The sequence below is a fragment of the Paenibacillus sp. FSL K6-0108 genome (assembly GCF_045040695.1).
GTDB classification, from domain to species: domain Bacteria; phylum Bacillota; class Bacilli; order Paenibacillales; family Paenibacillaceae; genus Paenibacillus; species Paenibacillus pabuli_B.
This window is the reverse complement of record NZ_CP150288.1, coordinates 3,979,330-4,037,000: the sequence shown is the minus strand read 5'-3', so window position 1 is coordinate 4,037,000 and position 57,671 is coordinate 3,979,330. Positions and strand designations below refer to the sequence as shown.

General features: G+C 42.6%; 51 protein-coding genes and 3 pseudogenes (2 of these 54 only partly in view). 43 read left to right on the top strand and 11 right to left on the bottom strand.

All coding sequences use genetic code 11. The features are described 5' to 3' along the window. Positions 1–589, bottom strand: partial view of a tetratricopeptide repeat protein gene (locus tag MHB49_RS18200; protein WP_405152447.1) — the 5' end (the start) only. It extends 1,940 nt beyond the left edge of the window; only the first 589 of its 2,529 coding nucleotides appear in the window; it begins with the start codon at positions 587–589; the stop codon falls past the left edge of the window. Positions 590–719: 130 nt separating this feature from the next. On the opposite strand from MHB49_RS18200, the gene MHB49_RS18195 reads away from it, so the two are divergent. The 9 genes and pseudogenes from MHB49_RS18195 to MHB49_RS18155 all read left to right on the top strand — a co-directional run bounded on the left by MHB49_RS18195 (position 720) and on the right by MHB49_RS18155 (position 8,754). Next, a complete protein-coding gene (locus MHB49_RS18195) occupies positions 720–1,103 on the top strand; it encodes a tautomerase family protein (RefSeq protein WP_379380249.1) in 384 nt (127 codons plus the stop codon). A 46-nt stretch (positions 1,104–1,149) separates the two neighbouring features. Then, positions 1,150–1,785: an FMN-dependent NADH-azoreductase gene (locus MHB49_RS18190; RefSeq protein WP_405152446.1), complete on the top strand. Its 636-nt coding sequence runs from the start codon at positions 1,150–1,152 to the stop codon at positions 1,783–1,785. A 414-nt stretch (positions 1,786–2,199) separates the two neighbouring features. Beyond that, a complete protein-coding gene (locus MHB49_RS18185; RefSeq protein WP_405152445.1) occupies positions 2,200–2,883 on the top strand; it encodes a metal-dependent hydrolase in 684 nt (227 codons plus the stop codon). A gap of 207 nt (positions 2,884–3,090) precedes the next feature. Then, a pseudogene (locus tag MHB49_RS18180) lies at positions 3,091–3,183 on the top strand (ATP-binding cassette domain-containing protein); the annotation flags it as partial. 427 nt (positions 3,184–3,610) lie between these two features. Beyond that, positions 3,611–4,339, top strand: coding sequence for a FadR/GntR family transcriptional regulator (locus MHB49_RS18175; RefSeq protein WP_405152444.1), 729 nt, complete (start codon positions 3,611–3,613; stop codon positions 4,337–4,339). Between the two features lie 294 nt (positions 4,340–4,633). Then, complete coding sequence (locus MHB49_RS18170; RefSeq protein ID WP_405152443.1) at positions 4,634–5,980, top strand: MFS transporter; 1,347 nt, start codon at positions 4,634–4,636, stop codon at positions 5,978–5,980. 119 nt (positions 5,981–6,099) lie between these two features. Beyond that, on the top strand, positions 6,100–6,936 hold the full coding sequence (locus MHB49_RS18165) for a transketolase (RefSeq protein ID WP_405152442.1): 837 nt from the start codon (positions 6,100–6,102) through the stop codon (positions 6,934–6,936). Further along, positions 6,933–7,895 carry a transketolase family protein gene (locus MHB49_RS18160; RefSeq protein ID WP_405152441.1) on the top strand — a complete coding sequence of 321 codons (963 nt, stop codon included), beginning with the start codon at positions 6,933–6,935 and terminating at the stop codon, positions 7,893–7,895. Before MHB49_RS18165 ends, MHB49_RS18160 begins: the two co-directional genes overlap by 4 nt. 100 nt (positions 7,896–7,995) lie before the next feature. Next, the gene (locus tag MHB49_RS18155; protein ID WP_405152440.1) at positions 7,996–8,754 is read left to right on the top strand and encodes an SDR family NAD(P)-dependent oxidoreductase; all 759 of its coding nucleotides are present in this window, start codon (positions 7,996–7,998) and stop codon (positions 8,752–8,754) included. 264 nt (positions 8,755–9,018) lie between these two features. Here the strand turns inward: MHB49_RS18155 and MHB49_RS18150 are convergent, their stop codons facing one another. After that, positions 9,019–9,255, bottom strand: a complete 237-nt coding sequence (locus MHB49_RS18150) for a hypothetical protein (protein ID WP_405152439.1) — start codon at positions 9,253–9,255, stop codon at positions 9,019–9,021. Between MHB49_RS18150 and MHB49_RS18145 the strand changes: the two are divergent. After that, positions 9,240–9,365 (top strand): annotated as a pseudogene (locus tag MHB49_RS18145) (IS200/IS605 family transposase); the annotation flags it as partial. The gene MHB49_RS18150 and the pseudogene MHB49_RS18145 overlap by 16 nt on opposite strands. A gap of 318 nt (positions 9,366–9,683) precedes the next feature. Beyond that, positions 9,684–10,046, top strand: a complete 363-nt coding sequence (locus tag MHB49_RS18140) for a VOC family protein (protein ID WP_405152438.1) — start codon at positions 9,684–9,686, stop codon at positions 10,044–10,046. Between the two features lie 54 nt (positions 10,047–10,100). On the opposite strand, the gene MHB49_RS18135 is transcribed toward MHB49_RS18140, so the two are convergent. After that, positions 10,101–10,544, bottom strand: coding sequence for an Rrf2 family transcriptional regulator (locus MHB49_RS18135; protein ID WP_405157168.1), 444 nt, complete (start codon positions 10,542–10,544; stop codon positions 10,101–10,103). Between the two features lie 538 nt (positions 10,545–11,082). On the opposite strand from MHB49_RS18135, the gene MHB49_RS18130 reads away from it, so the two are divergent. The 4 genes from MHB49_RS18130 to MHB49_RS18115 all read left to right on the top strand — a co-directional run bounded on the left by MHB49_RS18130 (position 11,083) and on the right by MHB49_RS18115 (position 16,533). Then, positions 11,083–11,673 carry a MarR family winged helix-turn-helix transcriptional regulator gene (locus tag MHB49_RS18130; protein ID WP_405152437.1) on the top strand — a complete coding sequence of 197 codons (591 nt, stop codon included), beginning with the start codon at positions 11,083–11,085 and terminating at the stop codon, positions 11,671–11,673. Between the two features lie 245 nt (positions 11,674–11,918). Further along, positions 11,919–13,019, top strand: coding sequence for a zinc-binding dehydrogenase (locus tag MHB49_RS18125; RefSeq protein ID WP_405152436.1), 1,101 nt, complete (start codon positions 11,919–11,921; stop codon positions 13,017–13,019). Between the two features lie 139 nt (positions 13,020–13,158). Beyond that, positions 13,159–14,367: a nitrate/nitrite transporter gene (locus tag MHB49_RS18120; RefSeq protein ID WP_405152435.1), complete on the top strand. Its 1,209-nt coding sequence runs from the start codon at positions 13,159–13,161 to the stop codon at positions 14,365–14,367. A 168-nt stretch (positions 14,368–14,535) separates the two neighbouring features. Continuing rightward, on the top strand, positions 14,536–16,533 hold the full coding sequence (locus tag MHB49_RS18115; RefSeq protein ID WP_405152434.1) for a methyl-accepting chemotaxis protein: 1,998 nt from the start codon (positions 14,536–14,538) through the stop codon (positions 16,531–16,533). Positions 16,534–16,890: 357 nt separating this feature from the next. Here the strand turns inward: MHB49_RS18115 and MHB49_RS18110 are convergent, their stop codons facing one another. Then, positions 16,891–17,775 carry an AraC family transcriptional regulator N-terminal domain-containing protein gene (locus MHB49_RS18110; protein WP_405152433.1) on the bottom strand — a complete coding sequence of 295 codons (885 nt, stop codon included), beginning with the start codon at positions 17,773–17,775 and terminating at the stop codon, positions 16,891–16,893. 162 nt (positions 17,776–17,937) lie between these two features. On the opposite strand from MHB49_RS18110, the gene MHB49_RS18105 reads away from it, so the two are divergent. The 5 genes and pseudogenes from MHB49_RS18105 to MHB49_RS18085 all read left to right on the top strand — a co-directional run bounded on the left by MHB49_RS18105 (position 17,938) and on the right by MHB49_RS18085 (position 21,120). After that, a complete protein-coding gene (locus MHB49_RS18105) occupies positions 17,938–18,690 on the top strand; it encodes an SDR family oxidoreductase (protein WP_405157167.1) in 753 nt (250 codons plus the stop codon). 126 nt (positions 18,691–18,816) lie between these two features. Beyond that, positions 18,817–18,918 (top strand): annotated as a pseudogene (locus MHB49_RS18100) (SAM-dependent methyltransferase); the annotation flags it as partial. 476 nt (positions 18,919–19,394) lie between these two features. Then, complete coding sequence (locus MHB49_RS18095; protein ID WP_405152432.1) at positions 19,395–20,045, top strand: recombinase family protein; 651 nt, start codon at positions 19,395–19,397, stop codon at positions 20,043–20,045. 98 nt (positions 20,046–20,143) lie between these two features. Beyond that, positions 20,144–20,974, top strand: coding sequence for an alpha/beta fold hydrolase (locus tag MHB49_RS18090; RefSeq protein WP_405152431.1), 831 nt, complete (start codon positions 20,144–20,146; stop codon positions 20,972–20,974). Beyond that, positions 20,971–21,120, top strand: a complete 150-nt coding sequence (locus MHB49_RS18085) for a hypothetical protein (protein WP_405152430.1) — start codon at positions 20,971–20,973, stop codon at positions 21,118–21,120. Before MHB49_RS18090 ends, MHB49_RS18085 begins: the two co-directional genes overlap by 4 nt. A gap of 1,133 nt (positions 21,121–22,253) precedes the next feature. Here the strand turns inward: MHB49_RS18085 and MHB49_RS18080 are convergent. Next, positions 22,254–23,213, bottom strand: a complete 960-nt coding sequence (locus tag MHB49_RS18080) for a carotenoid biosynthesis protein (RefSeq protein ID WP_405152429.1) — start codon at positions 23,211–23,213, stop codon at positions 22,254–22,256. 155 nt (positions 23,214–23,368) lie between these two features. On the opposite strand from MHB49_RS18080, the gene MHB49_RS18075 reads away from it, so the two are divergent. The 3 genes from MHB49_RS18075 to MHB49_RS18065 all read left to right on the top strand — a co-directional run bounded on the left by MHB49_RS18075 (position 23,369) and on the right by MHB49_RS18065 (position 26,341). Beyond that, positions 23,369–23,938, top strand: a complete 570-nt coding sequence (locus tag MHB49_RS18075) for a TetR/AcrR family transcriptional regulator C-terminal domain-containing protein (RefSeq protein WP_405152428.1) — start codon at positions 23,369–23,371, stop codon at positions 23,936–23,938. A 553-nt stretch (positions 23,939–24,491) separates the two neighbouring features. After that, entirely contained in the window at positions 24,492–25,091 is a 600-nt protein-coding gene (locus MHB49_RS18070) for a DUF7010 family protein (protein WP_405152427.1), read from the top strand. Positions 25,092–25,372: 281 nt separating this feature from the next. Next, the gene (locus tag MHB49_RS18065) at positions 25,373–26,341 is read left to right on the top strand and encodes a hypothetical protein (protein WP_405152426.1); all 969 of its coding nucleotides are present in this window, start codon (positions 25,373–25,375) and stop codon (positions 26,339–26,341) included. A gap of 668 nt (positions 26,342–27,009) precedes the next feature. Here the strand turns inward: MHB49_RS18065 and MHB49_RS18060 are convergent. Continuing rightward, complete coding sequence (locus tag MHB49_RS18060; RefSeq protein ID WP_405152425.1) at positions 27,010–27,663, bottom strand: stalk domain-containing protein; 654 nt, start codon at positions 27,661–27,663, stop codon at positions 27,010–27,012. Positions 27,664–27,932: 269 nt separating this feature from the next. Then, positions 27,933–29,321: an MFS transporter gene (locus tag MHB49_RS18055; protein WP_405152424.1), complete on the bottom strand. Its 1,389-nt coding sequence runs from the start codon at positions 29,319–29,321 to the stop codon at positions 27,933–27,935. A 115-nt stretch (positions 29,322–29,436) separates the two neighbouring features. On the opposite strand from MHB49_RS18055, the gene MHB49_RS18050 reads away from it, so the two are divergent. Next, the gene (locus MHB49_RS18050) at positions 29,437–30,324 is read left to right on the top strand and encodes a LysR family transcriptional regulator (protein WP_405152423.1); all 888 of its coding nucleotides are present in this window, start codon (positions 29,437–29,439) and stop codon (positions 30,322–30,324) included. A 624-nt stretch (positions 30,325–30,948) separates the two neighbouring features. On the opposite strand, the gene MHB49_RS18045 is transcribed toward MHB49_RS18050, so the two are convergent. Then, complete coding sequence (locus tag MHB49_RS18045; RefSeq protein ID WP_405152422.1) at positions 30,949–31,311, bottom strand: winged helix-turn-helix transcriptional regulator; 363 nt, start codon at positions 31,309–31,311, stop codon at positions 30,949–30,951. 209 nt (positions 31,312–31,520) lie between these two features. Between MHB49_RS18045 and MHB49_RS18040 the strand changes: the two genes are divergently transcribed. Next, a complete protein-coding gene (locus MHB49_RS18040; RefSeq protein ID WP_405152421.1) occupies positions 31,521–32,180 on the top strand; it encodes a nitroreductase family protein in 660 nt (219 codons plus the stop codon). 107 nt (positions 32,181–32,287) lie between these two features. Here the strand turns inward: MHB49_RS18040 and MHB49_RS18035 are convergent, their stop codons facing one another. After that, positions 32,288–32,485 (bottom strand): hypothetical protein, encoded by a 198-nt coding sequence (locus tag MHB49_RS18035; protein WP_405152420.1) that lies wholly within the window; start codon positions 32,483–32,485, stop codon positions 32,288–32,290. Between the two features lie 273 nt (positions 32,486–32,758). Between MHB49_RS18035 and MHB49_RS18030 the strand changes: the two genes are divergently transcribed. Then, positions 32,759–33,361, top strand: coding sequence for a DUF7010 family protein (locus MHB49_RS18030; RefSeq protein ID WP_405152419.1), 603 nt, complete (start codon positions 32,759–32,761; stop codon positions 33,359–33,361). Between the two features lie 482 nt (positions 33,362–33,843). Here MHB49_RS18030 and MHB49_RS18025 read toward each other — a convergent pair whose 3' ends face one another. Continuing rightward, positions 33,844–35,013: an epoxide hydrolase family protein gene (locus tag MHB49_RS18025; protein ID WP_405152418.1), complete on the bottom strand. Its 1,170-nt coding sequence runs from the start codon at positions 35,011–35,013 to the stop codon at positions 33,844–33,846. Positions 35,014–35,131: 118 nt separating this feature from the next. On the opposite strand from MHB49_RS18025, the gene MHB49_RS18020 reads away from it, so the two are divergent. From MHB49_RS18020 to MHB49_RS18000, 5 genes are all read left to right on the top strand, one after another. Continuing rightward, entirely contained in the window at positions 35,132–35,983 is an 852-nt protein-coding gene (locus MHB49_RS18020; protein WP_405152417.1) for a helix-turn-helix domain-containing protein, read from the top strand. Positions 35,984–37,230: 1,247 nt separating this feature from the next. After that, positions 37,231–38,631: an amidohydrolase family protein gene (locus MHB49_RS18015; RefSeq protein ID WP_405152416.1), complete on the top strand. Its 1,401-nt coding sequence runs from the start codon at positions 37,231–37,233 to the stop codon at positions 38,629–38,631. Between the two features lie 107 nt (positions 38,632–38,738). Then, a complete protein-coding gene (locus MHB49_RS18010; RefSeq protein ID WP_405152415.1) occupies positions 38,739–39,014 on the top strand; it encodes an HAD hydrolase-like protein in 276 nt (91 codons plus the stop codon). A 175-nt stretch (positions 39,015–39,189) separates the two neighbouring features. Next, a complete protein-coding gene (locus tag MHB49_RS18005) occupies positions 39,190–39,936 on the top strand; it encodes an SDR family NAD(P)-dependent oxidoreductase (protein WP_058711000.1) in 747 nt (248 codons plus the stop codon). 160 nt (positions 39,937–40,096) lie between these two features. Further along, positions 40,097–40,444: a winged helix-turn-helix transcriptional regulator gene (locus MHB49_RS18000; RefSeq protein ID WP_405152414.1), complete on the top strand. Its 348-nt coding sequence runs from the start codon at positions 40,097–40,099 to the stop codon at positions 40,442–40,444. 155 nt (positions 40,445–40,599) lie between these two features. On the opposite strand, the gene MHB49_RS17995 is transcribed toward MHB49_RS18000, so the two are convergent. After that, complete coding sequence (locus MHB49_RS17995; RefSeq protein WP_405152413.1) at positions 40,600–40,899, bottom strand: AraC family transcriptional regulator N-terminal domain-containing protein; 300 nt, start codon at positions 40,897–40,899, stop codon at positions 40,600–40,602. Between the two features lie 219 nt (positions 40,900–41,118). Here MHB49_RS17995 and MHB49_RS17990 point away from each other — a divergent pair, with 219 nt between their 5' ends. From MHB49_RS17990 to MHB49_RS17935, 12 genes are all read left to right on the top strand, one after another. Beyond that, entirely contained in the window at positions 41,119–42,057 is a 939-nt protein-coding gene (locus tag MHB49_RS17990; protein WP_405152412.1) for a VanZ family protein, read from the top strand. Positions 42,058–42,729: 672 nt separating this feature from the next. Continuing rightward, positions 42,730–44,580, top strand: coding sequence for a sensor histidine kinase (locus MHB49_RS17985; RefSeq protein ID WP_405152411.1), 1,851 nt, complete (start codon positions 42,730–42,732; stop codon positions 44,578–44,580). After that, on the top strand, positions 44,558–46,141 hold the full coding sequence (locus MHB49_RS17980) for a helix-turn-helix domain-containing protein (protein WP_405152410.1): 1,584 nt from the start codon (positions 44,558–44,560) through the stop codon (positions 46,139–46,141). Before MHB49_RS17985 ends, MHB49_RS17980 begins: the two co-directional genes overlap by 23 nt. Before the next feature lie 150 nt (positions 46,142–46,291). Then, the gene (locus MHB49_RS17975; protein ID WP_405152409.1) at positions 46,292–47,197 is read left to right on the top strand and encodes an ABC transporter permease; all 906 of its coding nucleotides are present in this window, start codon (positions 46,292–46,294) and stop codon (positions 47,195–47,197) included. A gap of 2 nt (positions 47,198–47,199) precedes the next feature. After that, positions 47,200–48,069, top strand: a complete 870-nt coding sequence (locus tag MHB49_RS17970; protein ID WP_405152408.1) for a carbohydrate ABC transporter permease — start codon at positions 47,200–47,202, stop codon at positions 48,067–48,069. Between the two features lie 62 nt (positions 48,070–48,131). Then, the gene (locus MHB49_RS17965) at positions 48,132–49,703 is read left to right on the top strand and encodes an ABC transporter substrate-binding protein (RefSeq protein WP_405152407.1); all 1,572 of its coding nucleotides are present in this window, start codon (positions 48,132–48,134) and stop codon (positions 49,701–49,703) included. A 116-nt stretch (positions 49,704–49,819) separates the two neighbouring features. Then, positions 49,820–52,471, top strand: coding sequence for a glycosylhydrolase-like jelly roll fold domain-containing protein (locus MHB49_RS17960; protein WP_405152406.1), 2,652 nt, complete (start codon positions 49,820–49,822; stop codon positions 52,469–52,471). 645 nt (positions 52,472–53,116) lie between these two features. Further along, on the top strand, positions 53,117–53,287 hold the full coding sequence (locus MHB49_RS17955) for a hypothetical protein (RefSeq protein WP_405152405.1): 171 nt from the start codon (positions 53,117–53,119) through the stop codon (positions 53,285–53,287). 1,429 nt (positions 53,288–54,716) lie between these two features. Further along, complete coding sequence (locus MHB49_RS17950) at positions 54,717–55,847, top strand: ROK family protein (RefSeq protein ID WP_405152404.1); 1,131 nt, start codon at positions 54,717–54,719, stop codon at positions 55,845–55,847. A gap of 12 nt (positions 55,848–55,859) precedes the next feature. After that, positions 55,860–56,576, top strand: a complete 717-nt coding sequence (locus MHB49_RS17945; protein WP_405152403.1) for a 6-phosphogluconolactonase — start codon at positions 55,860–55,862, stop codon at positions 56,574–56,576. A gap of 19 nt (positions 56,577–56,595) precedes the next feature. Beyond that, positions 56,596–57,522 carry an ROK family protein gene (locus MHB49_RS17940; protein ID WP_405152402.1) on the top strand — a complete coding sequence of 309 codons (927 nt, stop codon included), beginning with the start codon at positions 56,596–56,598 and terminating at the stop codon, positions 57,520–57,522. Beyond that, positions 57,519–57,671, top strand: partial view of an alpha-galactosidase gene (locus tag MHB49_RS17935; protein ID WP_405152401.1) — the 5' end (the start) only. Its footprint extends 1,233 nt past the window's final position; only the first 153 of its 1,386 coding nucleotides appear in the window; its start codon is at positions 57,519–57,521; the stop codon falls past the right edge of the window. The genes MHB49_RS17940 and MHB49_RS17935 overlap by 4 nt, the downstream gene beginning before the upstream one ends.

Genomic DNA, 57,671 nt, shown 5'->3' with positions numbered 1-57,671 from the left:
CCCCTTGCGGATATTTGTCGGAAAGGGCTGAAGCCACCTCAACGGCTAGAGACGTTTTACCGATTCCTCCGGGCCCTACGATCGAAACCAGGGCGTGCACGCTTAACCGTTCCGTCAGTTCTACTCTGGATTGATTCCGCCCAACGAAGAGAGAAGGAAGTTTCGGTAATCGGTTTGCTACCCTAATTGAAGTCAATGGCTTATCATGGGTTGGTTCCGGTTCTATTTCTTTCATGGTAACCAACGTTTCGAACCAGGTAACGTCAAAGTCTGGAAACTCCCGATGGGTAGCTGAACGTGCTTCCGAAAAGCGTTTTACAGCAAGCCATAGTTCCTCCGCCTCCTGACGCGGTTCGCCTTCCAGAAAAAGTCTTTCTTCCCAAAATACCTGAATTATTCGCTTGAGATTACCTACGCTGGGAAGCCGATCTCCGTTTTCCCATTGCTGTACCGTTCGCGGATCAACGCCAACACGCTTGGCCAGATCCACTTGCCGCATCCTTTTGGATAAGCCGTTTCTAGCAGGTCTGGAACGAATTTTTTTGATCCATTCATGAGGCCAATCTTTCGAAAATTTCCCGTCTTCCATATGATCACCTGAATTTCATATTCTGAGCTACTGTGACACGAACAAACACGAACTTATATACATTCGTGTTCTGGATTCTAGCAGATAAAATAAAGCATATCAACAAAAACAAAACAAGGAGGTAACTCACATGCCATTAACACGCATCGTCACATTGAAAGGCCGCTCAAGTGAAGAGAAATCCCAAATCGGTGAAGTTGTTTTGCAAACGATCGTAGATAAACTGCACGTACCTGCAAACGATCGTTTTCTGATCATTGAAGAACTGGATCGCGAAAATTTCAGTTTTGATCCGAATTGCCTGGATATCGAAAGAAGTGACGGTTTCCTCATTGTTCAAATTACATTGAACGCCGGTCGTTCTGACGAAGTGAAGAAAGAGTTCTACGCGGCACTTGCCGAGCAGCTGAATCAGAAGAGTGGCATCCGAAAAGAAGATGTATTCATCAATCTGATTGAGGTTACCAAAGAAAACTGGTCATATGGCAACGGTCTTGCCCCATTCATCGCATGAATACACAACTTACAAAAATTCGTATAAACGAGAGGAAGATATAATCATGTCAACACTTCTATACATTACAGCTCACCCAGGTAACCCTGAAGCATCGTATAGCCTTTCCGTCGGAGAACAATTTGTACAAGCTTACCAAGAAAGCAACCCTGGAGACAAGGTTGTGCATGTAGATCTGTATGAACGTGACATTCCCCAGATTGATGCTGACGTATTTAGCGCTTGGGGAACACTGCAAACCGGTGGTGCGTTTGATCAATTGACAGCTGTGCAACAACAAAAGATTACTCAATTGAATAACTTGCTTAAAGAATTCGTAGCAGCAGATAAATATGTGTTCGTCACTCCAATGTGGAACTTCTCTTATCCTCCTGTAGTGAAAGCGTACATCGATTCCTTCTGTGTTAGAGCAAAAACGTTCAAATACACCGAAAATGGTCCTGTCGGATTGCTTGAAAATAAAAAAGCATTCCATATCCAGGCTACTGGCGGTGTTTACTCAGAAGGTCCTGTAGCAGATCGGGAGAACGCCAGTCGTCACTTGAAAACGGTCCTGAATTTCGTAGGTATTACAGACTTCGACAACCTGTTTGTGGAAGGAATCTCCACAGCAGGAGAACGTGCTCCACAGATCAAAGCAGATGCTATTGAAAAAGCCCGTAACGTAGCTCAAAACTTCTAATCCCCAATTAAATCCAGGTAGCATAAGCTGCACAATATTTGCCCATCAAAAGCTTGCTGGATTGCCAGCTTTTGATGGGCATGTTTATGAAATCTCGAATCTGTTGCACACCCGTTAAGCGGAACAATCTGGTCTTTTATTGCACTGAGATTTATTCAGGGACTTGCAGGAAGCTTCGGTTTCATTTCCAGATCGATGGCGAGGGATCTATTCTGAGGGTTTGAATTGCAGAATTACATTGGCAACCATCAGCGGCGTCATACTATTCGTAGTGTTATTGAGTGGTGGTGGACAATCTGCTATACCAATGGTGACCGTCATCGCATGTTATTCAATATCGCCGCAGTTGTCTGTTACATTACGTTAATCCGTAGAAACATGGCAAAATCGACAAATTAAGAGGAGGAACTATTAGTGAAAGTATCTTATCATGGACATTCTGTTGTGAAAATTGAGACAAACGGCAAGACCATTCTGATTGATCCGTTTATTACAGGCAACTCAAACACGGACCTGGATGCAGCTACTGTGCAAGCGGATGTAATCCTGTTAACCCACGGACATGGGGATCATGTGGGGGATACAGTTGACATTGCGAAGCGCAACGATGCACTGGTGATTGCATCTCCAGAACTTGCTGACATGTTAGGGTGGGAGCATGTTCGAACTCATCCGATGAGCATTGGCGGATCGTACACATTTGACTTTGGAAAAGTGAAAATAACTCAAGCCTTCCATAGTTCAAGTTATGTTAATCCGGAGACCAAAACGATTATATATACAGGTATGCCTACCGGAATTCTATTCACAGCTGAAGACAAAACTGTATACCATGCAGGGGATACAGGATTATTTTACGATATGAAAGTGATTGGAGAACGTAACGATATTGATCTGGCTTTTCTGCCAATTGGAGATAACCATACGATGGGACCTGAAGACGCTGCGCTTGCGACTGATTGGCTTCAAGCAAAACAAGCTATACCCATTCACTTCAATACGTTCCGGTTTATTAAGCAAGATCCACAGTCCTTTGTCTCACTTCTCCCGATCGGGGTAGGCAAAGTGCTTGAACCTGGCGAGGGAATAGAACTCTAAGTCTATGGTCTGTAACCCAATGAAGAACATATGAAAAGCCGCTTTCTAGTGGCTTTTTCGTGTGTCGTTTCAAATATATACATAGGATCGTGAATAATGATTCTGAAACCGCTAACAACGTTATATTCCCAGCTCTAATTAGGCATACTACGTGCTTAAAATCCATTTTGTGACATTGACAGAAAGATGCCAAAGGCATTGCCAGTTTCCGGAGGAATGAGGCAACGTGTCATGATTGCGATGGCGTTGTCATCGAGACCAGAACTGTTGCTGGCTGGTGAACCAACAACAGCACTGGACGTAACAGTGCAAGCACAGATTTTGCGACTGATTCAGAAGTTAAAAAAACTTGTCTGCGATGAGCCAACCTACGGTTGGTTGCAAAATGATCGCATCCAACATTTTTATCGGAGCGATGAAGGTTGATCTGGATGAATATCTGTTCGAAGTGGAGTTTGACAAAAACATACTGCCAGACAAGTCTTAAGTTCAAGGTTTCAAGTAGCTTTGGAGCCACCCAAACATAATCGCTTCATCGCGATCATGTTTTTTTTGAATTTGCTGACCTGCCGTGCAATCCGAAGTGCCATCACATCATCACAATTGAATTGCGTGTCAAAACGTTGTATTTGTGCTTAATCTGATCACATTTGTCTAATAATCATGTTGTCTAACAAGATTCTAATTTATATAATGTTTATTGATATCGTTTTAGTGACCAGGAGTCATGAATTCAGCAGAGGAAGTGATTTCAATACAATTTAATCGTGTATCAAGTAATAAATTGTACATTCAGATCTACGACCAGATTCTCTCGGAAATACAATCAGGTACGTTCCAGATTGGGGACAAGCTGCCCACAGAACGGGAGTTGTGCGCGCAATTTGGCGTGAGTCGTGCTCCGATCAGACAAGCACTGAGTGCATTGGAGATGAAAGGGTACATCTACTCCAGACAGGGTGAGGGTGTCTACGTCAAAAGCACCATGCCTCAGGAAGAAGCCCTTACAGATGAGTCTTTTCTCAACTCTGTATCCCCGGAGGATATTGTTGAAGCGAGAATGAACATCGAACCGCTAATTGCCTGTATGGCAGCTCAACGGGCTACGGCCGACGAGATTCAGCTGCTTCGGGAAACCATCAATCAGATGGAAGCAGAGACAGCCGATGGACATTATGTTCCCGAGACCGATGAGCGGTTACACATGGAGATTGCCAGAGCTTCACACAATGATCTGTTTATTCAGTTCATGACCGTAATTACCCAAGCGATGAAGCAACAGGAGATGTGGAGATTTATCCGGGATCGTACGGTTACCCGTCCGGATTACCGGGATACGAACTTCAGCGAACATAAGGAAATTATTGACGCGATTGAGCAGAAGCAGGAAGATAAGGCTGCGAGGCTGATGACACAACACATGCAGAATCTATTTAACCGCTATTGGAAAGATTAACGATAATCCCTATGCATTTCTTCAGCATAGGGATTATTTGCCAATTTGGAAATACAAGATTCAAAAGAATAAGTTGTTGACAATTAAAAAACAAGTTGTTATATTCAGAACAGTTAAACTTAGGATACAAGTTTACAAGATTACAAATAAGCAGGAGGTGCATACGTTTACAGGTACTTGGAAACGCTCTATTTAGAAAATGATGCCCGAATAAGACGGCATTAATTTTTAAAATGGAATTGTAAGCGTTTAATATGGTGATGGCTTTGCATCATTTATTGGGAGGATTTTCATATGGATCTACATCAACTCGAGAAGTCCACTGTTCGTAAAGTAACTATGCGATTGATTCCCTTCTTGTTCTTATGCTTTGCAATTTCAATTCTGGATCGGGTGAATATAGGCTTTGCCGCTTTAAGAATGAATGAGGATCTCGGATTTTCCGAGGCTGTGTACGGCTTTGGAGCAGGGATTTTCTTTTTAGGCTATTTTTTGCTTGAGGTACCCGGCAGTGCAATGATGACCAAGATTGGTGCCAGACGGTGGATCAGTCGGATCATGGTTTCATGGGGTATCATTGCAATTGTGATGGCGTTCATTCAAACTCCGATCCAATTTTATATTGTTCGATTTTTACTCGGTGTAGCCGAAGCCAGTTTTTATCCATGTATGGTACATTATTTGAGCGGTTTCTATCAATCCAAGCATCACGCGAAAGCCATTGCAGGATTCATGATTGCCATTCCGGCAGCAAATGCGATTGGATCCCCATTATCAACATTCCTGCTACAGATTGATTGGTTGGGACTCGCCGGTTGGCAGTGGTTGTTTATTTTGGAAGCGATACCAGCAATTATTCTCGGTGTTGTATGTTTCTTCTATTTGACGGATCGTATTGAAGATGCAACATGGTTGACAGGTGCAGAGAAGACCTGGTTACTGGATGTTACACGTAAAGAGGCGCTGGAAAAGCAGAAAGTCAAAAAGCCCACGTTTCTCGAAGTATTGCGTGACAAGGACGTTCTTATTCTAGCTCTGGGTTACTTCTTCTGGATGTTTGGATATTACGGCATCAACATGTTTTTGCCGACGATTTCGAGAGGATTGACCGAGTCAACGGGATGGTCCCTACAGAGTATAGGATGGTTGCTAGGATTGATGTATCTCTGTGCGATGGTTGTCATGTATCTGGTCGGTAAAAGTTCAGACAGACAGAATGAGCGCAAATTCCACGTTGCTGGATGCTTGATCGTTAGTGCAACTGCGATGATTGCCAGTGTGTACGTTGCAGAAACTAGTCTGATCGGTGCGTTTGTACTCCTGACGATTAGTCTGTGTGGAGCATTTGGAGCCTACTCACCTTTCTGGGCAATACCACCATCCTTCCTAACTGGTGCAGCTGCAGGTGGCGCAATTGCACTAATCAACAGTATCGGTAATCTGGGTGGATTCTTTGGACCCTATTTTGTTGGGTTCATCAACGATTTGACCGGCAGTCACAATCTCGGACTGACGGTGTTGGGAATAAGCATGATTATAAGCGCTACTATTATCGTGTTCCTTGTGAAGCAATCAGGTAAAAGTCACAAAGTGAATCTAGGACGTCCCTTAGATCCAGCAAATTCAAGCAAGTTGGGCTGATCATAACAATTAAACGGGTATACAGCATCATTTAACTGCTCGTTTTTTACCTAAACTTAGGATACAAGTGAACAACATGATAACTTAACAGGTCAAAATTTTAAAACGAGGTGAGCAAAATGACGAAACTCAGCGTCGAAGAGCTTAAACAGAAAGCAATAAAACTTAGACAATCCGCCCTAACGATGATCTATGAAGCGCAGTCAGGGCATCCTGGTGGCTCGCTATCCGCAGCAGATGTTGTAACCGCTCTATATTTTAACGAAATGAACATTGATCCTGCCAACCCTAAATGGGAAGACCGTGACCGGTTTGTTTTATCCAAAGGACATGTATGTCCAATTCAATATGCCGCTTTGCTTCATCGTGGCTACGTTCCTTTCGAGACGATTCACACGCTTCGACAATACGGCTCTCCATTCCAGGGACATCCAGACATGAAAAAGTGCCCGGGCATCGACATCTCGACAGGTTCTCTGGGTCAAGGACTATCTTGCGCAGTAGGTATGGCAATAGCAGGCAAAAGGGATGAAAAATCATACCGCGTATTCGCCATGCTGGGGGATGGGGAGTGTCAGGAAGGCCAAATATGGGAAGCTGCTCAGACGGCCAATAAATATCAGTTGGATAACTTGGTTGTGTTCGTGGATGACAACAACTTGCAGATTGACGGAACTTGCGACGAAATTATGCCTAATCTGGATCTGGAAGTGAAATTCAAAGCTTTTGGATTCGATACCCGAAGAATTGACGGCCATGACATGCAGCAGATTGTAGATACACTGGATGAGATTCGAGGTCTGGAGCATGGCAAGCCCATCTGTATCGTATGTAATACGGTCAAAGGCAGAGGTGTTTCATTTATGGAGGATGTATGTGGCTGGCATGGTGCTGCTCCGAAGGAAGCAGAGTATCTGCAGGCTTTGGAAGAAATTGCGGGAGGTCTACAACAATGAGCACACAAAAAACGAACGTAACCGAGAAAAGAATAGCGACGCGTGACGGTTTTGGACATGAGATTGTGGAACTTGGCAAGAAGAACAAGAACATATATGTGGTGGATATTGATATCGGCAAGTCATGCAAAACTACCGAGTTTGCCAATCAGTTCCCGAATCAACATATTAATGTTGGTATTGCGGAGCAAAACGCGGCTGGCCTTGCAGCTGGTTTGGCAACGACAGGTAAAATTCCGTTTATCAGCACATATGCAGTATTCGGATCACTGCGCATGGCAGAACAGATTCGACAGGAAGTCTGCTATCCGTTCCTAAACGTCAAAATTGCATGTTCACATGGTGGATTGACTCCAGCCAACGACGGAGGAAGTCATCAGGCCATCGAAGATATGGGTGTACTCCGCTCCATTCCAAACATGACGGTTATTATGGGTGCAGATTACGCATCCACTCGCAAACTTGTTGCAAAAGCGGCAGAATATTATGGACCTGTATATCTTCGTTTTACACGTGATACGATTCCGGTCATCTATGATGAAGACGAAGAATTTGAGATTGGAAAGGCCAAGACACTGAAGGAAGGCAAGGATATTGCCATCATTGCCAACGGTGATACCGTTCATCTGGCCTTGAAAGCTTCTGAATTATTAGAGAATGAAGGCGTTTCCGTCACTTTACTCGATATGCATACAATTAAACCACTGGATCGTCAGGCTGTCGTTGACTGTTTGAGTACCGGACGCATCATCACAGTAGAAGATCATAACATCCTGAATGGCCTGGGAAGTGCAGTTAGTGAGGTGGTTGCTGAGGAAGGTGGCGCCATTGTTCGCAGAATCGGGGTACAGGACCAATTCGGCGAATCCGCACCATACGAAAAGCTGCTTGAATTGAATGGTATTACGGTAGAGAACATCGTTCAGACTGCGCAAACCATGTTAAAGGACATCCGTTAAGACATTCATTACACCAGCGATGCAGCCAAGGTTATGAACATACTACTATTTCTACAATTAATTATTCTACAATTATAAAAATCATAAGGAGTGTCTATACATGTTTGAACTAACTAATAGAGTAGCGATCGTCACAGGAAGCGGGTCCAAACGCGGAATCGGGCGTACGATTGCAATGACTTTAGCCAAACAAGGTGCCAAACTGGTTATCGCCGATATTAATCAGGAGGGAATTCAGGAGACCGTTGATGCCATTCGTGCCGAAGGTGGAGAAGCGATCGGGGTAAAGTTGAACGTAACTAGCCAAGAATCGAATCGTGAAATGGTTACAAACGTACTGAATGAATATGGAAGAATTGATATTCTGGTGAATAATGCGGGGATATCCCAAAAGGCTACTGTTGAGGAAATGACACTTGAGGACGTTACTCGTGTCTTCAACGTAAATATGTTCGGATTGTTCTTGTGCTCGCAGGCTGTGCTGGAGACGATGAAAAAGCAAAACTATGGACGAATTATTAGTCTTTCTTCCGTATCTGCCAAACGGGGAGGCGGTGTCTTTGGTGGAGCCCACTATTCTGCTTCCAAGGCTGCTGTGCTTGGTTTCTCGAAAAACCTTGCCCGCGAGGTAGCGGCAAATGGAATTACCGTAAACTGTATTGCGCCTGGACTTGTGAATACAGATATTTGGAAATCCCTTGATGATGAAACAGCGAGTGGTGTAATCGCAAGTATCCCGATGGGACGCCCGGGTGAAACGGAAGAGATTGCTTCAGCTATCGCATTCCTTGCATCAAGCGAGGCATCTTATATTACCGGAGAGGAAATCGATATTAACGGTGGCTCTCACATGGATTAAGGCAATATTTGTCCGGCTTGAAGGTTCATCTAAAGAAATATTATTAAAACTTATTATTGAACTTGCTAAGATAAATGACCCTTCTGTTATATTGGCGGAAGGGTCATTCGCTTATTGTTAAAAACTTTAATTCTGAAGAGAGAGCAGGACTTATACGTTCAGAGACGGCCGCAAAATCGCGAAATGGAAGCCGCGGGACATATCCTTGATGCATTACATTCTTCATTCAATTATTTGTTGAAAGTGACCTTTTCCGAACCGCCTTCAAAAATGATAGAACCAATATCCGGATGACTGAATTGAACTTGTTAGAGGATCATTTTCTTCTGCAGATTCATACGCAGCAATGTAGAGAAGTATGGTGTAGATCCGAATCGTGTTGCCGTATGGGGAGATTCGTAAACCGGGTAAGTGAATATGCTGCTCAATCTTCCATATGGCATCGTGAAATGGAGATTGCACCGCTACATCGCCAAGTGTTTTAAGGTCTAAATGAAGCAACGGTAAGAAAGTATATTCGTGAGCAAGAAGCACATGATCAGGCGGTAGATAAGCTGAGTTTAAAAGAATACAAAGATCCTTTCAGCAGTAATGGAAGCAAAAAGAAGTAAAACCAGTTTAACTGGTAAGTGAAGTGAAAAATAACACTGAGCCTGAACAGCCCTGCTGTCAGTCTAGTGTCTTTAGGCGCAGGGGGTTATACCCCAAGAGCAAACCACTCGTTGGACGGGTGGTCCTGATTTTATCGGTACAAATTCTTGTCCCGAGCAAAAGACAAGAATTTGTACCGATTGTATATGTTTTATTCCAGTGTACGTTCAATTACCTCAGTGACACTGAAAGCTTGACAAGGTTAGAAGATTTATATATAACTTAATTAGTTATAACCATTATGGTTATATTTAAAAAAATGAAAACTGGAGGTTAACATGAAAATCATAAATCATTTTATACCTGTTTTTACCGAGCAACTGGAATTAACTGTTGCATATTATGAATCTCTTGCTAACCGATCTAGGGATCGCACGTGGAATATTCCCGAGGCTGGCTTATCTTTAGCCACAGTATATCCTTACGTCATTGTATCTGGAAGTCCAGAGGCCTTGGAGCCTGCTAGATCACTTCGTGCAGTGGTGTATGTTGATTCCATGAACGAATTGAAGGTAGAATTAAAAAAACAAAATACCCTTATCGTAAGAGATCAGCATGGTCCTATTGGTCCAAGCGTTTTTGTTCAACATCCTGATGGTAGTTTTATTGAATATGTTGAGCCTGCACAAGCTTCTGTTTGACTTGGCGCAAAATGAAAAAATGTAAAATAAAGCTACTCCATTAGAGGAGTAGCTTTATTTTACATTTGCCTTTATCCGGAGTTGCTCTACAATCTGAGCTAGGGTAACAGAAGCTAGTTCATGCTCCATAGCCTTTTGTGCATTAGAGAGTTGGGGTAATAGAATGGATTCAATGTTCATTCCTACAGAACAATTGGGGTCCGTATCCTTGTGAATTTTGAAAAGCTGTTTTCCATCCACAGATTCGACGGCTTGGAAGATATTCAATAGGGTTAATCTTTCAGGAGAGATCAGAAGAGAGGCCCCTGCAACTCCTGGTTTTGTTTCAATATAACCTGCTTTTTTGAGCTGGGCCATAATCCTTCTAATTACTACAGGGTTACTATTGATGCTACGGGCAATTCGATCGCCTGTACTATATAGGGGGTCCAGCGAGATCATGGAAAGAATATGGACTGCCATTGAAAAGCGACTACTTATTTGTTTCAATCTACTCACCTTCTTTGCTAAATAGTATAGTTTCATTTAAAGAACAGGTCAATCGACGGCTTCATCAGCAGGTAAACAGGTGGGTCAAAGATCACCTCCAATTAGAATCTATCCATGACGCAGTTGGCTATAGCCGCTTTATGTGTTACAAAAAAGAAGACACAGGATTTGTAAAAATGCAAAATCCCAATATTGATTATGGAGGCGGATTAGAAAGAGTTGCAACAGCCCCTTAATGGTGACAAGGATATTTATAATACGGCTTTCTTCCTTAATCCCAAGAAAAAATTGATGGAGTTAAGTGGCAAACAATATACCGACGATTTAAAGTCGTTTAGAATCATATTTGCGTGTGAGAACGGCTACTTTTCTAATTAATGATGGTGCGGAGCCAGCTAATAGTGATGCAGGGTAATTAACAAGAAGGTTATTAAGAAGGGCGATTCGTGCAGGTAAAAAAAAGGTATATGTCTAGGGACAAGAACATAGTCCTATTGCCGATTAGAAGAAGAGCTTAGTGGAATTACGGTTCGGAGTTCCCTATTCAATGAATGGGAATCCTCAACAAGCGTGGGCTTTTAAATGCTCTTCTCAAGAAGAGAATTTATGTAAAACTCAGCAGAGTGCAAATATAAACGGCGTGTTATATAATATTATAACGATCAGAAATCCAAACGAGGTGCTGAATGTAGTGAATAAAAAAGAGCGAAGAGAAGAGCTGCTTATTGAAAACGCACTCATGTCTTCCATGTTTAATAAAATCTGGTTGACTGACTGGAATTCAAAGAATCATCTGAATCTTTCTATGACGGAGGTAAGCATACTGGAGATGTTATCTTCAGAGGGGCAAAAGCGTGCAAAAGAATTATCTGAACCGCTACATATTACTTCTGGAGGAATAACGGGTATATGTAACAGATTGATTAAAAAAGGCTTTATTGTAAGGGCCCGCGATGAGTCGTTTGATCGCCGCTCTGTTGTCCTTGAAATTACGGATACAGGCAGAAAAGCTGTTCAAGAAGCTTTTGATATGAGATTGGAGGTAATATCTACTCATTTTAGCTCGCTGACAGATGAGGAAATTAAAGAATGGAACCGGATATACAAAAAATTACTTAAACAAGTTATCTCCAAGTAGCAAATTCATATGTTAAAAGGGCGAAGCAGGAACACTGTTTCGCCTTTTTTTTATGCCTGCAGTCCTGCTTAGCAATTCAAAATGTGAAAAATATCACTTTATGTATAATATCAAGTGACAAAATTATGAATTGTAAAAATTAAAGTTTAGGAGTATTATTTATCTTGCGAGTAAGATAATTATTAAAAAGATTCTTTTTGATAATTTAAAATGAACAAAATATAAACAAAGGATGTGCAGACAGAATGAAAGCAGTCACGTACAAGCAAGGTCAGTTTGTGGTCAAGGAATTACCGGAACTCCATCCGAACAAAGACCAATTATTAGTAGAACCCCTCGCCATAGGTATATGTGGAAGTGATCTTTCAGCCGTTGAACACACGGAGGATTTTCTTGAGAGTGTAACCAAAGCAGGGAGTGTGGGACAAGCATTTGATCCTACAAAAGACCTTGTTCTGGGTCATGAGTTTACGGCCAAAGTGATTGAGGTTGGTGAAAATGTGACGGAGTATGCTCCTGGCGATCTGCTCATTATTCTTCCATGGGTCATTGGCGATAATGGCGTGCCCTACACCGTTGGATATTCCAATGACTATCCCGGCGGGTTATCCGAACGTGTACTGGTCGGAAATGGTGGACATTACAAAATACCTGATGGGGTAAACCCATATCATGCTGCCGTAACCGAGCCGCTTGCAACCGGTTACAACAGTGTGCTTCGAGCTGAGATCGATGCTACAGGTGGAGCAATCGTTACAGGGGCTGGTACAGTGGGTTTAGGAGCCGTTATTGCTTTAGCTACGCGAGGAATTCATCCGATTGTGGTGTCAGATCCCTCCGAGACCCGGCGTAATATTGCTCTGAAGTATGGTGCTCATGCAGTAGTCAATCCAATGGAACAAAATCCGGTGGATGTATACAACGAATTGGCTGATGCATCACAAAGACTATATGTATTCGAGGCCTCCGGAGTTAGAAATCTGATCAATAGCATGATCGATTCTGTGCCACATTACACAAAATTTCTAATTGTTGGTGCATCGATGGCGGACAACACGATTAAACCAACTTCTCTTATTAATAAAAATATTACATTGGATTTTATTACAGGCCCAGGCTATGGAGAAACCTCATATACGGCTCTAGGTGAGACATTTAAAGACATGAAAGACGGGAAGTTTGATCCTTCACAGATTGTAACGTCATACACAGGATTTGAGGGTGTTAGTAAGGCTTTTGCTGCACTTCGTCCAGGTGGAGACAAGAAAATTGATCAAGTAAAAATCTTAATTCTGCCTCACCTTCAAGGGGACAAATTCTATACATCAGAAGAACTGAAATTCTAAATTTATATTTTTTCTTGATTAACGATTGATACTACAGTCAAAGAGGTGAACACAGTGTTGTCAGATTCTAAGAGTCAGACAGCATGAAATTATGGAAAGTCAGCCTAGATACTCTAAATACCGTTGGGTTATACTCCTGTTGTCTGCCTTAACATCTTTGGTACCTACGATTATCTTTGTAGGTCCAACGGTTTTTATTCCAATGATGATGGAAGACTTGAATATTACAACAGCGGAAGCTGGAATTATCGTTACGATTGTTTTGTTGGGAGCGGGACTAACTGGAACCTTAGGTGGACCGCTCATGAGCAAATTCGGAATTAAACATACCCGAACCATCGCCCTTGTATTTTATACGATTGGAGGACTGGTACCGCTCTTTACGTCTAGCTTCACCGTACTCTTGCTTAGTCGTATATTGATCGGTGTCGGGATGGGAATTGCCGCCGGAACATCTGTAGGCGTAACCATGGACTGGTACCCTCCCAAAGAACGACCTCTGATTAATTCACTGAATTCTATTCTTTCTTTAGCCGGATCTTTCTTGGCTCTTGTGCTAGCAATACCTGTCTATAATCTAGTGGGTGGAAGCTGGAAGATGACGTTAGAGTTGTTCGGCATTGCCATGCTGATCACGACAATTCTGTGGATCGTTTTTGCCAAAAACAATGTACAGGCAGTTTCAGCCGACACAGTGGGCAGCGATGCCGATCCTTCAATTACCCGCCCGGTGGCTAAAGAGAGTGTACTGAGGCAGGTAATGAGAAGAAAAGAAGTCATTTTGCTCATCGTTGCTTATTTATCATTTATGTTGGCGAGTCAAAGCCTTCAAACCTTTCTGCCAACCTATTATCAAACGGATCTACAGATGTCTGCAGCCAAATCAGGTACGATTACCAGTCTCATCTCTCTAGCTTCAGTTGTGGCAGGTGTCCTTGTGGGTATACTTATGGCTGCTTCAGGTAGACGGAAAATCTTTATGTGGCCACTATTAGTTTTGCTTCTTATAGGTTGCGTTGGTTCCGTCACATTACCAGATGGCTGGATGCTCTACGGTTCCGTCATTTTAATTGGTCTTGCCTTAAATGGCTGGCTTCCTGCTATGTTTACGAGTGTAATGGAACTCGAAGGCATGACCCCAGAGAAAGCAGGTGCGGCACAAGGTGTTATTTTGAGCGTAGGTATGTTTGGTGGAGCTGTTTCGACGCTTGTCATCGGAATCATTGCTGAGCACACGGGACTTCGTAACGCGTTGCTGTATTTCAGTTTTCTCGCAATATTTGCTATTGTAGCAACCTTAATTTTCCCGGAGACAGGGCCAAAAGCTAAACGAAATAGAACCATTTAATAAGCTTAAAAATGAATGAACTGACAGTTTCCCCTTGATAGAAAAAGAGGTGCTGTCAGTTTTTTGCTGTTTAAGTATAAATTTCGCTAAGTATCTTACCGATAATATACTTATAAATAATATTTTTTTTAATATTACAATTGGAACTATTACAAAAGGAGATTGACTATGATTAGAGCATTAAAGAAGGTTTATGAGAAAGTAAAGATTAAAAAATTAGGAACAAAGTTAATTGTCATTGTGTCTTTACTTATCGTGATTCCGCTCAGCCTACTTGGCAAGATGTCTTATGAGGAAGCTAAGATGCAGATTGCAATTAAGCTTGGAGAAACAGCGAACGGTACCGTAGAAACATTAAGCACCAGCTTATCCAGTTCTTTTTATGCTCAGCAATTAAATGTTCGGCAATTATCTCTGCTAGTCAGTGATCTGAATGAAAATGCTGGGTCTACTGAAATTAACAAGATGATAAATGATTTTCTCCGCCTACATCCCGAATTAAAATCCGTTTTAATCGTTGATGAGGAAGGTATACCTATGGAAGCCGCAGGAGCTAGCCTGAATCAAGAGAACATGAGTGAAACCCAATGGTTTGAAGAAGCGACATCCCAACCGGATCAAGTTATTATTTCTTCTCCTGAACCAGCGGGGGAGCAACAGAATTTAATTTTACATATGTCAAAATCGCTCGAGAACAAGAAGGGAGTAATTACCCTTATATCCTCCGTAAATCAGCTCGAATCGCTGTTCAGTTCCACTCAATTGGGACAAAGCGGGTTTATTTACGTGCTTGATCAGAACGGAACGGTGATGTATCACCCTTATGTCCCTCAAGGGACGTTACTTCAGGATGATGACAGCAATGCGATTTTGAAAGGAGACAAGGGTGAACTGACGATTGTCAACAGTGATACTGGTGAGATGGGCCAAGGGTACTATTACACGAATGAAATAACAGGATGGAAAGTTGTGGCGGTTATTCCATTTCAAGAGTTTGCAGACGCAGCTGCTCCAATTATGAAGAAGACCGTATGGATTCTATCCATTAGTGTACTGACAGCATTGATTTTACTTGTTATGTTTACTCGCAGTATTACCAAACCCATTAGTCAACTTGTTAAGCTATCTCAAAGGATCAGTGAAGGCTATTTGAATGAGCGTGTTCAGATCAAACAAGATGATGAGATCGGTCGATTAGGCGATAATTATAATCACATGGTGAATTCGCTGCATGATATCATTCGTAATGTCTCCAGCTCCTCCGTAATTTTAGCAGCATCAAGCAATAAGTTGAGTAGAAGTTCGGATGAGACTACGGCAACGGTAGAACATGTGGCTGGCTTACTTGAAACCTCAGCTGAAGGCGCACGAGCACAGTCACGATTAACGCAGGAAACCGCGAATACGATGGAAGAGATGGCTATCGGTATTAGCAAAATTGCGGAGTCCTCTACCAATATCGCTGAACTCTCCAGTGGTACTGAACAAGAGGTCAAAAACGGAAGTAGAATAGTTGAAACCGTAGGAAGACAAATGGATCTAATTCGAGCGTCGGTTGAAGAATCGGCAACGTATATTGAAGAACTAAAGCACCTGAACTTCAAAATAACAGATATGAGTAAAGCCATTTCAGATGTATCGGAGAAAACGAATCTCTTAGCTTTGAACGCATCGATTGAGGCTGCACGAGCAGGGGAACAAGGCAAAGGTTTTGCAGTTGTTGCTCAGGAAGTAAAAGCATTGGCTGAACAATCGAGAGCATCCTCCGCACAAATACAGGAAACCATCACATTTGTCAATCGACTCGTGGATAGTGTACATGAAGCGATGACAGAACGAGTCATGGTTGAAACGGTTCGCGGAGTAGAATTATCAGCTGAGGCACTACGTGCATTACAAACAATTGAAGTATCCACTCAACATGTTGTTCAGCAGATGTATGATGTTTCAGCCGTAACGGAGGAATTGTCAGCCAGTACGGAAGAGGTCGCGGCCTCTGTTACCGATATATCCAATGTTTCTTCAAATTCATCTGCAGCTTTTGAAGAAATTAGCGGTGCAGGACAGGAGCAATTGGCATCGATGGAGGAAATTACAGCTTCCGCTCAGAATGTCGCTAAGATTGCTACAGACTTAGAGGAGAAAGTGAAAAAGTTCATACTGTGAAAAACGAATAATTTTTAGTGACATAAAGTTTCCTACCAAGCTGGAATTTGACACAAAGTTCCCTACCACCCTGGAGAGAAGAATTTATAAGGTTAAATCTTTTTTATTGTGTTTTTCAATCGTATACGAAAACAAAAGTTACAAATAACTCTCTCCAGCCTTGGAATTCAACGTAAGGGAATAAAAGTATGCGGAAATCCCTAAACAATGTGCTTAATCAATTATTTTTCTGAAAAAATCTCGTAGCTATGCTATTCGTATCTCGTTGAAGTTACAATTAACTAGGAGGGGAGGTAAGTTGAGCGTTTCCAAATCGATGATACGAGCCGATGGAACCGTGCATAACAAAGCCCGCGTCTACAATGAATAATCGCGTAAATCATGAATATCTCTTATCGGGGGACGTCCAAATAAGCGGGCGTATTCTCGATTAAATTGTGAAGGACTTTCATACCCAATACGGAATCCTGCGTTAGCTGCATCCAGGTTTTCTGTAAGCAGCAGTCGTCGTGCAGTTTGCAAGCGAATCATCTTTTGATATTGAATCGGACTCATAGCTGTTACTTTCTTAAAATGTCTATGAAAGGTCCGCGGACTCATTTTGACCGTCTTAGCCAACTCTTCAATGATTAAAGGCTCGGAATAATTATGGTTGATCCATTGTATCGCTTCTGAGATGCAAAGTGCATAGCTACCGTTCACGGCAAATTGCTTCAACAGTTCTCCCTTCTCACCTTGAAGGACCCTGTAAAATATTTCTTTTATTATCAAGGGAGCCAGAACCTCAATATCACCGGGGGTCTCCAGTAGTTCTACAAGTCGTAAAACCGCTTTGAATAAGTCCGAGGTAGACCAATTTAATAGGATCCCTCGTTCAGTAGTGAACTTCTTCGAAGGACTGGATGTTTTCATTACATTAAGAAGAATATCTGGATGGAAGGTCAGTTGTAAACTTAGGTACGGATGGCTTGGTGATGCTTGGGTAATTTGTCCGATTACAGGCAGATGAACCGAAGAGACCAAATAATTCCCTGGAACAACATCATATCTTTCCTCTGCTAATTCAACCGTTTTTGAACCTTGGGCAACGATGTAAAGGGAAGGATGGCTGTTGCTGTACACTGGCGCTGACTGCTGAGATTGACGTCTGAAATAAAGCTCAGGAATTGCCATGCTGTGTACGCCATCCATCGGTGTATGACGATCAATGTACCGGACTAACTCAGAAATGAGCTCTTTCAAGTTTATGCACCAACCTCTTTTATTCAAATCAGTTAGACCCGTTATACTTATCTGGCGGGATTAGGCAAGGAAAGGGCATGAATTATCTATCGGTTGAACCCCCACTTTTCTTAAAATGAAATGTGTAAGAAAAACATATTATAGTAGAAAGAAGTGGTGAGTTTGGCCGGAATAAAAGATAAAGTAATTGTAATTACAGGCGCAAGTGGTGGGATCGGTGAAGCAACTGCAATGCTGCTTGCCGAGAGAGGAGCCCGAGTCGTACTTGGTGCGCGGCGATTGGATCAGCTTGAAGCTATAGTTAACCGTATTGAGAAGTCTGGAGGTAAGGCAGCTTGTCTGGTTACTGACGTGAAGCGGTCCGAAGACATTTCAAACCTTGTCCAATTGGCACGTGAGAAATTTGGTAAGCTTGATGCTCTTATCAACAATGCGGGTTTTATGCCAATGTCTCCTTTTGACGATCTGCGGGTCGAGGAATGGGAAGACATGATCGACATCAACATTAAAGGAGTTCTATATGGGATAGCAGCGGCACTACCCACCTTTCGGAATCAGGGCTCAGGACATTTTATTAACATTGCTTCTACGGCAGCGTATCGCATTCTGCCTAATATGTCGGTTTATGCAGGCACAAAGCTTGCCGTTCGTGCAATTTCTGAGGGCCTACGTCAAGAGGCCGGCGATAAGCTTCGCGTAACGATCGTCTCACCGGGATTCACAAGCACACCTGGATCCACACATTCGGATGCCCTGGAAGCCATAAAGGACCCGGAGATGAAGGCCAAACTCGAAGCTTATCAGAACATCGCGTTATCCCCCTACTCTATCGCTAAAGCTATTGCGTTCGCAATTGAACAACCAGATGATGTGGACGTCAGTGAAATAGTGGTCCGCCCCACAGCGCAAGGATAGCATCTAAAATAACAGGAGTCCACAAGTTATCTTGTGAAGTGAAATTGTGACCAGTTCACGCTTGCACGGAAGTAAACCGACAACTGCCTCCGCCTCCGTTTCGGCCAGTAACAGCACAGTTGTTCAAAAGTGTTCAGCGAAGAAGGCAGGAGAAGGGCTAGACGGATTATGAACTGGCTGGAGGACCAGGGCGTTGAATTTTCGGGATCTTCTGTTCTGGGTGTAGGCGAATACTGGGTTGAGGAAATGTGGGTCAGTGAATATTCCTTTGCTATACACTGGTTTATTGCAGTAAATTGTTTTGATAAAGACAGTCTTCGAATTCTCACCTTCCCTTGCTCAAGTGATGGAAGCAGTTCAACTATCTCGCCAGGACTGCCGTTCTCCGTGTAAAGCGACTGTCTTCAAGGACTTCGAAAAAGTGAAACTTGAACGATAACTATTGGATTTTAAAATGATTATCTGTAAACTAACGGGATTCGATAGTCCAATAATACAAAGAAGCAGCTGATTAATATGATCGGCTGCTTTTGTTTGTTGTAGTGATGTAAACAGAACAGTTGGTATGGTAATATTATCGAGCTAAAAATATATAATTCTGTTTGCAATCTCTTTAATATATTTTTTTGCATATAGAGTCTTTTATTTTGTTCCAAAACATCATAGAATGAGTTTAGGCACATTCCAAAAATAGAAGAGGTCTTTTGGAACAAAAAAGTAAGCAGGGGTGTCATAAATTGATAATAGGCTACGGAAGAGTTTCTGCGAAGGACAAAAATCCTGAACTGCAACTGGTTAAATTCCGAGAACTAGGAATAGAGGATCGTTATATTTTTATTGATAAGCAAAGTGGTAAGGATTATGATCGTTCTCGTTATCAAGACATGCGGCAGATCATCCGAGATGGGGACTTAGTGTATCTAGATGCACTTGACCTGCTTGGTCGGGATTATGAAGAAATCATTCAAGAATGGAAATATATTACCCATGAAGTTGGCGCAGATATTGTTTGCCTGGATTATGAAACGTTGTTTGATAGCCGGAATTTTAAGGTCATGGATTGCGGGAAAGCCATTGAGGACCAATTTTTACGCCTTCTTACCTATGTGGGCAAGCAGGAGCGGAAGAAAAACGGGCATCGGCAAGCTGAAGGTATTGATAACGCTCGTGCAGAAGGCGTAACGTTTGGTAGACCTCGAAAGGAAATTGACGATCGTTTTCTAAAGGTATATCAGAATTGGAAAGCTGGTTTCATTACGGCTACGGATGCAATGCGGCAAATCGATATGAAAAGAACAACTTTTTATCGACGGGTGAAGGAGATTGAGCAGAAAAAATTTTTACAGAAGAGTTAATTTAATTAGCAGACGAGTAACCCCATTTTTTATAGATGCTTTAGATTGTTTAATAATAATTCTTCTCTTTGCAGACTCTTATGAAGGAGGGGTATACTTTGGCCCAGTGTGATATTATTGTTCGTAATAACATAAAAATTAAGGGGAAAGGAAATCAGCCCATCATCTTTGCGCATGGGTTTGGTTGTGACCAGAACATGTGGCGTTTTGTTTCTCCTGCATTTGAGGAAAAATTCAAAGTCATATTGTTTGATTTCACTGGTTCGGGCAATTCGGATATTCTTTCATACGATCCTCAAAGATATGGTAGTCTGGACGGTTACGCACAAGATGTTATAGATATCTGCGAAGCACTTGACTTAGAAAGTGCTATTTTTGTCGGTCATTCCGTTGGGGCTACTATTGGAATCCTCGCGGCTACACGCAAGCCAAAGTTTTTTAAAAATTTGATACTAATTGGTGCGTCTCCTTGTTATATAAACGATTTTCCTGATTATATTGGAGGTTTAGAGAAGGAAGATATTACCGAGCTCCTTGAGTTAATGGACCAGAATTTTGCGAAATGGTCTAATGTTTTTGCGCCTGTCATTATGGGGAACAACGATCGTCCTCATCTAACTAAAGAGCTGGAGATTAGTTTCTGTGCTATGAATGCTGATGTTGCACGAATTTATGCAAAAGCAACCTTTTTATCAGATTATCGGTGGTTGTTACCCGAAGTCTCAGTCCCCTCACTTATCTTACAGTGTGCTGAAGATTATATTGCACCTCTCGAAGTAGGGGCTTATTTGTATAAGAATATACCTGGAAGTGAATTGAAACTTATGGATGCAACCGGTCATTGTCCACATGTAAGTCATCCTGAAGAAACGATATTCCTCATTTCAGAGTACTTGGAACACCACGCGCAGGAGGTAGCTTTGTCATGAGCAGTTTAAATGGACAGCAGATCAATGCCACCTGCGGATCTGTTTACATAAATCTGAACCAGGAAATTATCAGTGTGAATGACGGTTTTAGTAGCATACTAGGTTACAATATACAAGGGCTTCAGGGTACCAAACTTGAATCGTGACTCACACGTTCTAGCCGTACCCTGTTCCAGTTATATTTCTTACCCCTTATTAAACTGAACCAAAAGATTGATGAAATGCATCTAACTTTTATATCTGAACATGGTCAGGTTATTCCTTTAGACGTCTGTATAGAAGCCAGTGAAAGTGATGGCCAAACGTTGTATAAATTCACCTTACATCCTTAAAGATAACGTGGATATGAGGAGGTTAGAGATCTACAATTGAAATTTGTAGATCTCTTTTCTATCTCCATAAAGCGAATGTTTGATACTTGAACAAGATGTGATATCAAACAATGTCGAATCTATTTAAGTAAATAATCGGAGGAGACGAGAAGTATCTGGAGAACCTCATGTAGAAGATACAACAAAATTAGGAAAGTTCAGTATTAAAAAAGAACAATCTTCTGCTGGAGTTAGAAGGACTTAAGGTGTAATTAAAATATTTCCAGAACGCTTAACAATAGCTGATGTTTTGGATTGCCATTTGTAACAACGTTATGAGTTGCCGGAAATCCAGGAAGATTGATAAATCCGGCAATCGAAGAGGCGTTGACATAGCTTTGCATTTCCGTTGGTTATACCGGAGCGCAGTGTTCAGAGAAAAAGGGATTTATAACAATAAATTAGAAGCAGTGAGGAAGATGCCTGTCGAGGGACAAGAACTTATAACGATTACCAGAATGGAAGCGAACATAGTTCGAGTTCTGATTAGATGAGTATCTAAATATAAGCGATGTAATTAAAATCTCAATAAATCATCATTATGCAAGAAAGTTTTCATATTTCGATTAGATAAAGATCTGAGTAAAAGTGGTTGTGTCTCTTTTGAGTGCACGCTGAATGCTGTTTTATGGTCAAAGAGATCGCTTTCATGTATAGAAGTAATTCAATTGAAATTGTGATCTCATATGCATTAAATAAAACAAACTCGTCAAAGCACTTTAGCAAAGAAATGAAGAGGATGGTGGATGTTTCTTTTTGGCTTAAGGGATGAAAAGATATGCCGAGGTCGTATTTAATACTTATCCTCTCTTTTTACTTATAAGAATAAGTAAGGAGCTGTGCTATAACACAACTCCAGTGTACATTAACTGTATAAAGAGTAGTCGGCCGCTAGGTGGGGTTTATGGTTATTTCGTGATTGGACTTGCTTTTTTACCCATAATATAAATTCCAATCCAGCCTAGCAATAATAAGATCTGAGCCAGAACGACCAGCCACAATACTTCCGTGTAACCTCCTAATATGCAAAATATAGTATTAACTAGGGGGAACCCCAGGAAAGTAAACATGATAGGAAAATCTTTTTTGGGAGTGATTGAATAATTAACCTTCCGGTCCCAGAACTTTATAAAAGCTAATGCTAAAATTCCGATTGTAATTACAGAAAGTGTAATCAACATCACCCATTGCATATTAGAGGTTCTTTCGAAGAACGGTCCCATATAATTAAAGAAGTTAGATAAAGGTGAGAACATACAGGCTAAGGACAGAATTGCCGCCAGAAACGGATAGGTATAACCAATTGATTTACTGTAGCCTTTCTTTTTATGCCACCATTCACCAATTAGAATAAAGATGGTCCAATATCCTGCTATATAAATCCATCCTGTAAAATTCATCACAGGTTCCCCATAGATTTGAGGTTCACCAGCTAGCGGATAATAAGTCCATCTTGCCATGAGTCCATCTGTAGTCTGAAATATCTGTTTAACAGCCACTGGGTCCAATGAAAAGTCAAAAACCATAGCGCTCAATCCCGTAATAAATGGTTTAGTCCAGGACGGTATATTTACAGACTTTAGAACACGCAAAGTTGAATAAATGATCAGAAACTCAATAATAGGGACAGTAATCGGTATATTAAATAACATTAAAATACTCCGCCCATAGGCGTAAAAACCTTCCCCAAGCGATGAAGCAGTAATTTCAAAAACGGCTGCGTAAAAAAACACAAAACCTATAAACTGCAGTAGAACCGTTTTGGGATGTGTTTCCTTATCAAGGATATAGAAAACCATTAGAACAGCAGCAATTAAGACTATAATATCTTGAATAATCCATACAGGCACTACAGTTATATCACCCATATTTTACCTCCATTTAAGTTTAAAAATAGAATTGAACGTTCAAATAAATTATAATTTCACTGTGTTACTTAAACAACAGACTGTTCGATTGAGATATGTTAGTTATCATACAAACCACATTAGATTTGTTCATTATTTTAAATTGGGAGGATATTATGGCAGACAAAAAAACAGATCACAGAGTGAGATATACAAAAATGGTTATAAAAGAAAGCCTGTTGAAGCTTTTGACAGAACGGACTATCAATAAAGTTACAGTGACCGACATTTGTAGAGAAGCAGGGATTAATCGCAACACCTTTTATACACACTATGCTAATCAGTTTGAGCTTCTTTCCACGATTGAAAATGATCTTTACGAAGACATTAAGCAAGTTGCGATGAGTTCTTCAAACCCTCAAAAGCTATCTTATGAATTATGTAAGTATATAAAAGCGAATAAAACGATATGTGAGGTTCTGTTCTCAGAGCATGGCGATAGAGAATTATTAGAACGAATCCTTTATATCAGTCACGATTTAACTATTGAGCGATGGAAGCAGGAATTAAAATATTTTGATCCACAATTATTTGAGTCCTGGTATACGTTCACCGCTCATGGCAGTATAGCTATTATTAAAAAGTGGGTGAGTAGTGGTCTGAAGGAAAGCCCCAATAAAATTGCAGCTTTTATTGATAAAGCTACGGAATCCGTATCTAAAACTTTTTATTCTGAAGAATTGTAGGAGTTCCCTCTTCCCAAAAAGCCTGCTCAGCTTGAAAATGCATCCTGAACTACAGTGAAAGGTAGATGCCCTGATTAATCTTGATCAGCCCGGTAACATACTTTGAAAGTAGAACTTTTTTTGCACTCATCTGTCAGTAAGATGAATGGGGAAGAAAGAAAACGGTGGACAAGAACTTGGTCACATTACCAGGAATTTCAGCTATGGCTGAGTGGATTGGCAGTTGCGAGTGATAGTGAGCAGATGATCAATATTCCAAGATCAGTGCCTGTGCCTGGTACAGAATATACCATACAGGGAGATTCCTCATTGAATGTATTTCGTCTATCCGCCACAACATTCCGGCTTTTTGTGAAGATGGTGAGAGCTGTTATGAAACAGAATTTGAAATTTCTATTGTCCAATCAGAAGTATCAAATACGTTAGCCATGCTTAGAACCATAGATTAATCTTCACCAAGTGTGGAGATGCAATTAAACATTGCATTTTCTGAAAGGGGATTTATGGTACATTAAAAGTGGTTAAAATTTGAATTGTAGGAGACATGGTTAGGATGGGATATTTAGTAAAACTGCCGAAAGCTGCTGTCTTTGGAGCTGCAAATGGCGTAATCTTCATGACTTTTTTTGGAGCGCTTTGGTCTGCAATTGGTATTATTGGTTCAAATAAACTGGGAGCTCCTTGGCTGCTTGTTCTTTCAGGTATTGTGACATTAACGTTGCTAATCGGAGCTATTTCGCTATTTGGGAAAGCACGTAACGTGAACCATGTCACTACACCGAAAGCGAGGGAAATGAGGAATAAAGTTAATCGTAAATTTGGTATGATCTGTGGTTTAGAAGGTTTGGCAATCTTGATTGCAAGTGTGCTTTGTAACTTATTTGATCGCTTTGAAGTCTTTTTCCCGATCATGGCTATCATTGTGGGAGTCCATTTTTTTCCTTTAGCGCGATTGTTTCGAGAGAATTTTTATTATGGTACAGGTATAATGCTCAGTATTCTAGGCATCATTTCTTTGTTTATACCACTGAATACCACTTTGGGCGATGTATCTCTGATTGCGAGGTCTACTTTTATCGGTTTCGGTTCTGCTTTGACGCTGTGGGTGACAGGTTTAAGGATTTGGATAACCATGCTCAAGCAATTGAAATAGGAAAAGGATATCCTCTGCTGGATCAGTTCACTTCATGAAGTCCACGACACTCTTTCAGGGTAAAGAAGTCGTATTAAGGCCAGTATTCAATTAAAGGGAAACGATAGCTCAATAAGATAAAGCAGCTGATCATCGTGATCGGCTGCTTTCATTAAACTAACGGACAGGTTAGTTAAAAACATCTCGAGATTCTATTTTGATCTGAAGTGAATATTTATTGTTATTTATTTCATCCTTTAATATGATTGAATTAAATTAAACAAAGAAAGGTCTAAAGGAATATGTATGATTTTATCGCAAGTAGAAAAAATATTAATGACACTGAAAGTTCGAAGATACTTACCCCAGAGATTGGAGATAGGGAAGAACTCGCTCAATTTAGAGGAGCTCTGTTGACGCTGTTTGGAGGACCCGATTATAAAACATCCGATGCGGAGAATGCCTTTCAATACACCATCACAGCAACAGACAATGTTCAAAGTTCTTATGAATTTACAGTTTATCAGGGACCTAGTGGACTTGCGATAGCAGGCAATGAAAATGAAGCGTCAGTTCTTAATGCAGCTCAATTTTTTGTTGAATATGTAAAGAAAGCAAGACCTGCTGACTTCGATGAGAAATTAGTCTATGAAGACACCGGATACATATTAGAATATGGTTGTAAGAATGGTGTTTGCTATTATAAAGAGTCACCTCAAACTACAACTACTTTAAAAAGAAATAATATTAGGCTCGCTGATTTAACACCAGGCCAATTGAATGAAATAAATGAAATTGATTTCACAAAGATAAAAGACCCCGATGACTCATGGTTCTGGAAAGAGGATTTATTAAATTTCTCAACAATAGACTTTCCGTTGATTCGTGACTTAATGCGTAAGGACCTAAGTTTGGTTTTAGGAAAACCGATAGGTCTTGATGAAGTGATGCAGATGGGGAACGATGAAGGTTTTGATCCACAATTCAGTTCAGAAACTCCTGAGATGGCATTAAACGCGTTAGCAGAAATCTGGGCATGGAAAACAACTGCGGGTAAAGCGTCACAAAAGAGACGCCTTGATTGTTCTTCATTTGCTTGGACAATTTCACGAGCAGTTTATGGATTTTATGGTGGGAATTTAAATAGAAATCACGCTTTAGCTAATGCATTGTATGAGGAGTATGAAGATAGAATCACATCTCAGAAAGATACACTTCGATTCTTCTATGCGTTACTCGAACTCTTCAAATTTAAACGACTAAATGTATAATATGTCATTAAACTAACGGGCAGTTTAATTGAAAAGGGTAATACTAATTATATTTGATATAACAATTTTAGAATGTTAATCTTTTTAAAGACAACATAAGTAATATCCTTATAATCAGAGGAGGATATAAAATGAACAAGGAAATACGTAAATTTCTGAGCGATATAGAGAAACCCTTTATCCAGTTTGTATACCAAACATCACACATATCCAAACTGTAGTCATATATCATCAAGTTTAATTGCAACATATTTAAGTTCACACACTAATCACGAATTGGTTACTCAAAAAAATAAAATCTAAGTTAACTGAAAAAGAGGATCCTGTTACTGGATTAATGACGCTAAAATGTTTGTTGTCGGGGGATAAGAATATGGTCCCATTTGAAGTCGCTATTTTAGTGGCTTTTTTATTTTATCGGTACAAGTTCTTGTCCCAAGTCAAGGACAAGAACTTAAACCGATTACCGTATTTGACAAAAACAAGTTCCCATTCCCGATTAGACGTTTTTCTAATCGTTATTTGGCCGTTAATTCATTAAGCTAACGGGCAAAATAGTTCACTGCCGACGAGAAGCGTGTGGTCCCTAAATTGTAAGTTATTATACATATAAATAAAAAAAGGAGCCTGTTTAAGGACTCCAGAAGTCTTGTAAAGCGTTGGTTCTATTAAGAATAAACCCAATCAGGAATTTCCGTTTTGGTGTAATTGTATGAAACGACTTTCCAACCAGAGCTATACCTGCTCACGTTAACTTTGTATGAGTATGTGTAAATGTATCTTCCGTACTTGTCTTTCTGTCCAGTGCTAACGGTAACTAATGCTTTATCAGTTCCAGAGTAAGCGATTGAAAGACCGTAGTATAAGTTGTCTTTACCTTGCTTGAAATATTCCTCAGTATCTGAGTGTTTGCTAAATAAAGGTTCCACCAATTTGAAAGCTTGGTCATTATCCAGTGTTCCGAGATCGACTGTGATGTGTTCTGAACTAGCAACCAAATCGGTTGGATGCCAGAAGATATGGTCTTGCTCAAAGAAAGTTTCGTTGAACTCTCGGAACTGGACGTAAACTCGATTGTCAAACATTTTAACAAATTCCCCCAGCTTTACTTCCAACACTTTTCCATCTTTATTAACAATTGCAGTTTGAGTTTTCTGATTCCAAGTTGTTACTGCTCCGATCTGATCACCCGCGGCTCTCAAAGGCATAAATACTCGACCATCAACCAATTTCCCATTGAGATGAACTGCCTCATCTGCATGAGCAGCTAATGGGATAAGTAGTAAAGCAGTTGATAGGAATCCAATAATTTTCTTCCTCATGTTGATTCTTCCTTTCGAAAATTGGTATCTATGATACTTACGCTATCTTAAAATGCGATAATTATTATAGAGTATTATGGTGAAGACAACAAAGACTTCTTTTCACCGCTCTGCGAGTTTACTGAATTCGGTGGTGTTCAATTTAACCAAATGTAAAGATTAAACTAACGGGAAACGTTAGCTCAACAAGAAATTACGGCAGCCGATTTTCACGATCAGCTGCCGCTTTCTGTTGAGGTAACGAAGGATAATTTTAATCTGTCAGATAACTAGGACTCATGCAACTGCCCTGTCTCCTTGCGCCGCCAATTTATGAATACCAATGACAATGCTATTAACGTGAGGATCATCCCCAGTATTCGAAATCCTTCGAAGCTGAAGTTATCTCCCATTACAATGCTAATCAGCAAAGAAGAGAGGATGGTTCCCAGGTATCTTGATGTATTGAATATTCCAGATGCTACACCTATAATTTCTTTTGGTGAACTTCTGAATAAGGCTGCTTGCATAGCAACACTGTTCAACCCGTTGCTAATACCGAATGCAGCTAAAGCCAGACACACACTGATAACCGGTGAAGTCTGATCCAGTGTCACGATCCACACGGACCCAAATGTCATCAGCATTCCGGACATAAGCAATGCTGGTCGAGGTCCTGATTTATCGATCCAGCGTCCTGCTATTGGAGAAGCAATGAGCGAACACAAGCCTAAGCTTAGCATGAGCATCCCTGTATGAAACTCGCTGACATGTCGTACGATTTGCAAGTAGGACGGAAGCCCAAAAAAGAGAGAGTAAAAAAGCAGGTTAACGATCATGAATTCGACATTGATCCAAGTCATTGCAGGATATTTAGCGAATGTGCGTAAAGGAATAAAGGGTGCCTTTGCTTTTAACTCATGTCGCACGAAAGCTCCCAGTCCAACGAAGCCAATCAGTCCGACAATAACGTTATTAAATGAAATTTGGCCAGATGATTTTGCGGACAATAATCCAACGAGCAGAGCAACCAGACCCACGGTGAATAGCAGAACTCCTGAGGCATCAATCAATTCAAACCATTTGCGAAAGGACATGTTGCGAGCAACGGATGTCGTAGACGGATCATCCTTAGGAATATGCTTCCAAGCTAATAAAAAGCTTGTTACCACGAAAGGAATATTAACCAAAAAGATAGCTGGCCAGCCCCACCAGTGAATGATAACCCCGCCAATAAAGGGGCCAATCGCTGCCGCTCCGGATAGGAATATGGACAACATTGACAGTGCAGTTGCTTGTTTCTCCGTAATATGAATTCGCACAATGGCCATTCCAACCGCAACCATCATGCTTGTTCCGATGGATTGCACAATGCGGAACACGACGAGCCATCCAAAGTTTGGGGATAGTGGAGCTAATAATGATGCAACGAAGGATACAACAAGTCCGCTAAGAAATATCCTCCTCCTACCGAATAAATCGCTGGCTTTTCCCATGATCGGTTGAGAGATAGCACTAGCAATGTAGAACGAAAAAATAATCCAGGATACCACTGTAAAGTCGAGATGGAACACATTTTGAAGCCTTGGAATAGCAACTGAAATCATTGAAGAATTCAAAGGGTTCAATAGAATCCCTAGTCCAACGGAAATCATCAACCACCTACTATGAATACTCATTTCAATCCCCCACTCTGTATATTAGTGTCATCATCGTACTTGAAATCATTTATTTATTCCAATGCATTTCATGTTATGATTTCATTGACTTAAAGGAATGAGTGGAGGATGTAAAATGGAACTTCTTCAACTGAAATATTTTCTCGAGGTAGCTCGTTTGGAACATATGACCGAAGCAGCACGAAGTTTGCATGTCACTCAATCATCACTAAGCAAAACGATTGGGCGCTTGGAAGAGGATTTGGGAGTCCCGTTATTCGATCGAGTAGGGAGGAAACTGCGATTGAATGAGTTTGGAAGCAGATTCTTTTTCCGTGCAGAAAGGGCGTTGTTTGAATTAGAACAGGGGAAGCAGGAGATTAGCGATTTATCCAGCGCAGAACATGGCACACTCGAATTGGCGGTGACCACCGCAAGCACATTGCCTCAGATCCTTCGAGAGTTTCGGAACAAGCGACCCGATATCCTATTTCATGTGCAAATGCTCACCACGCAGGAAATGGTTACGCTTCTTCATAGAGGAGAGGTTGATTTTTGCTTGTCCTCACCTGCTATACGAGGGGAAGACATTGAAACTCAAATCATGTTCATCGACCCGATTCTTGTAGCTGTTCCCAAAGAGCATCGGCTTGCTGACCGAAACAGCATATCTTTGACTGAGCTAAGGGATGAATCTTTTGTTGGGGTAAAAAGAGGCTACGGTACTCGCGATTTGGTGGATTCTATTTGCAAATCGGCTGGATTTATACCTACATATGTGTATGAAGGAGATGAACCTGCAAGGCTAAGTTCTCTAGTAGAAGCGGGGATTGGCATAGCCTTTATACCAAGTACAGCAAGGTATTCTGGGGAACATATCAAATATCTCAAAGTAGAGAATCATGAGTTGGTACGGGAGATCGCTTTGTTATGGCACAGGAGTCGGTACATATCGCAGGCTGCTCTCGAATTCCGTGAGGTAGTTGTGGAATACTTCGGGACGATATCCAAACAGAATTCTTAAAGCGGCAGTATCATCTATAACAAGGCTTCTTATATTATCTTGTGTCAGCTGATAAAAGTTCCGTTGAAGAAATTTTGGATGAAGCAATAGAACACGATCGGCTGATGAGATCTTTTCAACTGGGAATAGCACCGATTTCGTCTTTCGGAAGTTTAGCTTTTGTAAGAACTCAAGAAATAACAGTTGAGGAAAAGTTCTTCGAATTAATCCGTCTTATAAGTTCAAAAGAAGATGGACTAGCTGTAGCCCTTGTGCGGTGCTTGTGTTAGTCACCATCATTATATGGTTTGGCACCCGTCGCATCGGTCCTGGACTGACACCACAGAACATCGCTTCAGTCAAGACGGACATAATAAAATTAGACGATTAATGAAGCCAATTGAATAAGTCCGTTAACAAAGAGGGTACTGCACTCCAGATTTCCTGGGAACAGTACCTTCTTTGCGGCCTGTATATTATTGAATCCCATTCGATTGTAGCCTGTCTCGCGAAAACGTAAAGTAGTAATAACGATTGTGCTAAACAGTGAGCATTAGTGGAATGAAACGGTGACAGTCTAGGACTTTATTTTCTGATCACTAGCTGTTGCCGTTTCATTTTTAAGAGCCAGTCTAAACTATTACTTTACCCAAGCGGGGTTTCGCCATCATCAACGCCTTCCGATGTTCCTCCCCAGATTTCACCCCATATGCGCATCTCCCGAAGTACAGGTATGTATGCCCTTCCTTTATCTGTTAGCGAATACTCAACTGTAACAGGTGAGGTAGGGAACACCTGACGGTTGATGACTTCATGCTGCTCAAAATGACGCAGGACATCCGTTAAAGACTTGATGCTGATGTTGTCTAAATGTCTTCGCATCTGATTAAATCGCTGAGGGCCCAGACTAAGTAAGGTGAGTACCAAGATAGCCCATTTTCCGCGAACAACCTCCAACGCCTCGCGAATGGAGATGAGACATTGTTCGTCCTCTTTGCTTATATCCACAAAATCATTCCTTACTATAGTATAGTTAGTCTAGTTTATAGAGCTATATAAAAATAATGTGTCTACTTTAAAGTATATACTAAATAATTTATAGTAACAATAAAGCTTATTTAACTGCAATGGTTGAATTTGTTTTGAAGGTCTACTACTAATTATTTAGAACATCTTGTGCCAACTTGGGGCAAGGTAATTATGAGGAGGAGAGAAGCATGTCCGTTGAACAATCGTCACAGAAGGTGGAGGCGCAGTTTTTTGATGTTATTCAAGATCGGAGATCTGTAAGGTACTATGATTCCGAAGTAAAGATCTCACGGGACGAAATGAAGGATATATTGCAGCTAGCTACACTGGCTCCTTCTGGCGCCAATCTCCAGCCGTGGAGGTTTCTCGTCATCGACTCGCAGGAGCTAAAACAAAAACTGCTTCCGATCGCAAACAACCAGCAGCAAGTGATTGAGGCTTCAGCTGTCATTGCGATACTCGGAGATTTGGAAGGCTATAAATTGGCCGAGAAAGTTTACGGGATGGCGGTCGATGCGGGGTACATGCCTGAAGAGACAGCTAAATCATTCGTGGAGCGATACCAAAGACTGTTCGCGAGTATGCCTCCAGAAAATGTACTCCGAAAAGTATTTATTGATAGTGGACTGGTATCCATGCAGCTAATGCTTGTCGCCCGTGCAAAAGGCTATGATACGGTCCCGATGGGCGGCTTTGACCAAGTAAAATTTGTAGAAGAGTTTGATATTCCGGCGAGATACGCTCCTGTTATGCTTATCGCCATCGGTAAGGCGGTGAAGCCCGGACACCGGACGGTAAGATTACCGATAGAAGATGTCGCTTTCTTTAATGAATTGCCTAAGGATTGATATTAATCATTCATGTAATATAAAAGAAGCTAAAGGATATGAAATGCACCTCCAATTGTTAACCACTACTAACAATTGGAGGTGCATTTTTGAGTTTTTTGCGGAGATCAAGAAACTTCGTAATGAGGTGGCACCTGATCCTTATTGATCATTAATGAGGATGTCCCTGGACGTTTGCGCTGTGGGGCGGACACTATTTCACTTACATCCACGCCATTTGGTTGCTCAATTGCGAACGCAATAGCTTTAGCGATAGAGGAGGGGGATAACCCAATGTTCTGATAAGCTTCGAGTTTGGCTTTCATTGGAAATCAGTAGTTTTCCAGATTGAGGATTAGATGGATATTTGGGGTTTGCAAAGACATAAAAATAGAGCATGCAACTGTAAAGGAGTTGTACGCTTAGTATTTGCATCCTAAACGTACAGGATAGTTCCAATTTAATACGTTAGCCATGCATAGAACCATAGATTAATCTTCACCAAGTGTGGAGATGCAATTTAACATTGCATTTTCTGAAAGAGAATTTATGGTACATTAAAAGTGGTTAAAATTTGAATTATAGGAGACATGGCTAGGATGGGATATTTAGTAAAACTGCCGAAAGCTGCTGTCTTTGGAGCTGCAAATGGCGTAATGTTCATGACTTTTTTTGGAGCGCTTTGGTCTGCAATTGGTATTATTGGTTCAAATAAACTGGGATCTCCTTGGCTGCTTGTTCTTTCAGGTATTGTGACATTAACGTTGCTAATCGGAGCTATTTCGCTATTTGGGAAAGCACGTAACGTGAACCATGTCACTACACCGAAAGAGAGGGAAATGAGGAATAAAGTTAACCGGAAATTTGGTATGATCTGTGGTTTAGAAGGTCTGGCAATCTTGATTGCAAGTGTGCTTTGTAACTTATTTGATCGCTTTGAAGTCTTTTTCCCGATCATGGCTATCATTGTCGGAGTCCATTTTTTTCCTTTAGCGCGATTGTTTCGAGAGAATTTTTATTATGGTACAGGTATAGTGCTCAGTATCCTAGGCATCATTTCTTTGTTTATACCACTGAATACCACTTTGGGCGATGTATCTCTGATTGCGAGGTCTACTTTTATCGGTTTCGGTTCTGCTTTGACGCTGTGGGTGACAGGTTTAAGGATCTGGATAACCATGCTCAAGCAATTGAAGAAATAGGAAAGGATATGCTCTGCTGAATCAGTTCACTTCATGGAGTCCACGAGACTCTTTTAGGGTAAAGAAGTCGTATTAAGGCCAGTATTCAATTAACGGGATGATTGAGTTAAATTAAACAAAGAAAGGTCTAATGTAATATGTATGATTTTATCGCAAGTAAAAAAATATTGAAAACTCTGAAAGTTTGAAGATACTTACCCCAGAGATTGGAGATAGGGAAGAACTCGCTCAATGATGTACCTCGAATTAAGGACAGATCGTCAAATGAAAAGGTGTTGCCACGGTAAACAATGAACTGGTTTGTGAAACTGAATTAATGTTTGCATTTAGTTCGATTTACGTTTTAAGCTCACGGGCAAGATGAATTATAAATCGAGTCAAAAAAGGGCCATTCGCGAAGGATGGCCCTAAACTTGCCGTTACAGACGGCGCAGAGATGCGTATCATTACCTTACTTCGGTATCTAACAATGATACATTTTGTCACGGACGAATCTTCTTGTTCCTTAGAGGCCGGAAAAAGGCGCGGATATCCTCGGCCAACGCCTCGGGTTCTTCCAAGGCGGTAAAATGGCCTCCGCGGGGCATCGGAGTCCAGCGGGTAATATTCAGGCTGCGGGAAGCCCAAGCCTTGGGAGGCAGCAGAATATCTGCCGGGAACAAAGCCAGACCCGTCGGGACTTCTATACTGGCCAGCGGCGGCAATGTATTTGCATTTTCATAATACATCCGGGCTGATGAACCTGCCGTGTTGGTAACCCAATAAATCATAATATGGGTAATCAGTTCATCCAAACTATACGTGCTCAGGAGGTCGCCGCTGCAATCGCTCCAGGCCCGGAATTTCTCCATTAGCCAGGCAGCTAAGCCTGCCGGAGAATCGGAAAGGCCGTAAGCGAGCGTCTGCGGACGTGTCGTCTGCAGCGACATATAACCGCCTTCTTTGGCTATCCATTCTGCGGCGTTTTTCCTGTATTGGCGTTCTTCTTCGGAAAGTTTGTCCGGCTCCGGCGCAACCATAAGATCCCGGATGATGCCGATATCCGTCAGGTGTATGCCAACTAACTGTCCGGGGTGGCTGGAAGCCAGATAGCGGGTTACGCCGGAGCCGATATCGCCGCCGGCGGCACCAAACCGGTCATAACCTAATTCCTCCGTCATGAGTTTAGCCCACATTTCGGCGACGCGAAAATTGTTTACGCCGGCATGCCCGGGACGGCCGGAGAAACCGAAGCCGGGTAACGAAGGGACGATGACATCAAAAGCATCCGCCGGGTCTCCTCCATAGCTGGCCGGATCGGTCAGCAGTGGGATGATTTTTTGATAACGCAGATAGCTGTCCGGCCACCCGTGGGTGAGAATTAAAGGCAAAGGTGCGAGACCTTTCCCGCGTTCATGAACGAAATGTACATCGATTCCGTCGATTTGACAGCGGTACTGGGACAGCCGGTTCAGGACCGATTCCTGGGCGCGCCAGTCATAATGGTCCTTCCAATACGAGATGAGCGATTTTAAAGCCTGCAGATTCGTCCCCCGTTCCCAATTGGAATTGGCGTTCTCCAGCTGATCGGGATAGCGGACACGGTGCAGCCTGTCTTGCAGGTCATCAAGGACTTGATCAGAGACATGAATGTGAAATCGTTCAACAGCCATAGCGCTGCTCCTCCTTTTATTCAGTGGATCCACAACGCCATTATATCCTTCGGGCTAGCGTGCTACACTGTTATAAATGAAGCATTTAACTATACGATTTGATAGGTGGATGACGAAGATGCCTCAAATAGACCGATACAAAAACCGGACCGTAAACATAGAATTTGCTCCAGTGGAGAATTTTACGGAACTGCCTTATCCTGAGCGGCTTACGCTTATTTTTATTACGTCTGGAAGCCTTAAAGGTACTCTCAACGAGCGACCTGTATCGATAAGCGCCCCCGGCATTCTTTGTCTAGCAGACGGGGACAAGGTGGAGGTAACGGGAAAATGCAGCATTGCTGCCCAATCTTTCAGCTTTCATCTGGAGTTTTTGAACTCGACTGTTCTTTCTGAAACCAAGTCGTTTCCGGCAGTGCCAAGGATTCATACAGGCCTTTCCCTATTTGAACGAGAGCAGGGCTGTTATGGTGTCCCCCGTATAACCGAAACGGCTTATCCGCTGCTATTTGAATGGTTTTTTGTGCTGGGCACGGAGGTTCAAGCACAAAGCGACTCCCTTTGGGTGTGCAGGATCAAAAGATACCTGATCCAGATTTTAGGCCTGCTCGAGGAATTGAATCAGCAGAGGGAGCACTCGCCCGTCGATGCCGTGCTGGATTACATCCATACGCATTACTCGCGGAAGATTACCTTGCAGGAACTAACGGATTGCGCCCATCTGAACCGTGTATCGCTGAATAAACGGTTTCAGGAAAGGTGCGGAAATACAGCGATGGGTTACCTGATTGCCTATCGGTTAAAGGTTTCGCGTGACCTTCTGACCCATACCGATATGAGCCTGATAGAAATTGCGCGTGCCACGGGGTTTGAGTATGATACTTATTTCATCAAACAGTTTACGGCCAAGCTGGAGATGTCACCGACCACCTATCGGCTGACCTCCCGCAAGCTGGCAGGGGCTTTATAGACGAATGTCCTTAGGATTCCCGGTGCCCAGACATAGCTCTATTTTTTTCGACCATGTCTGCTGTTGTTCGATTCTAGGGTTACTCTACCCACCTAAAGTAGAATCTACGCTTTGAGGTGCGCTGAAATCAGTAAGCCATGGAAAAGCGTTCAGGAACAGCCTTTATCGAATCATAGAAGTATTGAGGTTGTATTGCTCGAATTAGTTGTGGCAGAGCCAACTTGTGTCAGTAGGAGCTCCAGAAACTAATGGGGAAAAAACTTTTTCATTCAGTCGCCAGATGACTTTACCACAGCCTACATCGTTAACTCATGAAGTTGCCGTGGCTCCCAAGAAAACTCTTTATTGAAAAATTGGATAGGTACGCCGATTAGTCACCTGCATAATTCACTATCACAACTCTCTGACGACAGTTTGTATCCATTAACTTTGTTTGAAGATAGAGTGGATCGAACGACGTCACAAGCGAAGCTGTATAAGACTGGTTTAAGGCGGGAACACGGTAAATTGTCAGATGAGAAGAACTCCAGTGTTACATTCAAGTACAATTTTGATTACAGCAGTTCTTCCAGCAGCATTGAGTATTATCATTTAAGTAAAAATGAATCGATACTTAATAAATGCGAATGTCTTTATCAGCATGATAGTGCTAAAGGAGAAATTCAATCGATGATATCGTACACACCACAAAGGGTAGGGAACGGTCGAGGGACAAGAACATTGTTCCAATTCAAGTCGCTATTATAGCGGCTTTTTTATGTTATCGTACAAGTTCTTGTCCCGAGCCAAGGACAAGAACATGATCCCATTGCCGATTAGATGATTATCTAAGGGAGGGTGGTGGGTCTTTATTGCTGCAGGCGCTGGCATAGGTGGAATTGTTGTAGAGCAGATCTCCCTCATATCTATTAGCTGGATCGGAGCGATAGGAGTGGCAATAGCCGCCGCAACAGCGGTCGTTTCATTGAGATTGTCGCGTTCAGAAGCAAGACGAAAGGCAGAGAGGAACGTTGTATACAATCGGACTTAACATTTTCCAGAACTCAAATTTTAATTCAAAGCGCCTACAATTGAATAAAATTCTTTCACCCATTCTAGCGTAAGTTTTTTGTAAGGATTCATTAATAAAAAGGCAAGATTTATTCTTTACAATTAAATTATACCCACAATGATTCATAACTACTAGGAGGATAAAGATGAGCTTGATGAAGAAAAGGCGTTATTTAGGGAAGTCACTATTAGGATTCATGACATTTTTAATTCTGTTAACAGGATGCACAGACCCTAATTATACAAATAAGGAGCCTGATTCTAAGCAGACGCTGGCGATTCAGCATGCGACGATCGTGGACGTAAGATCCGGCAAGTTAGTCAATGATCAGACGATTATCATTACGGAAAATAAGATCAGTCACATTGGAAACAGCGAGGGCGTGGAAATCCCCGATTCCGCACAGGTAAGGGATGCTAAAGGACAGTATGTCATTCCTGGCTTGTGGGACATGCACGTTCATCTGGAAGAAAATTATAAAAATGCTTTCCCACTCTTTCTGGCTAACGGAGTGACTGGAGTTAGGGAGATGGGGGCGGCGCTCACAAACGTCGATCAGTGGAACACGAGTATTCAAGCCGGTATGTCCGCTCCGCGTCTTGTCTATGCGGGTCTTACATTAAATGGAGGTCCGGCTGATGAAGCTCCTCATATGGTATACCTAAAAACAGAGGAAGAAGGGCGCGAAGCCGTACGTCTTAATGCGGAAAAAGGCGCAAGTCATATCAAAGTATACTCCTGGTTGCCACGTTCTGTATTTCTGGCAGTCATGGACGAAACCAAAAAGTTCAATTTACCGGTAGTCGGTCATTTGCCAGTAAAGGTGCGGGCTAGCGAAGCTGCTCAACTGGGATTCAAGAGCATAGAACATCTCCACGGGTTGTTTATTGCCACTTCGAGCATCGAAGACGAACTTTTCAAGAATGCGGACATGAGCGATTTGATCGGTTATTCGCTGGCAGAGATTGAGGCCTCTCAACATTATGATTCTGAGAAGGCCAACGAGTTGTTTCGTACTTTCAAAGAAAAGGAAGTCTGGCCTGTCCCGACCATGGTTACCTATTTTAATATGGCAAAAACCGAAATCGACTCGCGGTCCAAATATGTACCAACTGTTGTACAGGAGTACTGGGCTGAAGTGATTCGCGCAACGCCTCCTGAACAAACGGAATTAATGACGGCCATCAATTCCACAACGCCAGGCATGGTCAAAAAGTTGAACGATGCCAGCGTGCCGATGCTTGCAGGCACCGATTCCAGCTACGAAATGACTAACTTTATATACGGTGTTTCCTTGCACGATGAACTCGAAATGTTAGTGAAAAGCGGCGGCCTTACTCCGCTGCAGGCCTTGCAGACAGCAACGCTGAATCCTGCACGATATTTGGATAGAGAGCAGGAGTTAGGGGCTGTAGAAGAAGGAAAACTCGCCGATCTCGTGCTGCTTGACAAGAACCCGCTTGAGGACATTCGAAACACGACAAGCATATCCGCGGTTGTTTTGGACGGGAAACTAATGGAGAAGCAGACTTTAGACCAGTCGGTTAAAACATATCCCGTGATACAGGTTGCCGATACAAAAGATAAACAGGAATGATTTGGGTGATTTTCTAATAAAGTAATTCTTCATAATCATTAATATTGTGCAACTATATTATTCAAACGCATTTTGGATGCTACTTGCTAAGTTTTCAAATCATTCAGATGTTTGGGATTATTACAATGGTTATCTTTGATTCGCAAAGCATTGGTTATCAAAAACCGAAGGAAGAATTTTTCAATTACGTCATAAGTCATATTTCAGAATTTAATAGAAAGGATGCGCTTGTCATTGGTGTTTCATTAAATACGGATATCAAAGGTGGTCGTCAGTCAGGCATGGACACCTGTTGGGTCAACAGAATCGGACAAATAAGTCCAGCAGAAATTAAAAGCACATATACAATCTCAAACTTAATAGAGCTCACTTCCATCTGTTAGGCTGCAAAAACAAACGCTTGTGCCGCCTCAATTATCACTTTTTGGTGACTATATCACAAAAAAGTGGGTACTGTTTTTCTTGTAACTTTTCCCCCATACTATCGTTCATAGGAGGTTCATGAGGCAGACAGAGCATCCTATACCATATAAATCATTATAAAAGGAGTGTAATAGAATGGGGAAATTTGACGGGAAGGTAGCAGTTGTTACCGGAGGTACAAGCGGCATCGGTCTCGCGTCGGCACAACAGTTCGTAAAAGAAGGGGCTTACGTTTTTATCACGGGACGCAGACAACGTGAACTGGATGAAGCAGTAAAGCAGATCGGAAAAAATGTTACAGGTGTCCGAGGTGACATATCTAAATCGGAAGATCTAGATATATTATTCGAAACAGTTAAGCGAGAAAAGGGACACTTGGACATTCTCTTTGCAAATGCCGGACTAGGGTCATTGCTTCCATTAGGAGAAATTACAGAAGCACAATACTACAAGACTTTCGATGTCAACGTGAAAGGAACCATCTTTACAGTACAAAAGGCATTAGCTTTGTTTCCAAATAAAAGAGGTTCGATTATTCTAACGGGATCCACTGCTGGCTCGACGGGGATGCCAGCGTTTAGTATCTATGGTGCATCCAAGGCAGCGATCAGACAGCTCGTTCGCAGCTGGATTCTTGATATGAGAGGGACCGAAATTCGTATAAACATCCTTAGTCCGGGAACAATCGTAACGCCGGCGTACGATGAGTTATTTGGCTCTGAACTAGATCATTTCCTGGAACAGGCAAAAAATGATATTCCGCTCGGCAGAGTGGGGCAGGTTGAAGAGATCTCCAATGCTGTCATGTTCCTAGCCTCTAATGAAAGCAGCTATATGAACGGCGTTGAATTATTCGTAGATGGCGGAGTAGCTCAAGTTTAACCAGGACATAATAAATTTTCAAACGACAAAGATTTTTAAATCAACTTAAATGCGATTGTATTCTCCCCTCCATGTAACGTTCAATTTTTCCTTCAGTGATCCTTGAAGGATCAAGCGATACATGAAGGGGATATTCTTAGTCGGGAGATGGCGCATTGATATGAAAACATTTTTCTGTGAACTGGAAGTTACACTTGAGGTTATCGGAGGAAAGTGGAAGGGGCTTGTTCTGTACTATTTAATAAAAGGACCTAAACGGACGGGAGAGCTTAAGCGACTCGTTCATAATATATCGCAAAAGATGCTGATTCAAACTCTTCGGGAACTGGAAACAGACGGATTAATTCGTAGAAAGATGTACAATCAGGTACCGCCTAAGGTGGAATATTCAACGACGGAACTGGGTCAATCACTTGAACCCATTTTGAGATCGCTTTGTGCTTGGGGGGGGAATTACGCAGAGCAATCCTTCGTTCCGGGCGAGATTGAGATTTTGTATCTGGATTAACTGTCGGGGGACAAGAGCATAGTCCCATTTGAAGTCGCTATTTTAGCGACTTTTTGTTTTATCGGTACAAGTTCTTGTCCCGAGCCAAGGACAAGAACTTGTACCGATTGCCGAAATGGACACGAACTTGTTCCCATTTCCGATTAGACAGAGACCTAAATAATGAGTAGATACAGCTGCATTTCTGATTTGTCCAAGGTGTATACTTGCTGACCAACCATAATGACCTTTGCCCCTTGCACTGCAAATAATAGGAAAGGGGAATTGAAATCATTTACCGTGTCGGAATCGATCCGAGAAAAGCGGCTGATCAGCAATCCGGGAATGCGCTGGTTAAAAGCGCCGTCATAAGGGACAAGGGCCAAGATCATTCGGGCCAGTCGGGATCTTTCCTCATCTAACAGCCCTTTGCTCTGATTTGACGCTTTCAGCTGTGAATCGGTTACGATGCACATTCTTTCTTATTCGGCTGTAATGGTGCTGATAGTATACAAACTATTACCGCAAGTGTGTGGGAGTCATGGAAGAAGGAAACGTAAGGCGCTCCGATGTAGGGACACCACAAGGCGGCGTCATCTCACCACCTGTTGGCGATTCTAATCAAGCTAAGGGGTGCATGAAACGGGTAAGTAAGGTATAGTGTTAGATGGAAAAATAGAGTGGAGGAGTTAACCGTGGTCAAACAACGCAAGATTTTACTAACTGTAACCGTATTGTACATATTGCTTGTTCTTTATTTTATGTTCTTCGCTTTCGGCAGAGGAGAGGCTTCGGATTACATTTCCCAATATACCTTTATTTTCATGCCCGAGAACTTCCTTAAGTTACCGTCTCCATCTGATCTTCTGCATCCCAGCCTCATGAGTATGGTGGGTTTCGGGAACACTATTGCGTTTATTCCTTTCGGTATATTGATTCCATGGCTGTACCGGATCAGCTTCGTCCGGTTCATCACCTTATTCTTCATCGCGATTCTTGTGCTGGAAACGATCCAGGCCCTTACATTCCTGGGCAGCTTCGATATCAACGACGCTCTTCAGAATTCGATTGGAGCAGCCCTCGGTTTTGGGGCGTACAAGCTTGGTTTCCGTTACCGGAGCCTCGGGCGCAATCTGGTGGCAACGGCTATATCGGGTATGGTTCTTTTTATAGCTTTATGGGGATTAGGGGGGGCGGTAGACAAAATAACAACAAAAGTAGAGGGCCCGTTTGTGGCGATCAATGAATGGACGGATACTTCGGGCCATTCATCCGCTGGAGACAAGCCGGACAGCATCCTAATCAACGGACAGAAGGTACCGCTTCGCTATAACCTATATGGCGCTGAAGGCGGAGATTCCAGAACGTTCACGTACAAGTCTGAGGGGCAGACGATTTTCTCCTTCGATTACGGATGCCCCGAACCAACGGATTATTCCGGTAGTATCAGTGTTACTCGGGATGGCAATGAAATATTGACCGGCTCTGGAGAAGATCAGCGGAGTAATCCCGATCTATTTCCGTCGCTATTCAAAATCCCGCTTGAGCCGGGGGATGAGCTGAAGATCACGATGAAGGGCGACATGAAAGCATGGGATGTCGGGTATACGCGGATGCAGTATTTCTGGAACTGAGTGCTTAAAGGGACTTCGCCCCCATTTTATCATGAATTACACCTCGCGCTTGGTTTTCAAGCGTTTTTTTGTGCTTTTGAGATCGGGATTTTTCAGAAGGGGCGATTTTTTTGTGTAATCAAGATAACCGGAAATGTAGAGGGACAGGACTTGTAATCGATGCTATTGCCGATTAGATGAATATCTAAACATGGAGAGAATACGCAAAGGTTTAAATACCAGCGGTTAGTATTGAAGAAGCGTAATATTGTAATGAAACTTGCAGTTGAGGACAAGAACATGTTCCCCACACGTTGAAAAAGTACAAAACAGCTAGATAAAGACCAAACATGCCAATAGATTCTCCAAGCTGTCCCGTAAAATAAATAGGTAAAGTGACAAATGCTTGCCTAACCTACCAAAGACTCGTGTGAGAGTAAACTACAGTTAAGGCAGCTCCCCTTAAAAGGAGCTGCCCATTTCGCTATCAACAGGTTGTTTTTAAGGAATTACATAGTCGTTTTTAAGACAGTACATTTTGAGAATGATCCAAAGACCCATTCTGCTGTAAACTATACTTGAAGTTAGCAAAAATCCCTTTACAAGATAGGGGTAGGGGCGTTAAAGTTAACGCAATTATGGACGGACTATAGATTTTAAAAGATAAGATGAGCACCAAAGGAAGGGATGCCCATGATAAAAAAGTTGAGGTTTCAAAACAAATTGATGTTGAGCTATCTTCTGGCCTGTATCATTCCGCTATTAATTGTAAGCGCATTCATTTTTCATCAGTCAGCCAAAGGGCTGGAAGAATCCTCACAGGAATTTGCCTCCTTGTATACATCCCAGATCAAGTCCTCTTTGAATGAATTTATCAAGGAATATGACAAGATTACGAAGTCAGTATTGGTCGAAAACGAATTGATCTACAGGCTCGGAGAAGGGTCAAGTATACCCATGAACGAGGAGGTAAATCAGCGGGTGGCCGTACAGCAGCTTCTCATGAGGGTGTCATTGCTCAAATCCGAAATTGGCACCGTAATGCTGGTCAGCCGCGATAACAGCGTGTACCAATACACAACTACGACCAGCAGAGTTGATGAGAGCAGACTATTATCCCAGGATTGGTACAATCAGCTCCGCAATTCGGATCAGACCTTTTTTATTAGCGGTCTGCACGATCGTTCCTATTACGAGGATAAGGGCGCAGGAGCCGTTGTGACGGTGGGAAGAGTACTGTTTAATTCGAAAGGAGCATACGCCGGGATGCTTCTAATCGATCTCGATCCCTTTACGCTGCTTCAGCTTGAGCATGAGTTTCTGCAAGCTCGTGATAAATATGGCATTAGCGTGATTATAAGCAATAATCGTAGAGAGATTGTTTATCATTCCGAAGCCGCCAGTGGCCGGATCACATGGGAGCAGGTACTCCATTCCGAATTCGATCTTACGGGAGACCGTGCACATGAAGATCGGATTATTTTATCGGAACACACGGCCCAAGGGGAATTACTTATCAAAACCGAGATTCCCCGCTCCAAATTGCTGCAGAAAATCAATCAGATGAAAGGGCTGACTATGATCGTGATCATGACAAGTTGCCTGATTATTTTTCTGATCTCGCTGTGGCTCAGTTATACAATTACCAGACCCATCAAGGCACTTCGAAGAAGCATGAAACAGGCAGAGGTAGGTCAATATCTTCCCATAGAGAAAGAACAGACCAGTGATGAAATTGGAAGTCTGGTATACAGCTACAACAAAATGATTATCACGATCAAAACGTTAATAGAAGAGGTATACGTGGCAGAAATCAAGCAGCGGCAAGCCAAGTTCCTCGCCCTTCAACATCAGATTAACCCCCATATGTTGTACAATACCTTGGAATCGATTCGGATGAAGGCATTGGTAAAAGATGACGAGGATACGGCAGGAATGATTAAAATTCTGGCTCGAATGTTCCGGTTAACCCTTGGGAAAGAAGGAAGGCATCATTCGATTAAGCATGAACTCGAGTACACAGGCAACTATCTACAGCTTCAAAACATCCGATTCGATGATATGTTCACATTGTCCGTCAACATGCCGAATGAAATGCTGGAGTGCAGCATCATTCCGTTGGTATTTCAGCCTATTGTAGAAAATAGCATCAATCATGGTTTTGCAGGTTACAGCCAGGCATTGTGTATCGAAATCGAGGGGAGCTGGACGGAAAACGGAGAGATTCTGATCCGAATTTCAGACAACGGAAGCGGAATGTCGTCGGAGAAATGGACGGAACTGAATTCGCTGCTGGAACAGGCAACTTCAAACAGATACAGCCTTGGAAACCAAGATGACCTTGGAGAGAACGGTCTGGGACTGACCAATATTGCAGAACGAATTAAGCTCCATTATGGAGATTCATATTACATTAAGGTGCTATCTGGTATCGAGAATGGCACGACCATCGAAATTCGGATTCCCGGCATAGGCAAGCCTGAGCACATAAGTTTCGATGCGAAAAAGGAAGGTGAGGGAAATGAAACTGATTTTGGTAGATGACGAAAAAGGGATTTTGGTAGGACTCAAAAAAATGATAGATCGCTATATTCCGGAATGTGAAGTGGTTGGAACAGCTTATAATGGACGTGAAGGCTTCGAGATGATTCAAAAATGGCAGCCGGACATCGTTATTACCGATATTCGAATGCCGCAGGCTGGAGGACTGGAAATGATTCAAATGCTCAAAGAGGTCGACATTCAGAGCAAATTCATATTGCTAAGCGGATATGCGGACTTTGAATATGCCCGGAAAGGCATGCAGCTTGGTGTGAATTTTTACATCAATAAGCCGGTTGAAGAACAGGAATTGCGTGACTGTGTGTGTCAGGTTATGGACACAATTCGCATAGAGCGAAGCAAAGTCCAGGAAATGGAAGCATTAAAAATGGCATCATATCACCGCATGCAGGAAGATGGATTGCGAGATATTCTGGATATGGGTAGCGATTATACCGAAATTGTAGAGGAGCTGCAAAGAATCAGATGCATGCCTGAGAAGGAAGCACAATTTGCTTGTATCTTGATTGAAATCCGCAGCAAGGCAGATGGTCTGAAAGAGCTCGGTTTTGATCCTGTATTTAGGCAAATTGATCTGGTCTTCAGACACTACGGTAGTGTGTATCGTTTCCGCTATACAGGTGCACAAATTGCAGTAATCGTGATGCACGATGCAGCTATGGAGAGCAAAGATATGGTTAACACGGCACAGCGCCTTCATGAGGTTCTGCTCAGACAACTGAACGTCTCCAGCGTGATTGGCATCGGCAGCGTTCAGAATCGGCCTAGTGGTATTAGCCAATCCTTTGAAGAGGCGAGAAATGCCCTCAGCTATCAAGTGATCAAGGGCGCAGAGCCCATTATTTCGTTTACCCAGATCATGAATCTGACAGGCAAAAGCGAGCTGGTTACAGAGGAGATGATCGCGGACCTGGAGGCTGCCATCGACAACCTGAATGAACGGGAAAGCGTGGATATGATCCATCGAATCTTTAGAAAAATAGAAGCTAAACCAGGTTTCAATCCGGCAGATCTCCAGCTGCAATGCTTGAACATCCTTTTACTGAGCATTCGGAAAGTATCTTTTCAGCAGCTGCAGCAGAACAGGTTGTTAAGTCGACAGCTGTTATCTTTGGAGGGTATTTCACGGTTTAAGACGTTAGCGTCTCTGGAACAGTGGATGGTGGAGGTCATTGGTGGAATCATTGGATTTTTGCTGGAACAACGTACTCCCAAGAAAAAGGACATGATCTCAGAGATCAAGGAATATGTCACAGACCATTATGATGAACCCATCAGCCTGGCCGAATTAGCTGCTCGCTTTTATATGAACCCGTATTACCTAAGCCAATATTTCAAACAAAAAACAGGTGAAACATATTTGAATTTTTTGACCCGCATACGGATCATCAAAGCGAAGGAATTGCTTGAACAGACAGATTTGAAGGTGTATGAAATCTGTCATAAGGTAGGCTATTCGGATGCGCAGCATTTTGCACGCATGTTCGAAAAATGGACCGGATTCAAGCCAAGGGATTATCGGAAAAGTCTTGCAAAACAATAAAAATCAAGGATGCCACTTCATAACGAAGTGGCATTCGTTTTCTTAAAAATCACTTGTTTTAACTTAAAAATGCCTAATTGAGTGAGGATTATTCTGGCTGTATAGTTACCTTGTAAGCGGATTCATCAGAGAATACTGGGGGGGGATAAGTTGAGGGCATTTGCGTTTCATCGAATGAAAGTATATTGGCCACTATACGTGATGGCTATTCCGGGTATCGTTTTTCTCATTGTGTTTAAATTTGTCCCGCTGGGCGGTGCAATCATTGCTTTCAAGGATTACTCGGTATTTCAAGGGTTCGGAGACAGTCCGTGGGTAGGACTCAAACATTTTAAGACCTTAATCGAACATCCCGATTTTGCGAGGGTATTTGGAAATACGCTAATGCTCGGATTTTTGAAACTTGTGTTGGTTTTTCCGGTGCCTGTATTGCTGGCTCTGATGATTAACGAGATTCGCAAATCGGCGTTAAAAAAAGGAATTCAAACGGCACTGTATATCCCTCATTTTTTATCATGGGTTATCGTGGGCGGAATTTTGTTCGATTTCTTTTCTTTAAGCGGATTGTTCAATATCGTTATCGGGTGGTTTGGTCTGGATCCTGTGCTGGCCATGCAGGAGAGTGACTATTTCAGACCCATCTATGCCATCTCGTCCATCTGGAGAGACGCCGGGTGGGGAACTGTGGTGTATATGGCAGCAATTAGCGCGATTGACCCACAGCTCTACGAATCAGCAATGATTGATGGTGCATCAAAACTAAGGCAGATTCGCCATATCACGTTCCCGCTGCTCTTACCAACCGTGCTTGTGCTTTTCCTGCTCGAAATTGGAAACTTTCTAGATCTCGGTTTCGATCAGGTATTTAATATGCTCACGCCAATGACGTACAGTGTGGGAGATATTTTGGATACGTACGTGTTCCGGACCGGTATTCAGCAAGGGCAGTATAGTTTCGCGACAGCGGTCGGGTTATTTCAATCGGTAAATGGATTTATCCTGGTATTTGTATTTAATAAACTATCCAAAAAAGTGTCGGATGGGGGGCTTTGGTAAAAATGGTTGAAGCGAAAAGAGAGCGAGCATTTGTTACCGGGGTTACCATTTTTCTCATCCTGTTTTCCATTGCGGCCATAATTCCGTTATTGTCTGTAATTTCCACCTCATTCAGTTCCAAAAGCGTCGTGGACATGAACCTGGTGACACTGTGGCCAAAGGAATTTACGCTAGATTCATGGAAATACATCATTAATCGTCCGGATCTGTGGAGGTCCTTCTTTCTGACAGTAGGTACGACCGTGATTGGAACGGTACTGGCTCTACTGATGACGGCCTTGTTCGCGTATCCACTGTCGAAGTCAGAGTTCCGATGGGGCTCCATAATTATGGTTTGCGTTGTGATTGCAATGATCTTCAAAGCGCCGATCGTTCCTTATTTCCTTACGGTCCGCAGTATTGGACTCTATGATAATCCACTGGTCCTGATCTTGCCGCATATTCTGAATCCTTTTAATTTGATCATCATGAGAACCTTCTTCAGACAATTTCCCAAAGAGCTGGAGGAAGCCGCCTTTCTTGAAGGCTGTGGGTATTTCCGAATGCTGTTCCATTTCGTTCTTCCCTTGTCCAAAGCTGTAATGGCAACCCTTGCCTTATTTTATGGTGTGGTGTTGTGGAATCAGTTTCAGCATCCGTTATTTTTTCTGCAGGATACCAACTGGTTTCCGCTGCAGATCAAGATCAGGCAGTTTATTACCGACGATAGCGTTATGATGGCAGGCGCAGCTTCAACGGTGGACCTTAATTACAATGAGCGGACATTGAGAGCAGCAACCGTCATTTTTGCAATCATTCCAATCATCATTGTGTATCCCTTCCTGCAAAAGTATTTTGTCAAAGGAGCCATGCTTGGCTCTGTGAAGGGCTGATCTCGTTTTATCAATGAACAGAAGAATCTACAAGAATAACCATGATTGAAAGGGGATTAGCTATGATTCTGAAAAAGATGGGTTTAATGATGGCTGCAGGTGTTCTGGCGATAAGCACGATCACCGGCTGTAATTCAGGCTCTACGGGTGATTCCGCCGCTGCTGGCCAGACTTCGGCCAATGAGGATGGAACAGTCGATATCGAAGTTTGGGGAACGAACATCGGTTATAAACCGATTACCAAGGGCAGCCAGTTGTATGAGTTTTATAAGGAAAAGCTTGGTGTGGGTGTAATTCATCCGTATGTGGAATGGAACGGAGGCACCAACTATCTGAACCAACTGAATCTGAAAATTGCTGCCAATGAAATGCCTGACTTGTTCATCCCTCAGCAGGGCATTGAAGACAGCTTGGCTAAAAATGGTGCCATTGCCGACCTGACCGACCTGCTGCCTAAATATGCGCCAAATGTATGGGAAGCCATCCCGCAGGAGATGTGGGATGTAGTCAAGGCGAACGATCCTACAGGACAAGGAAGAATCTACTACATTCCTGGGGTTGTGGAATACGGAAGATACGCGGGCATGATCCGCCAGGATTGGCTCGATCAACTGGGTCTGACGATGCCGAAGACTCAGGATGAATATGTTAAGGTGCTCGAAGCATTTCGGGATAAGGATCCTAACGGCAACGGCCAGAAGGATGAGCTTCCTACCGGTGGCAGGGAGCAGGCCCGGTGGATGGACCATCTTTTTGCCATGTACGGGGTAGCGATGTTTGAAGGCTATCCGGAGTGGGATATATACGACGGCGAGCTGACTTATTCCGCAGTGACTCCGAATATGAGGGCAGCTCTGGAATTCGCGGCTAAGCTGTATAAGGAAGGCTTAATCGACAAGGAGTCACTTCTGAACACGAAGGATAAGTGGGATGGCAAAATTCAATCTGACAAAGTAGGGAACTATTTTCACTGGGTCGAGCATGGCAATTTGATTTTGGAGAACCTGGAGAAGAACACAGGCGTAAAGGCTAACTTTACCGTGCTCCCTGTACCGGAAGTCGAAGGATATGAAGGTTTCTACACAATGAAGAGATTTGCACCTCCGCAGTGGGTTATCAAGAACAACAAGGATGAGAACAAGCTGATGGCCACCCTGAAGCTGCTGAACAATATGTATGATAAAAAGAACTGGAAGGATCTGTTTCTGGGCGTGGAAGGCATGCACTATGAGATGAAAGACGGCAAAGCCGTTAAACTTCCCGATGACAAGAGCAGCCAGGAAAATCAACTTTTGAATCCCTATTCGACTTTGGCGACACTTGATTTTACGATAGACCTCTTTAACAGTACTTCATCAGAAGATAGTCAATGGGCGATCGACCAGGTGACCCGTAATATGCAGGAAGCCCAGAAATACGCGAAAGTCATTGCCGGTGACGGTATGCCAGCCAGTGTGTACGACAGCTTCCCTGATATTAATAATCGAACGCTATACGTGGAATACGCCACGAAAATCATTCTGGGACAGTACCCGATCAGCAAGTTTGATGAGTTTGTAGATAAATGGAATGCATCAGGCGGGGAAGAAGTGACCAAACGCGCAAGAGAGTGGTACGCCAAGGTCCAGAAATAATGGATTAACGAAGATATTCGCCCGCATTCTGTTGAAGGCGGGCGAATTTTAATATGGATCTGCCATGCAGAGTACGAATCTACGGATTGAAATAGAAGCCGGACCAGGAGGGAATCATGACAAATCGGTTAATGGATGTGCTCAAGGGTGAGGAACATAATTATATCCTCCCATTTCTGTGGCAGCATGGGGAGGAGGAGCAGGTGATCCGGGAAGAGATGGCCCGTGTGGATGAGGCAGGCATCGGTGCTGTGTGTGTTGAAGCTCGGCCGCATCCTGATTTTCTAGGACCGAAATGGTGGACAGACATGGACATTATTATGGATGAAGCCCGTAAGCGTGGGATGAAGGTATGGCTGCTGGATGACGATCATTTTCCTACGGGACATGCGGCAGGCAAAATACAGGAAGCTCCTGAAGAGCTTCACCGCTTGTTTCTGGGTGAGCGTTATATTGATACCCTCGGTCCTGCAAAAGATGCCTCTTTTTTGCTGGATACATTGCTGATGACTGGGCTTCGGCCTACAATATCGGATCGTCATCATGCAAAAGGGAAAAACCAACTGGTTTCCGCCGTTGCAGTCCGCCGTGATCCGTCCAATGGAACATTACTGAGCGACTGCATCGACATCACTGAACATGTGCGGGACGGTATTCTGTATTGGGACATCCCCGAAGGATACTGGCGCGTATTTATAATTTCTGCCAATAAGGAGGGCGGCAGCAAGGCGCAGGAAGATTACCTGAACCCGCTGGATAAGGCTTCGGTACGGATTCTAATCGATACGGTTTATGAGAAGGTCTATGAACGATATCAGGGGGATTTTGGTAAAACCTTTGCGGGCTTCTTTTCGGACGAACCTGGATTCTATAATGACCCGATCACCTTCGATTTCAATTCAAGACCCGGCAAACCAGGGGTGTCGCTTCCGTGGAGCCTTGAAATGCCTTTTTTGCTGGAGCATGCCCTCGGTGAGGACTATCGTAAGGATCTTTATCTTCTCTGGCAGAATGGGGGAGAGCGATCTGATACTGTGCGGTACACTTATATGAATATCGTTAGCAAGCTCTACGCAGACAACTTCTGCAATCAAATCGGGGCTTGGTGCCGAGCTCGCGGAGTTGAGTATATCGGACATGTTCTCGAAGACAACAATGTTCATGCCAGGCTTGGTCCCGGTGCGGGTCACTTCTTCCGCTCGCTCTGGGGACAGGATATGTCGGGTCTTGATGTGGTGTTATGGCAGATCGTGCCCGGCTTTGACCAATTGAGTTTCCGCACCACGTCAGGGGAGACGGACAGTCTGTTCTTCCACTATGGCCTGGCAAAGCTGGCGGTATCGCTCGGGCACATTGATCCGAAAAAACATGGCCGGACGATGTGCGAATTGTATGGAGCCTATGGCTGGACAGAAGGCTTGAAGCTGATGAAGTGGCTTACCGACCATATGCTGGTGCGCGGAGTTAACTACTTCGTCCCGCATGCTTTTACACAGAAACCCTTCCTGGATCCGGATTGCCCACCGCATATGTATGCAGGCGGTAAAAATCCGCAGTATCGATACTACAAACATCTAAATCAATATATGAACCGAATTAGCCACCTGATTTCAGGTGGAAGGCACGTAGCGACTGCAGGTGTTGTGTATCACGCTGAAGCCGAGTGGTCAGGGGAAGCCATGTATTTTCAGGAGCCCGTCAAAGAATTGATGCAGCATCAGATTGACTGCGATATTCTTCCGATCGATGTTCTTCTGGACGGAGTGAGTGTGATGGATGGCAGACTGCATGTGCATCAAGAAGATTATGCATGCCTGATCCTGCCTTATGCGGATGCGCTTCCTGCTGCGCTGCTGCAGCGTTTGGTTCTGTTTGCGGAACAGGGTCTGGCCATTTATTTTGTTGACAGACTGCCCACGCGTTCCAGCGAAAGCATTGAAGTTGCTGGTGAGCTATCATGTCTTGCGAATCATATGAACGTTAAGAAGGTAGCGCTGAACAAGTTGTCTCAGTATCTGATGAGCAATGGGTATTTCGATATTCAATTGCATTCGCATGAATCTTATCTGCGGCATTACCACTATGTTCATCCTGATTTGGATGTGTTTATGTTCTTCAATGAGAGTCCGCATGACACGATACGTACAAAGGTTGTTTTACCTGTACAAGGAGAGATCTATGCCTATGATGCTTTCCGAAATCGCTTGAACCACTTGACTGCGTCAGATACACATCCGAAGTCGGTGCCGTTGACGTTGTATCCTTATGAATCCATCGTTTTGCTTCATGGAGATAACTTGGATAGTTATGCGATTGGTCCAGTGGATATGGAGTTCAACCAGACCATTGATCTACAAGCTAAGTGGACGGTGTCAACGGCGGACGCTGAACAGTATCCTCATTTTGTGGAGTGGGGCCACTTAAGTACGTTAACCAATATGAGCTCGCCCGGTTATCTTCCGCATTTTTCTGGAACATTTCGTTATGAAACACAATTTGAATGGGATGACACCGTAAATCAGGCTCTATTGGAACTGGGTAAGGTGTATGAAACCGCAGAAGTATGGTTGAACGAAGAACATGTAGGCGTACGAATTTGTCCGCCTTATCGCTTCGAATTGGGCGAACAATTGAAGAAGGGATTAAATATGCTCACTATTGAAGTAACGAATACGCTAGTAAAAGATCAGCAAGATTTTTTGTCCTCTTTTGCCCAGCAGGAGCCAAGCGGACTTATGGGTCCAGTCTGGATAAGCAGTAATGTATAAAAAAAATACTGAACGATTTTAGAGATGATTCTATTTCCTTAAGAGAATTTATTTCAGGAAAAACAGTGCCTTCTAAATCAAAAGACAATTTGTATAAGCCAATGGTTTATTGGTTTATAAGTGCAGTGTATGTGCTACTTAAACTCATGCAATAGAGGTTGTTTTTTTATCTTAAAAAACACATGTCGAAAGAAGAGACTAGGAAGAAAGAGGATTACGTTAACGGAAAATAATAGAACAATATAAGCAACAAAACAGCCGATCATTGTGATCGGCTGTTTTGTTAAGTTAACGGGCAGGTAGTTGCTTTTAATAACTTAACACAAAACTAATTCATTTTTTCAAATAAATTTAATTACGTATAACTCAAGATATAGGTAGTTTATTGCTTAAAAGGTACGTGGACAACTATAAATTTTTACCTTATCTTGTTTATCAGGGAACATGAATTACGGTTGTCAAACATAATTTGTTATGGCAGAGGACATTTGCGCATAAATAAATGTTGTATTATTCTTCGGGTAAAGAATTGTGATTATTCTCCATATCAGTGTCCAGAAAGAGCTTACGATTGAAGAGTTTACTACTAGATAAAGAAGATTAAACACTGGTTACCACATTAAATTATCTCTTTGGGGGATTAAAATGAGTAAAACGAATGAAGAGTTTATTAAAGAAAAAGAAAAGCGAGTTGATGACCTCCCGAAAGTGAAACTCATGGCTCCTTCGGTTGATGGTGGTCCTGATCGCGAAGTAACTGTTGTTTACCAGCGAAAGGCAAACTATGGCTTACCGTCATTCCTCAAACGTAAATGAAACGATTTTAGTAAAAGCCAGCGCTTAAATGATGGCTTTTTTCTTCATATGTGAAGATAAACTGAGATTGAAAACATTTCTTAGAATAGATGAGGATATCTGTCCAGAGACAAGAACATAGTCCGATTGCCGATTAGGTGTATATCTAAACATTAAGCACACGCTTTTACAACTTCATTAAATACCATAATACATAACAATGTTCAAATTGTTAAAGGAAAACTGACACGATGAGAGGTTAAACACGGTCGGCTAGGCATTAAAAAGCGAAATATCAGACTGAAACTGGCATTTGAGGACAAGAACTTGTACCGATTGCCGTAATGGATAAGAACATGTGCCCTTTTCCGATTAGAAACTATCTAAGTGGAAGTGGTGGTCTCTATTGAATAATTAACGGACTAATGGCTGGATAATGATCAAGAGACCAGTTTCAATGCTCAAAAGTATTCCAACCGGAACTATAGCCTTAAATGGAAAGGGGGGAATATACTTTTGTAACAAGGGACGAACACATTGCCTAGATCGTAGTCATTGTAAAAAGACAAGAACTTGTACTGATGCAGTTACTTATCTTTGGAATTAGACACTTTTGTAATAGCTGTTAATTCCATTATAAGCAAATCATCATTGGAGAACATTCGTTCTTATTGAATTACTTATGTCCATAGTCTAAATTCATTTACAAAGACATAAAAACAGAGGTTACGGTCACTAAGTATATTAACGATCTTATCATGATTGATAACCTCACCACTGTTTCTTAAATCAAAATTCATCATTATCAGCAAGGTTATACGTATTTACGATTTCATTAACTGGGCGTTTTTTTTTTGATGCTTTTCTCAAAGAGGTATTCAGCCATTTTTTTCAGGGAAATAGAATTTATAATTATTACTATGAGGAGTTAATCCGTTTGCGTAAAAAGCACAAGATCATGGTTTACGGGGATTACGCGGATCAATCTGTCGACGATACCATATCTAAGCCTACACGCGCAGCTCCGGTTTGGATACCTGGCTGATCGTGTTAAACCATTCCGATTCGCAAAATTCTTTTCAGATTACCGGCCCGTTGAAAGCCAAACTTAAGCATGTCCAGGTATTGCTGAACAACATCGATGGACGATTGGAAACCAATGAAGACTATTTAAAATTAAGGCCGTATGAAGCAGTTATTTTATCAATGACGAATTAAAGCCGAAAGAATAAGAGAACTAGACACAGGAAACTGAATCTAGATTCTGTGCTTTTTATTCAAAGGAATGTTCCTCCATTGTCAAAGAATCGACATCGAAAATTAAATGGTTGACAGCGATTACAAGAGGTGTGTAATATGATTGTACAAAGATCGTTTATGGTCTTTATATTTTTCTCTAATTATTTAACCTTATTAATTAATTATGTTTCGTAAAAAAGGGGGGGAGAAGATGAAGTCTTTTTTGCCGAATGATATCAAGGATGAGAATCGAAAGATCATCTTTGATATTCTGATGCAAAATCCGGAATTGGCCAAGGTAGAAATCGCAGAAAAAACGGCAATGAGCTTTGTGACCGTCAGCAAAATCGTCAATTTTTTTGAAGAAATCGGGCTGTTGACCACCACCGGAGAGAGTCGTGAAGGCTCTGGGGGTCTGGGAAGAAAAAGAACGGTTTACCGGTTTAATGAAAACAGCTACGTAACGATTGGAATTCAAATTATAGGCAAAAGAATAACGGCCGTGCTGATCAACCTCTACAGCAAAATTATTGATTCGTATTCTGTGGAAACCGACGTTCCATTTTATACCGAACCGTTTGTCTCGATTTTTGAAAATATCATTTCGCGCATGAAAGATGCAGCAACAAAGACAAATAGCATTGTCGTAGGCATCGGCGTCGGGGTTGACGGCGCGATTAACACCAGAAAGAAAACGATCAGAATGCGAGTTCAGGATAATAAGGAGCAGGATTATCCATACGAGCAGATCATCCGAAATTTCATGGACCGTGTGAACTTGCCTATTCTCCTTGAGAACGATGTAAATGCCGCTACTGTGGCTGAGTTCCGCAATCTGGAAAATGCTGGCCAAGCACCGACGGATATCGTGCATATTGCGGTTGGAGAGGGGATCGGTGGCGGTCTGATTCTCAATAAGAGACTGCACAGAGGGTTCAATGCAAGCGCGGGAGAACTGGAGTATATGTGCTTTGATCCGGAATACCGGAGGTCTCCATCTTCCGTCGGTTGGTTGGAGAGCAGGTTGGGAATGCAGCATTTGTTAAGCAGGTATGATCTTGGTTCTGACTCGGAAGTCGAAGCTTGCGCAGATTACGTGGGCAAACATCTTGCCCTCACTATGATCAATATCATCAGCGTACTTGACATCGAACAGGTTATTATCAGCGGCAAGACGGTAGCGTTGTTCCCCGAGCGGATTGTGGAGAGAACAAAATATTACGTCGGACAGTACGTGGAATGGACCCCAACGATTACTTACAGTGATATGTACCATTCGACTGCGGTTGGCGCCGCTGTCCTCTCGCTTCAGAATGAAATGATCCACGTAATATCCGGATAGGAGGTTAGCAGAATGATTCGAATTTTTGAAACAGAAGAGGATGTTGCAACGGCAGTTGCTGCAGAGATGAAGGCCCATTTATCGGACGATCATGCGGTGTTTTGTTTGGCCTCAGGCAGCACGCCGCAGAAGAGCTACCTGACATTAGCCGAAGACGCCGGGATACAAGCTGAAACTCGCCATCTGAAAATTGTGAGTCTGGATGAATGGGTGGGCGTGAGCAAAGAATTTGAAGGAAGCTGTTATCAAATGCTGAACGAGGATCTATTCTCGCTGATCCAACTTGATCCTCAGCAGATCGAATTCTTCGATGGAACAGTGCCTGATTTGGAGGAAGAATGCTTGAGGATTGACCGCTTTATTGACCAGCATCCAATAACGTTCAGTTTGATGGGCGTTGGAATGAACGGTCACATTGGTCTGAATGAACCAGGCAGTCCGACCCTGTCCCACAGCAGCGTGGTCGATTTATCACCAACGACCCGGACGGTGGCCCAGAAATATTTCCGGCAGCCTACGCTCCTGGACAAAGGGATTACCTTGGGGCTAGGGCAAATTGCCGCCAGCAAACGGGTGATTGTCGTCATCACCGGCGGGCATAAAGCCGGAGTTGTCCAAGACATTTTTACAAATCCGGACGCCAAGCTTCCTGCACAGGAGCTTCTCGGTTACGAGCATATTGATTTCTTCCTGGATTCGGAGGCGGCGAAGTACATTAAAGAGCGATAAAAACTGAGGAGTTCAAATTATGAGTAACAATGTCATCGGCGTAGATATTGGAGGAACCAACATAAGAGTCGGACTAGTGAATGAGCAGCTGCAGCTGGTTCGAAAAGAGACCGCATCGACTGGGGATTTTCAAGATGGAGAAGAACTTTTTCGTCATGTCAAGCGGCTGATCGAAAAAGCAGATTTGTACCGCTCAGCCGATAAGGTTGGTCTAGCCTTGCCTGTTCCATGGAGAGAAGGAACTGAGATTCTATGCGATGCGACCAATATTCCCTGTTTGGAAGGGATTCATACTGACGTGATCAAGCGGATTTTAACGGGATACGAGGTTCATTTCGAAAATGATGTCAATGTTGTGACCTTCCTTGAATCAGAGCAGGGTGCGTCTAAAGCATATCATCAGTCGATTTATATTACAGTGAGCACAGGAATCGGCAGTGGAATTATTGTGGACAACAAGCTGTTTCACGGAGCACACGGTTATGCTGGCGAGATTGGCAGCATGGTGATATCCAATCACGGAAAGCACCATGCCCATGCCTCCCTTCAGCCGGGCACATTGGAAGCTCTATGCAGCGGCAGAGCCCTGGAAAGAGAAAGTAAACGCTTATACGGCAACGAGGCCACGGTGAACTTGCTTTTTGATAAATACCAACGGCACGACGAAAAAGCCGAAAGGCTTATTACGGATTGGGTCGAACACTTCTCCAACGCGATTGCGTCTTTGATGCAAACGATCGATCCGGACGTCATCGTCATTGGAGGGGCAGTCATTCATAATAATCCATGGTTGGTAGATCAAATGATTGAAAGCGCTAAAACGAAAGTGTTCAAGCATTTAAGAGACAAAGTCCATGTCGTCCTTTCTCAATTCGGCCCTGATGCAGGGATCATCGGAGCGGGTTACATGGCGCTAAAAAACGATAAAGGAGCACGAACAACATGAAGAAAATGAAAGTGGCTTTGATTGGAGCCGGCAGCGTCTCCTTTGCTTTGGGAGCGCTTCAGGATATGGTGCTGTCCGAGCGATTGAAAACCCAGGTGGAGCTGGAAATCGCCCTGATGGATATCGAAGAAGAAAACGTGGCTCGAACG

What these genes read in the sequence shown, in the direction of transcription:
- MHB49_RS18195 (WP_379380249.1), top strand. Translation starts at nt 720, where the DNA reads ATGCCATTAACACGCATCGTCACATTGAAAGGCCGCTCAAGTGAAGAG.
- MHB49_RS18190 (WP_405152446.1), top strand. Translation starts at nt 1,150, where the DNA reads ATGTCAACACTTCTATACATTACAGCTCACCCAGGTAACCCTGAAGCA.
- MHB49_RS18175 (WP_405152444.1), top strand. Translation starts at nt 3,611, where the DNA reads ATGAATTCAGCAGAGGAAGTGATTTCAATACAATTTAATCGTGTATCA.
- MHB49_RS18170 (WP_405152443.1), top strand. Translation starts at nt 4,634, where the DNA reads ATGGATCTACATCAACTCGAGAAGTCCACTGTTCGTAAAGTAACTATG.
- MHB49_RS18165 (WP_405152442.1), top strand. Translation starts at nt 6,100, where the DNA reads ATGACGAAACTCAGCGTCGAAGAGCTTAAACAGAAAGCAATAAAACTT.
- MHB49_RS18160 (WP_405152441.1), top strand. Translation starts at nt 6,933, where the DNA reads ATGAGCACACAAAAAACGAACGTAACCGAGAAAAGAATAGCGACGCGT.
- MHB49_RS18155 (WP_405152440.1), top strand. Translation starts at nt 7,996, where the DNA reads ATGTTTGAACTAACTAATAGAGTAGCGATCGTCACAGGAAGCGGGTCC.
- MHB49_RS18140 (WP_405152438.1), top strand. Translation starts at nt 9,684, where the DNA reads ATGAAAATCATAAATCATTTTATACCTGTTTTTACCGAGCAACTGGAA.
- MHB49_RS18130 (WP_405152437.1), top strand. Translation starts at nt 11,083, where the DNA reads ATGAATGGGAATCCTCAACAAGCGTGGGCTTTTAAATGCTCTTCTCAA.
- MHB49_RS18125 (WP_405152436.1), top strand. Translation starts at nt 11,919, where the DNA reads ATGAAAGCAGTCACGTACAAGCAAGGTCAGTTTGTGGTCAAGGAATTA.
- MHB49_RS18115 (WP_405152434.1), top strand. Translation starts at nt 14,536, where the DNA reads ATGATTAGAGCATTAAAGAAGGTTTATGAGAAAGTAAAGATTAAAAAA.
- MHB49_RS18085 (WP_405152430.1), top strand. Translation starts at nt 20,971, where the DNA reads ATGAGCAGTTTAAATGGACAGCAGATCAATGCCACCTGCGGATCTGTT.
- MHB49_RS18080 (WP_405152429.1), bottom strand. Translation starts at nt 23,213, where the DNA reads ATGGGTGATATAACTGTAGTGCCTGTATGGATTATTCAAGATATTATA.
- MHB49_RS18075 (WP_405152428.1), top strand. Translation starts at nt 23,369, where the DNA reads ATGGCAGACAAAAAAACAGATCACAGAGTGAGATATACAAAAATGGTT.
- MHB49_RS18070 (WP_405152427.1), top strand. Translation starts at nt 24,492, where the DNA reads ATGGGATATTTAGTAAAACTGCCGAAAGCTGCTGTCTTTGGAGCTGCA.
- MHB49_RS18065 (WP_405152426.1), top strand. Translation starts at nt 25,373, where the DNA reads ATGTATGATTTTATCGCAAGTAGAAAAAATATTAATGACACTGAAAGT.
- MHB49_RS18060 (WP_405152425.1), bottom strand. Translation starts at nt 27,663, where the DNA reads ATGAGGAAGAAAATTATTGGATTCCTATCAACTGCTTTACTACTTATC.
- MHB49_RS18055 (WP_405152424.1), bottom strand. Translation starts at nt 29,321, where the DNA reads ATGAGTATTCATAGTAGGTGGTTGATGATTTCCGTTGGACTAGGGATT.
- MHB49_RS18050 (WP_405152423.1), top strand. Translation starts at nt 29,437, where the DNA reads ATGGAACTTCTTCAACTGAAATATTTTCTCGAGGTAGCTCGTTTGGAA.
- MHB49_RS18040 (WP_405152421.1), top strand. Translation starts at nt 31,521, where the DNA reads ATGTCCGTTGAACAATCGTCACAGAAGGTGGAGGCGCAGTTTTTTGAT.
- MHB49_RS18035 (WP_405152420.1), bottom strand. Translation starts at nt 32,485, where the DNA reads ATGAAAGCCAAACTCGAAGCTTATCAGAACATTGGGTTATCCCCCTCC.
- MHB49_RS18030 (WP_405152419.1), top strand. Translation starts at nt 32,759, where the DNA reads ATGGGATATTTAGTAAAACTGCCGAAAGCTGCTGTCTTTGGAGCTGCA.
- MHB49_RS18025 (WP_405152418.1), bottom strand. Translation starts at nt 35,013, where the DNA reads ATGGCTGTTGAACGATTTCACATTCATGTCTCTGATCAAGTCCTTGAT.
- MHB49_RS18020 (WP_405152417.1), top strand. Translation starts at nt 35,132, where the DNA reads ATGCCTCAAATAGACCGATACAAAAACCGGACCGTAAACATAGAATTT.
- MHB49_RS18015 (WP_405152416.1), top strand. Translation starts at nt 37,231, where the DNA reads ATGACATTTTTAATTCTGTTAACAGGATGCACAGACCCTAATTATACA.
- MHB49_RS18010 (WP_405152415.1), top strand. Translation starts at nt 38,739, where the DNA reads ATGTTTGGGATTATTACAATGGTTATCTTTGATTCGCAAAGCATTGGT.
- MHB49_RS18005 (WP_058711000.1), top strand. Translation starts at nt 39,190, where the DNA reads ATGGGGAAATTTGACGGGAAGGTAGCAGTTGTTACCGGAGGTACAAGC.
- MHB49_RS18000 (WP_405152414.1), top strand. Translation starts at nt 40,097, where the DNA reads ATGAAAACATTTTTCTGTGAACTGGAAGTTACACTTGAGGTTATCGGA.
- MHB49_RS17995 (WP_405152413.1), bottom strand. Translation starts at nt 40,899, where the DNA reads ATGTGCATCGTAACCGATTCACAGCTGAAAGCGTCAAATCAGAGCAAA.
- MHB49_RS17985 (WP_405152411.1), top strand. Translation starts at nt 42,730, where the DNA reads ATGATAAAAAAGTTGAGGTTTCAAAACAAATTGATGTTGAGCTATCTT.
- MHB49_RS17980 (WP_405152410.1), top strand. Translation starts at nt 44,558, where the DNA reads ATGAAACTGATTTTGGTAGATGACGAAAAAGGGATTTTGGTAGGACTC.
- MHB49_RS17970 (WP_405152408.1), top strand. Translation starts at nt 47,200, where the DNA reads ATGGTTGAAGCGAAAAGAGAGCGAGCATTTGTTACCGGGGTTACCATT.
- MHB49_RS17965 (WP_405152407.1), top strand. Translation starts at nt 48,132, where the DNA reads ATGATTCTGAAAAAGATGGGTTTAATGATGGCTGCAGGTGTTCTGGCG.
- MHB49_RS17960 (WP_405152406.1), top strand. Translation starts at nt 49,820, where the DNA reads ATGACAAATCGGTTAATGGATGTGCTCAAGGGTGAGGAACATAATTAT.
- MHB49_RS17955 (WP_405152405.1), top strand. Translation starts at nt 53,117, where the DNA reads ATGAGTAAAACGAATGAAGAGTTTATTAAAGAAAAAGAAAAGCGAGTT.
- MHB49_RS17950 (WP_405152404.1), top strand. Translation starts at nt 54,717, where the DNA reads ATGAAGTCTTTTTTGCCGAATGATATCAAGGATGAGAATCGAAAGATC.
- MHB49_RS17945 (WP_405152403.1), top strand. Translation starts at nt 55,860, where the DNA reads ATGATTCGAATTTTTGAAACAGAAGAGGATGTTGCAACGGCAGTTGCT.
- MHB49_RS17940 (WP_405152402.1), top strand. Translation starts at nt 56,596, where the DNA reads ATGAGTAACAATGTCATCGGCGTAGATATTGGAGGAACCAACATAAGA.